Below are 57,671 nucleotides of genomic sequence, written 5' to 3'. Positions count from 1 at the left end.
TGGCGGCCAGCGAGGGGGCATTGATCCAGAGTCGCGCCAGACCCAATCCCGAGCTGGCCTATTCGCAGGAAGACACGCGCCGCGAAACCAGGTCCATGACTCTGCAATGGAACCAGTCCATAGAGATCGGCGGCAAGCGCGAGGCCCGCATGAAGGCGGCCGGGCATGGTCGCGAACTGGCCAGGGCCGAGCTGGAGGCCGCGCAGGCCGGTCTGCGTGCCGATGTGCGCACGGCTTTTGCCAATGTGCTGGCCGGCCAGCAACGCGTGCAGCTGCACCAGAGGACGCTGGAGATTGCCCGCAGTGCCCGCGATGCCGCGGCCAAGCGCGTGCTGGCAGGCAAGGTGGCTCCGCTGGAGGAAACCAAGGCCCGCGTGGCCGAGAGCAGTGCCGAGCTGGCCCTGGCGCAAGCGCGCTCCGGTCTGCGTGTGGCACGTCAGCAGCTGGCGGCGCTGTGGGGAGCGCAGCCTGCGGCATTTGGCAGTGCGGTGGGGGAGCTGGCGCAACTGCCTGTGCTGCCCGATGAAGGCCTGATGCTGGAAAAGCTGGAGCATTCACCGCAGATGCTGCGCGCGCAGCAGGCCGTTTTTCAAGCCAGGTCCGTCGCCGAGCTCGAGCGTGCCAAGCGCCTGCCTGACCCCAGCGTGAGTCTGGGCATGAAGCGTGCACAGGAAGTGGGACGCAATCAGCTGGTGGTGGGTATCTCGGTGCCGCTGCCGATTCTGGACAGCAACCGCGGCAATCAGCTGCAGGCGCTGCGTCTGGCCGACAAGGCCGAGGACGAGCTGCTGGCCACACGCCAGCAAATGTACGCACAGTTGCAGCAGCAACGCGAGCAACTGCAGTCCAGCCGGGCCCAGGCCGAGCAACTTGCACAGCAGGTCCTGCCGGCAGCCGAGTCCGCTTACGAAGTCGCAGCCAAGGGCTTTGCCCTAGGCAAGTTCAGCTATCTGGAAGTGCTGGATGCCCAGCGCACGCTGGCCGAGGCACGAAGCCTCTATCTGGAGCAGCTGGTGGCAACCCATCAGGCGGCTGCGGACATCACCCGCCAACTGGGCGATGTGCCCGGTCTTGAGTAAGAACAAGCACATATCATGAATTCCACATCCCCTAAGCCCCGCCGCACGGCGATTGCCATCGCCATTATTCTGGCGCTCGGCGCGGCCGCTGCAGCAGCCATTGTCTACGGTACGCAGCCGGCGGCTGTCAGCGCTGAAGGCCACGGTCACGGTGCTGCAGAGAAGAGTCATGCCCATGAAGAAAACAACGGGCATGAGCATGACGAAAAAGAGGGGCATGACCATGGCAGAGAGCCTGGGCATGAGCAGGCAGCAAGCACCGGAAAACCCGCAGCCAAGCCCGAATCCGCTCATGCCGATGATGAGGATGAAGGCCTGCTCAAACTCGATGCCGAGCGCGCCAGGGCTGCGGGCGTGGCGCTGGCCGAGGCCGGCCCGGCGTTGATAGCCAGCATGCTGCAGTTGCCGGGCGAGATTCGCTTCAACGAGGACAGGACGGCTCATGTGGTGCCGCGGGTGGCGGGCGTGGCGGAGAGCGTAGCGGCCAATCTGGGGCAGGTGGTGAAGAAGGGCCAGTTGCTGGCCACCCTGACCAGCCCTGCGGTATCCGAGCAGCGCAGCGAGCTGATGGCCGCGCAAAAGCGTCTCGCACTGGCGCGCACCACCTACCAGCGCGAAAAGCAGCTGTGGCAGGAAAAGATCTCGGCCGAGCAGGACTACCTGCAGGCCCAGCAGGCACTGCGCGAGGCCGAGATCGCGTCCGCCAATGCGCAGCAGAAGCTGGCTGCAATCGGTGCCGGCTCAGGCTCTGCCGGGGCGCTGAACCGCTTCGAGCTGCGCGCGCCCTTCGATGGGGTGGTGGTGGAAAAGCATCTTGCCGTGGGCGAAGCCGTGCAGGACAGCACGGCCGTGTTCACCATCTCCGATCTGCGTTCGGTCTGGGCTGAAATGAAGGTGGCCGCCAGCGACCTGCCCTTTGTGCGCGTGGGCGAAAAGGCCACTGTGCATGCGACGGCCTTTGAATCGAAAGCCACGGGGACGGTAGCCTATGTGGGCGCATTGATAGGGCAGGAAACCCGCACGGCACCGGCACGCATCACCCTGGACAACCCGGATGGCATCTGGCGTCCGGGCCTCTTCGTGAATGTGGATCTGACGGCATCCAGCCAGAAGGCGGCGGTGACGGTGGCCAGTGCGGCCATCCAGAAGATCGACGGCGACAAGCCCGTGGTGTTTGTGCCGGTGGACGGCGGCTTCAAGGCGCAGGCCCTGAAGCTGGGCAAGACCGACGGCCAGAACACCGAAGTGCTGCAGGGCCTGAGCACAGGCCAGCGCTATGTGAAGGACGGTAGCTTCGTCCTGAAGTCCGAGCTTGGCAAGGCAACAGCCGAGCATGTGCACTGATTAGCCACCCACTGAGGCGCGGCGCGCCTTCCCGTTGCACGGCGCCTCCAAGGGGGACGACACCCTCGCCTGGGTGGCCCCGCCGCGAGGCGGCTCTTGCTCGGTGTCTCTGGTTTGGATTGCGCCAGTGTGACAGGGCAGATGAAGATATTTGGAGTTTGAATGTTTGAGCGCATCATCCGCTTTGCGATTGCCCAGCGCTGGCTGGTCATGCTGGCCACGCTTGCCCTGGTGGGCCTGGGTATCTACAACTACCAGCGTCTGCCCATCGATGCCGTGCCCGACATCACCAATGTGCAGGTGCAGATCAATACCTCGGCTCCAGGCTATTCGCCGCTGGAGACCGAGCAGCGCGTCACCTTCCCCATAGAGACCGTGATGGCCGGCCTGCCGGGGCTGGAGCAGACCCGCTCGCTGTCGCGCTACGGCCTGTCCCAGGTGACGGTGGTATTCAAGGACGGCACGGACATCTACTTTGCACGCCAGTTGGTTAACGAGCGCATGCAGCAGGCGCGCGATGCCCTGCCGGCGGGTGTCGCGCCTGCGCTGGGACCTATCTCCACGGGGCTGGGAGAAATCTATCTGTGGACCGTGGAGGCCGATGAGGGCGCCACCAGACCCGACGGCTCGCCCTATACCCCCATGGATCTGCGCGAGATCCAGGACTGGGTCATCAAGCCCCAGCTGCGCAATGTGGCGGGAGTGACCGAGATCAATTCCATCGGCGGTTTCGCCAAGGAATATCTGGTGGCACCGCAGCCGCAAAAGCTCGCGGCCTATGGTTTCACGCTGGCCGATATCGTCGCGGCGCTGGAGCGCAACAACGCCAATGTGGGCGCCGGTTATATCGAGCGCCAGGGCGAGCAGTATCTGATCCGCGCACCGGGACAGGTGGGGGGCATTGCCGATATTCGCGAAGTCATCGTGGGCTCGGCGCAAGGCCAGCCGATTCGCGTGCGCGATCTGGCCGATGTGGGCCTGGGCCGCGAGTTGCGCACGGGAGCTGCCACGGACAACGGACGCGAAGTGGTGCTGGGGACGGTGTTCATGCTGATTGGCGAGAACAGCCGTGCCGTGGCGCAGGCGGTGCATGAGCGCATGCAGGTGATCAACAAAAGCCTGCCGCCCGGCGTGAAGGCCGTGACGGTGTACGACCGCACCAATCTGGTGGACAAGGCCATTGCCACGGTCAAGAAGAACCTGATCGAGGGAGCAGCGCTGGTGGTGGCGATCCTGTTCCTGTTTCTGGGCAATCTGCGGGCAGCGCTGATCACGGCGCTGATCATTCCGCTGTCCATGCTGTTCACCTTCACGGGCATGGTGCAGATGCGCGTCAGCGCCAATCTGATGAGCCTTGGGGCGCTGGACTTCGGCATCATCATTGATGGCGCGGTGGTGATCGTGGAGAACTGCGTGCGCCGTCTGGCCCATGCCCAGGCAGCAGCAGGCCGATCATTGACCCGCAGCGAACGTTTCGAGGAAGTGTTTGCGGCAGCCAGGGAGGCAAGGCGTCCGTTGTTGTTCGGTCAGCTCATCATCATGGTGGTCTATCTGCCCATTTTTGCGCTTACCGGTGTGGAAGGAAAGATGTTTCACCCCATGGCGCTGACGGTGGTGATCGCGCTGCTGGGTGCCATGCTGCTGTCCATCACCTTCATCCCTGCCGCGATTGCGCTGTTCATGGGCGACAAGGTGGCCGAGAAGGAAAACCGTTTGATGGAGTGGGCGCGCCGTGCCTATGCGCCGGTGCTGGACAAGGTCATGCATGCACCAGCAGTGGTGTTGACGGCGGCCAGCGTCATCGTTGCCCTGAGCCTGCTGCTGGCCACGCGCATGGGCAGCGAGTTTGCACCCAATCTCAATGAGGGCGACTTTGCGATTCAGGCGTTGCGCATACCGGGCACCAGCCTTACGCAGTCGGTGCAGATGCAGATGCAGATCGAGAGCGAGCTCAAAAAGCAGTTCCCTGAAATCGAGCGTGTGTTTGCGCGCACCGGCACTGCAGAGATCGCCTCCGACCCCATGCCGCCTAATATTTCGGATGGCTACATCATGCTCAGGCCGCGTGAGCAATGGCCCGATCCGGCGCGCTCGCGTGACGATCTGCTGGCTGCCGTACAAGAGACCGTGGAAAGGATTCCGGGCAGCAACTACGAGTTCTCGCAGCCGATTCAGCTGCGCTTCAACGAGCTGATCTCGGGCGTGCGCAGCGATGTGGCCGTCAAGATCTTCGGCGATGACATGGTCCAGCTGGAAAAGTCCGCGCAGGCCGTAGCCGCCATGCTGCAAAAGATTCCTGGTGCCTCCGAGGTCAAGGTCGAGCAGACCACGGGCCTGCCCATGCTCACGGTGCAGATCGACCGCGAAAAAGCCTCGCGTTACGGTCTGAACATGGGTGATGTGCAAGATGCCATCAGCACGGCTTTTGGCGGGCGTGAAGCCGGCACGGTGTTCGAGGGAGATCGACGTTTTGCCATCCAGGTTCGCCTGCCCGAGGCCATGCGCAGCGATGTGGACAGCATAGGCCGCCTGCCGATTGCGCTGCCGCGCGGCGGCGACGGGCGTCTGGGCTTTGTGCCGCTGTCATCGGTGGCGACGGTGGAGCTGGCACCGGGGCCCAATCAAGTGAGCCGCGAGGACGGCAAGCGCCGCATCGTTGTCAGCGCCAATGTGCGCGGGCGAGATATCGGCTCCTTTGTGGCACAGGCTCAGCAGGAACTCGAAGGTGTTGCGTTGCCTGCAGGTTACTGGACACGCTGGGGCGGAACTTTCGAGAACCTGGAGTCGGCCCGCCAGCGCCTGATGGTCGTGGTGCCCGTGTCGCTGGCGCTGGTGTTCACGCTGTTGTTTGCCATGTTCGGCAATGTACGCGACGGTCTCATTGTCTTCACCGGCATTCCGTTTGCCTTGACCGGCGGGATTGCGGCGCTGTGGCTGCGCGGCATTCCGCTGTCCATTTCGGCGGCCATCGGTTTTATCGCCCTATGCGGCGTGGCCGTGCTCAACGGCCTGGTCATGATCTCCTATATCCGCAGCTTGCGCGAACAGGGCATGGATCTGGAACAGGCCGTGACCGAAGGGGCGCTCACGCGTCTGCGTCCCGTGTTGATGACGGCCCTGGTGGCATCGCTGGGCTTTGTGCCCATGGCGATTGCCACGGGAACGGGGGCCGAGGTGCAAAGGCCGCTGGCCACGGTGGTGATTGGCGGCATTCTCTCGTCCACGGTGCTGACGCTGTTGGTGCTGCCGCTGCTGTACAGACTCGGTTACCAGAAGCGCCAGTAGCCGTGCAAGCGCCAGCGTTCTGACTGGCGTTTCGATGTTTTCTGCACAGGGCCGATGCGAATGCATCGGCCCTTTTTGCATGGCGCTTCGTGCCGGGCAAGGCTTGCGAATCTTGAGCGCTGGCCCGATGCGAAGAAACGTACTGAAACACGGACGTCATCGGGATGACACGAGCTTTTCCTAGATTCTTGCCGGTCGAAACCTGTCGACATCAAAGCGAAAGACTCCATGCAATACAAGCGTTTGATCAAGGCGCTGGCGCTCGCCTGTCTGACGGCCGCCACGCTGGCCGCCTGTGGTGGCAGCGATGACAGCCCGCCTGCTCCCACAAACCCGACCAATCCCACGACCCCCACGACCCCCACCGAGCCGGCCAAGCCGGAGATGCGCTGTGCTCCCTGAGCGCGGTGACAGACAAGGCTTCACCATGATTTCGCGACGCAACCTTCTGCAGGCCGGCAAGAACGCCGCCTTTTCCGCTGCCGCACTGGCGGCCTTTCCGCCCAGCATCCGCCGTGCGCTGGCCATTCCGGCCAACAATGTCACAGGCACGGTCATGGACGTGCAGCATGTGGTGATCCTGATGCAGGAAAACCGCTCTTTCGACCAGTACTTCGGCACACTCAAGGGGGTGCGCGGCTTTGGCGACCGGATGACGATTCCCGTGCCCAACGGCCGCAAGGTCTGGCAGCAGGAGCGTGCCAACGGTACGGTCATCACGCCCTACCATCTGGACGGAACGGCCAACAACGCGCAGCGCGTTTCCGGAACCCCTCATTCCTGGCTGGACAGTCAGCAGGCCTGGGACAACGGCCGCATGTCGCGCTGGCCCGTGGCCAAGACGGACACCTCCATGGGTTATTTCAAGGAGCAGGAGCTTCCCTACCAGTTTGCGCTGGCCAATGCCTTCACGATCTGCGATGCCTACCACTGCGCCATGCACACCGGCACCGACGCCAACCGGTCATTCCACATGACAGGTACCAACGGTGCCATACCGCAGAACGTGGCCTTCGTGAACAACGAGTGGGATGCCATCAACGGTGTGCCCAGCGACGCCAACACCGGCTACACATGGAAGACTTATGCCGAGCGGCTGCAGGAGGCCGGGGTGAGCTGGATCAGCTACCAGAACATGCCCGACGAGTGGGGCGACAACATGCTGGGGGCGTTCCAGAACTTCCGCAGAGCGAATCTGGCCTCCGGCTTTCCTGTCTCCAGCGGCGGCGCGCCCAATGCGCCGTATACCAACACCGGCCAGGCCTTGCCCTACCACGCCTATGATGCGGCCAGCGACAACGCTGCCAACCCGCTGTACAAAGGCGTGGCCAACACCTTGCCCGGCAACAAGCCCGAGGAATACCTGGACGCCTTCAAGCGCGATATTCGCGAAGGCAAGCTGCCCCAGGTGTCCTGGGTCAATGCACCGTCCATCTATTGCGAACACCCCGGCCCATCCAGCCCGGTGCAGGGCGCCTGGTTTCTGCAGGAGGTGCTGGACGCGCTGACGGCCAATCCCGAGGTCTGGAGCAAGACCGTGCTGCTGGTCAACTTCGACGAGAACGACGGCTACTTCGACCATATGCCTTCGCCCTCGGCGCCATCGCAGAACGCCGACAAGACCTATGCAGGCAAGACCACGCTGCCGGAGGCCGATCTGCAGGCCGAGTACTTCACGCATGGCGCGCCGGTCGGCAGCCGCAGCCAGCCCGCCCCCGATGGCCGTGTCTACGGTCCCGGGCCGCGCGTTCCGCTGTATGTGATCTCGCCATGGAGTCGTGGCGGCTGGGTCAACTCGCAGGTATTCGACCATACGTCGGTGCTGCGTTTTCTAGAGGCCCGCTTTGGCGTGAAGGAACCCAATATCAGCCCGTTCCGTCGTGCGGTATGTGGAGATCTTCTGAGCACCTTCAACTTCAAGACGCCGAACAACGAGACCCTGCCCCTGCTGGCCGGACGATCCACACGTGATGTCGCCGACCAGCTGCGTGCCGATCAGCAAAAGCTGCCCGCCGTGCCGGTGCCGCGCGATATGCAGCTGCCTTTACAGGCGGTCGGTACGCGTCCCTCGCGGGCCTTGCCCTACGAGCTGCACACCAGTGCGCGCTGTCAGGCCAACAGCCAGGTGGAGTTGGTGTTTGCCAACACCGGTACACAGGCGGCCGTCTTCCATGTCTATGACCGCTACAAGCTGGATCGCACGCCGCGTCGCTATATGGTGGAAGCGGGCAAGACGCTGTCCGATACCTGGGATGCCGTGCGCGACAATTTCGGCAAGTACGATCTCTGGGTGCTGGGCCCCAACGGTTTTCACCGTCACTTCAAGGGTGACCTGAATCGCCTGGGCAGTACACAGGCTGCCCCCGAGGTGCGTGTCTGCTACGACATCGCCAATTGCAATGTCTATGTGGATCTGATGAACAAGGGCGCTCAGGCTGCGGTGTTCACCATCACACCCATGGCCTACCTGAGCGACGGTCCATGGACGGTTAGCGTTGCCGCTGCCGCCAGCGCCGAGAGGCATTGGGAGCTGAAGGCCAGCGGCCAGTGGTATGACTTTGCCGTAACCTGCAACAGCGATCCGGCGTACTACCGGCGCTTTGCCGGCCGCGTGGAAACCGGTCAGCACACGATCAGCGACCCGGCCATGGGCGAGGTATAGCGACCATGCGGCGCCTTTGCTGACCTGTCTGGCACGCACCATTGGCCCTAATATGGCGGTCTTGTATGACGATGGATGCCTGCCATGACTTTCCCCGCACTGCGCGACCTTGTTGAAGACCTGCGTCATGCCCGGCCCGCGCTATGGGCCGGGCGCAGCGAGGGGGCTCGGTCCACGCACTCTATAGACGCAGCTCAGGTTCAGCAGGCTGTACAGCGTTTTGAACGTTTTGCACCCTTGCTGGCGCAGCTGTTTCCAGAGTTGCAGGCGTCTGGCGGACGTATTGAGTCGGCGCTGCTGCACGTGCCGCAGATGCAGCAGGCTTTGCAGCTGCCCGAGCAACTGGGTCGGCTCTGGCTCAAGGCCGATCACAGCCTGCCAGTAGCGGGCTCCATCAAGGCACGCGGTGGCGTGCATGAGGTGCTGGAGTATGCGGAGCAGATCGCTTTGCAGCATGGCCTGCTGGCCGATGGCGACTATCTGCAACTGGCCTCCGATGCTGCGCGTGCGGTGTTTGCCAGCTACCAGGTGGCGGTAGGCTCCACGGGCAATCTGGGCCTGTCGATTGGCGTCATGGCTTCGGGCCTTGGCTTCAAGGCAACGGTCCATATGTCTGCCGATGCCAAGGAGTGGAAAAAGCAGCGCCTGCGAGCCCGTGGCGTGAAGGTGGTGGAGCATGCCGGCGACTATGCCCAGGCCGTGGCCGCAGGCCGCGCGCTGGCCAACCAGGATACGCATTGTCACTTTGTGGATGACGAGCATTCGCTTTCGCTGCTGCTTGGCTATGCGGCGGCGGCTCCGCACCTGGTCGCGCAACTTGCAGAGAACGGGATTGCCGTGGATGAGACGCATCCTTTGTTTGTCTATATTCCCTGCGGCGTTGGGGGTGCACCCGGCGGCGTGGCGCTGGGTCTGCAGCAGGCATTCGGCCCGCATGTGCATTGTTTTTTTGCCGAGCCCGTGCAGTCGCCCTGCTTCATGGTGGAGATGCTCGCCGGTGCTGCAGCGCTGCCTGGTCTGGAAGCCCATCCTTCGGTCTATGAGCTGGGCCTGAACAACCAGACCGAGGCCGATGGCCTGGCAGTGCCGCGTGCATCGGAGCTGGCTGCCGACGTGGTGCGTGGTTTTCTCGGCGGAGTTTTCACGGTGCAGGACGAAACCCTGTTTCGCCATCTGTGCCTGTTGAAGGATAGAGAGGGGCTGCAGATCGAGCCATCGGCCGCAGCGGGCTTTAGCGGTCCGCGCGCCCTTTTGGAGAGTGTTGCGGGTCAGGATTATCTGCAGCGTCAGAAGCTGCTGCCGCACATGGCAAACGCGACGCATATTGTCTGGACCACGGGCGGCCTGTTTGTCCCCGACGAGGAGTACGCGAGGTTTCTGGCACGTGGACGCGATCTGCTGAGCTGAGCACCTTACCTGGTTACCTGGGTCTTGGCGCCGTGCCCGCTTCACTCATCAGCATCAGCAGGCTGCGGTTGAAGTCCTCCACCACCAGCAGGCGGCCCGCATGATCGAGGCCCATGCCCGTGGGGCGCCCGCCGGGGCGCAGACCGGGCCTGGCGTCCCAGTTGCTCAGCCATTGAATGGGTTTGCCAGAGGGCCGGCCCTTGTCGTCGCGCGCAAAGCCCACGAGGCGTTGACCGTCTGCGCGCTGGCCGTGCCAGGCCACCAGCAATTGCCCGCCAAACGCGCTGCCCACAGGCGTGGCCAGCATTTGCAGCGGAGCCACGTGGGCGGGCCAAAGCATATGCGGTGCCTCGGTCTTGCTGCAGTCAAAGCGCTTTTCATAACCCTGTGCGTTCTGGCGTGCGCCTATGCAGTAAGGCCAACCGTAGTCGGCACCCGCGCGCAGCAGGTTGAGCTCCTCCGGCGGTTGCCTGGGGTCGCGGTAGTCGATATTGTTTTCGCCTTGCCAGACGGTGCCTGCCGCAGGGCCGTCGGGCATCACGGCCAGCGCCATGGAGTTGCGCAGGCCGCTGGCAAAGGGTTTGAATTCCTTGACGGGCTGCTTGCCGGCCTGCAGCACCATGCGCCAGACGGCAGCGCGCGGCATGGCCGCGCTGCGCTCGGGGCAGGGCACGGCTTGCTTCTGGTCTTCACCCCGGCAGGCATCGGTGGCCGATCCCATATTGACGTAGAGGCTGCCGTCCGGCGCAAACGCCAGCTCCTTGAGCAGGTGCGCACCGTCGGCCGGCAGGCCGCTGGCCAGCAACTCGGGCTGAGGTGTCTGTCCGGGTGAAGGCACTGCAGCGCGCCATATCTTGTCGGCCTCGCCGATATAGATTTTTCCGTCCGGACCGCGCGCCATGCCCGAAGGGTAGTTGAGCTTGCTCAGCAACACTCTGGCTTCGACGGCCCTGGCCGTGGTGTTGGCATTGACGGGAGTCGCCGCGTCTGGCGGCAGGCGCAGCTCGATCAGCTGGCCCACCTGGGGCATCCAGTTGCCCATGTCCAGCACCCAGATACGGCCCGGCTCAATCTCCAATACGCGGCGCGGAAAGCGCAGACCATGGGCATCGTCGGCTATCAGCCCTACGCAGGTGCCCGAGGGACTGGTGATGGCCAGGCGTGGATAGATACCGCATTTGCCGGTGGAGGCATAGCCGCGTGCATGCGCACCTGGGCTGGCAACCATGAGCAGCAGCGCAGACAGTCTCAGAATCAACCTGTATTTGCGCTGCATGGTTCTCCAGGAGGTTAAAAGCGCGGCAGATCGGGGTGGGCAATCTGTCCGCCGCGCACCAGCATCTTGCCGTACTCGGCGCAGCGGTTGAGCGTGGGAATCACCTTGCCGGGGTTGAGCAGCGATTGCGGATCAAACGCCGCCTTGAGCGCGAACATCTGGGCGTTCTCGGTCGTTGTGAACTGGGTGCACATGCTGTTGAGCTTTTCCACGCCCACACCATGCTCGCCCGTCACCGTGCCGCCCATGGCCACGCTGGTTTCCAGAATGTCGGCTCCGAACAGCTCGCAGCGGTGCAGTTCGTCGGGGTTGTTGGCATCGAACAGTATCAAGGGGTGCAGATTGCCGTCTCCTGCATGGAACACGTTGGCGCAGCGCAACTGGTATTTCTTCTCCATCTCCTGAATCGCCAGCAGGATGTCGGCCAGACGCTTGCGCGGAATGGTGGAGTCCATGCACATGTAATCGGGGCTGATACGACCGCTTGCGGGGAAGGCGTTCTTGCGCCCGCTCCAGAAGCGCAGACGCTCTTCCTCGCTTTCGCTGACGGTGATGGCCGTGGCGCCGGCGTGGCGCAGAACTTCGCTCATGCGGGCGATCTCTTCCTCGACCTCCTCGGGCGTGCCGTCACTCTCGCACAGCAAGATGGCCTCCGCCGTGAGGTCGTAGCCGGCACGCACAAAGTCCTCCACGGCGGCCGTCATGGGCTTGTCCATCATTTCCAGTCCGGCGGGAATGATGCCGGCCGCGATCACCGCAGCCACTGCATCGCCCGCTTTGCGCACATCGTCGAAGCTGGCCATGATGCAGCGCGCCAGCTGGGGCTTGGGTACGAGTTTGACCGTGACCTCGGTCACCACGGCCAGCATGCCTTCGCTGCCTATCATGACGGCCAGCAGGTCCAGGCCGGGGGTGTCGAGCGCATCCGAGCCGAACTCGACGGGCTCGCCTTCGATGCTGAAGCCTTTGACCCTGAGCACGTTGTGCACCGTGAGCCCGTACTTGAGGCAGTGCACGCCGCCCGAGTTCTCGGCCACATTGCCGCCGATGGTGCAGGCGATCTGGCTGCTGGGGTCGGGCGCATAGTACAGACCGTAGGGGGCAGCGGCTTCGCTGATGGCGAGGTTGCGCACACCGCACTGCACCAGGGCTGTACGGCTGTAGGCATCGACCTTGAGGATTTTGTTGAATTTGGCCAGCGACAGCGTCACGCCCATGGGGTGAGGCATGGCGCCACCCGAAAGCCCGGTGCCCGCGCCACGTGCAATGACGGGCGCTCCTATGGCGTGGCAGGCCTGGAGCACAGCCTGCACCTGAGCATAAGTCTCGGGCAGGCAGACCAGCAGAGGGCGCTGGCGGTAGGCCGTCAGTCCGTCGCACTCATAGGGCGTGGTGTCTTCGCTCTGATAGAGCAGGGCATGCGCCGGCACATGGGGGCGCAGTGCCTCCACCACCTCGGCCTGGCGCCGAGCACGCTCGGACTGCTCGGGCGGGTGGTGCGCGGCATTGGCCGCTGCGCTGGAGGTGGCGACGAGATCGGTAAAAGTGCTGGCGAACGTCATGCCTGCAAATGTAGGGGATGCGCCCGCGCATTGGTGTGAGCTTTATTGCAAAGCTGCTTGAAATGCTTTGCGACGATGATGATATTTGCTCTTGAAACAATAGCTGTTGACGATTGTTGAATAAGACTTGGAGTTGATTTATTCCCTGAAATGACCGCTCGCATCAATCATGGTCAGCCCCACATAGCTGGAGCCGCTGCGCGGCGGTGTGAAGCGCAGATGCATGGCGCCGTAGCGAATCTCGCCCATGGCGTCGAGGGCGGCCAGCAAGCCCGCTCGATTGCTTGTGGGCGCAGCTTTACGCAGCGCATCCAGCAAGGTTCGGGTGTTGAGAAAGACTTCCAGGCCCAGATAGGAGGCCGGCGGCATGCCGCCGTGGTCGAGGAGCTGCTGGTAGTCCTTGATGGCCGGAACCGCGCCCTTCCAGGGGCTGGGTACCAGGGTGGTGAAGGCAATGCCGCGTGTATAAGGGCCCAGCCCTTGCACCACCGCACGGTTGGCCTGAGCGGCCAGGTTGTAGAAAGGCGCCGTGACATGAGCCTGTCTGGCCATGGTGATCAGACCTATGGTGGCAGGGGCGCCCGCCAGCACGATGACGCCTTGGAGATCGGGCAGGGCGGCCAGCTGTCTGGCCAGGTCCGGGGTGTTGCTGCCCGAAGCCTCCACGGCCAGAGTTGCCGCGGCCTTGAGATCATTGGCTGCAAAGGCATTCAGGGCGATCTGCAGGCTGTTTTTGCCGAAGCCGTCGTTCTGGTGAACGATGGCGATCCGCCGCAGACCTATGGTCTGCATCTGCTGCAGCATGGCCGCGACTTCTGCCTGGGTGCTGGCGCGCAGCGGATAGATGAAACGGCCCGGCTGCTGGCGCATGCTGCCGGCTCCGGCAATCACGCCCACCAGGGCCGTCTGGCCTTGCTGTACCTCGGGTTGCATGGCTGTGCAACTGGCCGTTCCCCAGCAGTTGAGCAGGGCCAGGGCTCCTTCCTGGATCAGTTGGCGTGCATTGCCGGCGGCGCGCTGCGGCTCGTAGCCATCGTCCAGCACCTTGAGTGTCAAAGCTTTGCCGCCCAGGCCTCCCTGCTTGTTGAATGCCTCCACCTGCGCCTGCATGATGCTCATCCCTTCCTTGCCGGCCTCGGCCTGCGAGCCTGACAGTGGCAAGCTGGCGCCTATGGTGAGCTTGTTCTCCTGCGCATGCAGGGTCAGGCTGGCGGTGATGCCGGCGGCCAGTAGCCAGGCGCAGCGCGATGGGGTTTGCATGGGTCTCCTCCTCGTTGTTGTGAGCCCATGGTGGGAGGACTGCAACAAGGGTGGGAGAGGGCAACTGTGGCCATGTCGGCTGGGGGCGACGTTATGGTGTTTTGACCCGCTTATGAGGTACGGACTTGATCTGCATCGCCCCATGGCCTTGCGTCGTCATCTGCTCTCCAGTATCCACAGGCGCTTGCTGGCGCGGGTCATGGCGACGTAGAGCATGTTGCGCTGTGGGTCGCTCGCATTGGGCGAGAAGTGCCTGGAATTGACAAAGGGCACGGCCACATACTCGTATTCATGGCCTTTGCTGCGTTCTACCGTGAGCAGTTGCAAGCTGGGTTTTTCATGGCGCTGATGCTGCGCGATGCTCGACTGGACCATGAGGCTGAGGCGGCCCAGGAATTCATCGACGGAAAGCCCGGCGCAGATGCGCGACAGCGCTTGCAGGCTGGCCAGGCACTGGCGCAGTTCGTCCTGGCTGATGGGGGCCTGGGCGAAGAACTGTCGCAACAGAGGGTGCAGAAGCAACTGTCCCGCATCGGCGCACTGGTCTGCGGGCAAGGCCAGCAACCGGGCACAGGGGGAGTCTGGTGCGATGTAGGCGGCGAGGAAGCGGCGCATGGCGGCTTGCTGTCCCATGAGTTCGGCGGCAATGCGCAGCGTGTCGGACTCCGGCGGGGCGTCGCCCAGTGCTGTCATGTCGAACAGGCCGTTGGCCAGCAGATCCCGGTCGGGCGGGCTGGCATGGCGCACATAGCGCATCAGACCTTCGGCAGCGCTGCTCAGAATGCCTTGCGAGAGCAGCGCACCGCCGCTGCAGCCCTGCATGGCCCACAGCACGGCCAGCACCAGGGCGATTTCGCGGCGTTGGTAGAAGCGCTGCATGCCTTTGCAGGCATAGTGCACGCCCTCGTGGGCGAACAGCCATTCAAGCAGTACCGAATCTTCGGGTGAATGCAGGATGACTCGCAGCACGGCCGGCGGGTCCTGCGGTTTGCGGGGCAGGCGGGCCACGGCGGCATGAATATCCAGCAATTGCCGGGCGCAGTCCTCGTCATCGCCATGGCGATGTTCGAACCAGGCCGAGGCGTTGCGGTAATGGGCGTCGAACTCCACGCCGAAGCGCTGGTTCAGTTCCTGGCAGATGAGGGGGCCGAAGCGATAGGTCGTGTTGAGCGTTGCCTGGCCGGTGCCCGCGGGCAGCTCCTGCAGGATGCGCTGGGCGCTGTCGCCAAAGATGGAGGAGGCGCCCGGCAATATGTGCTGGTTGAAGTCGCCGACACCGATGAAGCGTCCGTTGCCGCGCGCCAGATGGCGCAGCACCAGCAGCGCGGCTTCGTCAAGGTCCTGCAGTTCGTCGAACAGTACGGCTTCGAAGCGACCCTGCAGCAGCGGGAAGCCGGCGTCGAAGTCCAGTGCTGCCAGCTGGCAGGCGAGCGCGTAGGTGCAGTCGCCGGGTGCATAGAACAGCGGCTCCTGGGTGGGGCCTGCGCGTAGCCGCTCATAGCTGCGCAGCAGCCGGTACAGGCCGTAGTCCAGAGCGTTGTCGCGGCAATATGCCAGCGCGCTGAGGCCGCTGTCGTCGATGTCGAGTTCCAGCATGCACTGCTTGGCCAGGGCCTCGAAAGCGAGGAAGGCGCTGATGTCCAGAGGCCGTGCGAAGTAGTCCGCCAGCTCGGGTATGTCGAGTTCGGCATGCCGTTCGGCCTCTTGCGACAGCGCTTCATGCGCCTGCTGGATGAGCAGGTTCTTTTCCAGGCTGGAGGAGAGCATGGGGACAGGGTCGCCCTGCTCTTCGAGTAGGCGGGCGCAAAAATGCTCCAGAGTGAGCAGATGCAGGCCTTCGAGTCGCACGGCGGAGATCCGGTCCAGGCGCGCCTGAATGGCCTTGATGCCGGCCTCCGAGTAGGCCAGCATCAGCACGTTGCGCGCGCCCTGGGTGCGGATCAGGTCGGTGGCCTTGATGGCCAGCGTAGTCGTCTTCCCCGTGCCGGCCAGGGCGCGGATGAGCAGCGAGGACGCTTCGCTGTTGAGGGCCTGGTTCTGGTCAAGGCCGGGGTACAGCCTGGGCTGCAGGTTCATGCAGTGGGTGCTCCATCTTCGTTATCCATCGAGCTATCCGTGCAACGGCTGTTCGCCGGTCCAGGGACTGCGAGCAAGAACTGCGCCGCCGCGAAGCCGCCGGGTTGCAGCTCAGCCCATGGCCTTGCGCAGCCACTCGGCGAAGGCCGCACATTCCCAGCGGTCCATGATGCCGGTCTTCCAGCACAGATAGTGTGCGTGGGGACTGGGAGCATCGACATCGAACAGGCGCACCAGCGTACCGTTTTCCAGCCAGGGGGCGCCGAGCTTGTGGCGTACCAGGGCAATGCCCATGCTGGCCGATGCGGCGTCGCACATCAGACCGATGTCGTTGAACTGCGAGCCTTCGTTGGGTTCGGCCATGTCGAGGCCGGTCGCTGCGAACCAGGTGCGCCAGGGCTCCAGCGGGCTGCGCAGCAGCGGCATGCCTTCCAGGTCGTCCGGGCGCTCGAACGGGCCATGTTCGCGGATGAAGCTGGGCGAGGCCAGCGGCGTGACCGTGTCGCGAGCCAGCTCGATATGCTCCACATCGGCATAGTGGCCGGCGCCGAAGCGCACCATCAGGTCGGCATCCTCGCCGATCACATCCAGCAGCGGAATCGACACCTGCAGCGCAATGTCTATCTCGGGGTAGGCCTCGGTGAACTGGCGCAGGCGCGGGATCAGGATCACGCGCGCAAAGGTGGGGGTGACGGCCAGCTTCAGGCGTCTGCGCCCAGGCGAGGCTGACGCTCCTGGAAAGCGTTGCAAGGCGCCCAGGCCTTCACGCACATGGGCCAGATAGGAGCTGCCGTCCGTGGTCAGCGAGAAATCCGTTCGGCCGAACAGGCGAGCCCCCAGAATCTGCTCCAGCTGCTTGACTCTGTGGCTGACGGCACTGGGCGTTACGCACAGCTCCTCCGCCGTCAAGGTGACCGAGCGCAGCCGCGCCAGAGCCTCGAAGGTGAGCAGGCACTGTATCGGCGGAATCCGCCTGGCCGTAATGCTGTTCAAGGCGCCGGGGCTGCGGGTCATACAATCAATCCCAAGCCCAGGGATTTAGCGGAACACAACGGTCTTGTGACCGTTGAGAATGACGCGGCGCTCGCTATGCCACTTCACGGCACGGGCCAGAACCTGGCTCTCGGTGTCGCGGCCGCGGGCCGTCAGGTCCTCCACGGTGTCAGTATGGTCGGCGCGTGCCACGTCCTGCTCGATGATCGGGCCTTCGTCGAGGTCGGCCGTCACATAGTGGGCGGTTGCGCCGATCAGCTTCACGCCGCGGTCATGCGCCTGGTAGTAGGGCTTGGCGCCCTTGAAGCTGGGCAGGAAGCTGTGGTGGATATTGATGGCGCGGCCGGACAGCTTTTTGCACAGGTCGTTGGACAGCACCTGCATGTAGCGTGCCAACACCACCAGCTCGGCGCCTTCTTCCTCGATGATCTCGTACTGGCGCTCTTCGGCCTGGGCCTTGGTCGCGGCAGTCACGGGAATGTGATGGAAGGGGATGTTGTAGCTGGCCGCCAGCTGATAGAACTCGCGGTGGTTGCTGATGATGGCCTTGATCTCGATGGGCAGCAGGCCCGACTTCCAGCGGAACAGCAGGTCGTTGAGGCAGTGGCCTTCCTTGCTGACCATGATGACGGTCTTGATGCGCTCGGCCTTGGAGTGCAAACTCCACTGCATTTGATATTGATCAGCTAATTCGGCAACGGATGCCTTTAAAGAGGCGGCGTCTTTGCCATCGCAGGCAAACTGCACGCGCATGAAGAACAGACCGGTTACCGGGTCGTTGTACTGCGCTGCTTCTTCAATATTGCCGCCTTGTTCAAGCAAGAATCCGGAAACGGCATGCACCAGGCCCAGTCGGTCTGGGCAGGATAAAGTCAAAATATAGGCTTGGGTCATAGCTCGGCAATTGTCGCAGCAAGGCGAGGACCCTGCGGACAAAGGAAATTCATGAAAAGCGAGGAGGGGCATTCTGCGCTCACACCCTGGGTGATTGTCACCCTCTATTTGTGCGTGGGGATGCTTTGGTTGGGGGCGCAGGCGGGCGTGCTCGGCTATTTTGATGTATCGCTGAATCGACAGTCTCTGCGTTGGCAGATAGGCCTGTTCATTGTTTGGTTGCTGGCGACAGCGCTGATTGCACTTTGGTTCATGCAGCGCAAGGCGCGCGCCGACCAGCGTGGCCGGGAGACGGCGCAGGAGTTGGAGCTGGTGGTGCGCCACGCACCGGCCGGTATGGCTCGCGTGCATGTGGGCGGTGCAGAGATTGTCTGGGCCAATGCCAAGCTGGCGGGTTGGCTGGGCTGCAGCGTCGAGTCGCTGCGCGGTCAGGATTTTCGTGTTCTGGTGCCTGTGAATGACCAGGACGACGTTGCTCTGCAGCTGCAGCGCCTGCTGGACGGCAGCACCGATTACTTCCAGGTGTTGCGCCAATGCGTGAATGCCGACACCGGCAAGGTTACGCCCGTGCTGTGCACCACCAGCCGCGTGGCGGCTTCGGGTGTGGACGGGCCGGTGGCCCTGGTCTGCGTGCTGCAGGATCTCAGCGAGATGGTGAGTGCGCGCAATGCCATGATGCGCAGCGAGACCATGCTGCGCCTGGCGCTGGAGGGCAGCGGCAACGGCGTGTGGGAGTGGGACGCGCTCGAGCAGCGGCTGAACTTCTCCACGGGCATGAGTGCCTTGCTGCGCTATCAGGGCCAGGATCTGGCCCGCGAGTTCGATTTCCATCAGCGCCTGCACCCCGAAGATGCCGCAGGTGCGCGCGCCCAGGCCGAGCAAGCACTGGAGCAGGGCAGCATGCTGGTGTTGACGGCGCGTCTGCTGTGCTTTGACGGTCTGTATCGCTGGTTCCGCGCACGCGGCCAGGCTTACAAGGATGAGAGCGGACGCCTGATACGGATCTCGGGCCTGCTCTCCGACCAGACTGCGAGTCGCGAGGCCGATGAGCGCAGCCGCCTGGCTTCCACGGTGGTGGACAACACCATCGAGGGCGTGGTGGTGACCGATGCACACAGCCGAATTCTCTCGGTCAACCACGCGTTCACGAAGCTGCTGGGCTTCAGCGAAGCGGAAATGCTGGGCAAGACGCCGCGCATGTTCAAGTCCGGCCGGCATGACAAGGCCTTTTATGACGCCATGTGGGCCAGCATGCATGCCACAGGGCACTGGCAGGGCGAAATCTGGAATCGGCGCAAGAATGGAGAGGTCTTTCCCGAGCGCATGTCGCTGAGCGCGGTCAAGGATGCCAACGACAAGGTGACGCATTACGTCTGCATGTTCACCGATATCTCGGCCGAGAAGGCGCGCGAGCAGCAACTGGAGTTTCTGGCCCATCGCGACACCTTGACCGGTCTGCCCAACCGCTCTCAATTCACGCGCATGCTGGGCGAGGCGGTGGAGTTGAGTCAGAGCACCAACCGTCGCATGGCCGTGCTGCTGTTCAATATCGACCGCTTCAAGGACGTGAACGACAGCTATGGCCACTCCATCGGCGACGAGGTGCTCAGGCATGTGTCTGTGCAGATGCAGGGTGCTTTGCGGCACGGCGACATTATTGGCCGCCTGGCGGGCGATGAAATCTGCGTGGTGGCGCAATCCATTTGCGGTCGTGACAGCGCGGTGGACGTGGCCGAGCGCCTGATGGCCGCAGCCGGCCAGCCCTGGACCACGCCGGATGGCCTCTCGGTGGTGGTCAGCGTCAGCGCAGGCATCTGTCTGTATCCCGACCATGCATTGACAGCTGACGATCTGCTGCAGGGGGCTCATGCAGCGGTGTATGGAGCCAAGGCCAGAGGCTCCAATGCCTGGTGCTTCTTCCATGAGAACATGACCCAGGCCGCCCGCGAGCGTCTGGCGCTGGAGGCGCGCCTGCGCCGTGCGCTGGAGCTGGGCCATATGCGTCTGTATTACCAGCCACAGATCGAGCTGGCGACGGGGCGACTGGTGGGGGCTGAAGCCTTGTTGCGCTGGCTGGACCCAGAGGAAGGCCTGATCTCACCGGCCCGTTTCATTCCCGTGGCGGAAAACTCGGGTGTCATCGGCCCGCTGGGCCTGTGGGTGCTGGGTGAGGCCTGTCGTCAGGGTCAGCAATGGCGCGCCGCCGGACTGCCCGATCTGGCGATTGCGGTCAATGTCTCGCTGCACCAGTTTTTGCTGACCGATATTGCCGGGGCTACGGCCGAAGCGCTCAACAAATCGGGTTTTCCGGCCAGTCTGCTGGAGCTGGAAATCACCGAAAGCGCACTGGCCGAAAAGCCCGAAGAGGCGTTGGCCGTGCTCAACCGCCTGCGCGAGCTGGGCCTGCGCCTGGCCATCGATGACTTTGGCACCGGCTATTCCTCGCTGGCGCACCTCAAGCGTTTTCCGCTTGATCTGCTCAAGATCGACCAGGGCTTTATCCGCGACATTCCGCACAGCGCGGACGATATGACCATCAGCAGCTCGGTCATTGCCCTGGGTCATGCCATGGGTCTGAAAGTCCTGGCCGAAGGCGTGGAAACCCAGGAGCAGCTGAGCTTCCTGCAGCAAAAAGGCTGTGACTACTTTCAGGGCTATTTCTGCAGCCGGCCCTTGCCGGCCGAGGACTTCACGCGCCTGCTGGAAAAGACGCGTGAGGGGCAGCCGCTGGTGGCTGTCGCGACCGCGGGCTGAGGGTCACCAGCGCTGCAGCAGCCCGTCAAGGCTTGGTCGCAGGTCTGTTCTTCCACTGTTCGCGCAGTTGGCTGCACTGGTCTTCGGAGGCGTTGCCCTCCAGCGTCAGCAGCTTGTCTGCCTTCATGGCGATAGCAGTCTGAGCCTTGTCTGATCGGGCTATCGCCACCTTTTGCTTGAAATCGCCGGGCAGCCAGGTCGGCACGCCGATATCGCTGCGCACATGGCCGCGGCCCGCCACCAGCAGCACGCTTTTGCCGGGCTGGCCCAGCTCGCGCACCGCTGTTTCAGTCACCCTGGCCATGGATTCATCGCGGGCCAGCTGAATTCGGGCCATGGGCGCGAACTGCGATTCGGGCAGCAGGCCGCAGTGGCCGTCCTTGATGGCCTCGAGCTGCAGCTGCCAGCCAGCAGCCGGCAGGTGTCCGTCGTAGCGGGACTCGCCCATGGCCTGCTTCATCCGGGCACGTGGCAGATTGCCACCGAGCACGGGTACGCCGGCTTTCACGGCAGCCATCACCACCGGGCCATAGTCCTGCCAGGGCCAGCCGCCCGGGCCGCCGCCCTGAGCCCATTGCAGAGCAGCTTTCACCTCCTCATCGCTGGCCGATGCGGGCAGGCTCCGGGTGCTGCCGCCTGCAGGGGCCATCTCGACCACCAGGGCAGCGAGCCTGCCTTGCGCTGCCAGGTGGCGCACGGTAGCGGCTTCCCACTGATGATGGGCGATCTGGTCATGCTGCTCGCCGAGCAGAATGATCGATGTTCCGGCCCACTGCCCAAGTGTCTGCTGCCATTCGGTGTCGGAGGTCAACTGAGCGCTTTGATGGGCGCAGCCGCCCAGCAGCAGGGCGCTGGCTAGAGCTGTCAGGGCCAAAGGATTGAAACGCTGGCGCGGCTGCGCCGCAGAAATGAAAGTCCACATATGAGCTGATTGCGTTCGTCTGAGACGGGGCATGGCTTCGTAGCTGTAGATTTCGTACCGGCTTTGCCCACCGAGTTTTGCCGCGATACTGCGGGGCATTGCCCCTGTCGCGCGCCCATTGTCGTGCCTTGCCGGATTCCCGTGCACATGTCCGTATTGCTTCCTCCCGTGTTTCTGGCCCGTGTGGCCGCTACTTTGCTGCTGGCCTGGCTGGCAGCCCAGCTCTGTCTGGTGCTGCATACGCCGCTGCCCTGGATGCTGGGGCCGCTGATTTCCATCTCCCTGCTATCGATTGGTGGAGCGCCCACTCAAAGCTGGGCCAGGCTGCGCGATCTGGGGCAGTGGACGATAGGCGGCGCGCTGGGCCTGTACTTCACGCCTGCGGTGACCGAACTGGTGGCCGGCCTGTGGTGGGCGATTGCGTTGGCCATTGCCTGGGCCTTGCTGCTGGGCTGGGTCTTCGGGCGCTGGCTGTATCGCGTGCAGGCAGCCTCCATGCTGGCGCAACCGGGCATGGACGAAGAGCGCTTGCGCGCCACGACCTATTTCTCGGGCGCGATAGGCGCAGCCTCGGAAATGACTCTGCTGGCCGAGCGCGAGCATGCGCGCACCGATCTGGTGGCGGCGGCGCACAGCCTGCGGCTGGTGATAGTCACGGTGAGCATTCCTTTTGCCTTGCAATGGGCGGGGCTGCAGGGCGACCCCGGCCTGACGCTGCCCAGCGTGCGCACCGTGCAATGGCCGGGCTTTGCCTGGCTGGCGCTGGCCACCGGCGCCGGGGCATTGCTGATGCTCGGGCTCAGGCGTGCGAACCCCTGGTTTCTGGGCGCGCTGGCCGTATCCATGGGCCTGACCATGGCAGGCCTGGAGCTGTCCGCCGTGCCGCAATGGTTGATGAATGCCGCCCAACTGGTGATCGGCGTCAGCCTGGGGGTGCGCTTTCGACGTGAGTTCCTGCACACGGCTCCGCGCTGGCTGGGCATGGTGGCGCTGGGTACCGTGGGCCTGATGGCAGTCTGCGCCGGCTTTGCCTGGCTGCTGCACTGGGCCACCGGCCTGCCCTGGGTCACCTTGCTGCTGGGCACATCGCCGGGCGGCATTACCGAGATGGCCATCACCGCCAAGGTCCTGCAACTGGGCGTGCCCGTGGTCACGGCCTTCCAGGTCTGCCGGCTGATTGCCGTGCTGCTGCTGGTAGCGCCGCTGTACCGGTGGCTGAACAGAGCGCTGCCGGGGGCGAGGCCATGATCCGCAGCAGGCGAAATCCCTGGAAGTCGGTCCTGATCACCAGCGCCTGCGCCGGCTTTGCGATGGCCGGACTTCTGATGTGGATGGCCTGGGAGCACAACCCCCAGTGCGAGATTCACTGCGCAGAGCAAGGCATTGACTGGGGCTACTGGCTTGCGCTGGGTGCGGCTGGGGGGCTGCTGGGCTTTTTGGGCTGCATGCTGAGTGCCTGCGTGTTGATGCTGTTGTGCAGAAAGTCATAGCGGCTCGCGCTCTTCCGGCAAGCACTAGAGTGTGCTTTCAGTGACCCGTCCTAGATTAGGTTGACACCTAGAACGGTAATTCAAGCCGGCAGATACCGGCCAGGGACGCCCGATGCACTGCATCGGGCGTTTGCATTTTCAACGATTGATGGGGGCGCTCGATGTTGTAGATCCTCACCGACTCGCACACCATGTGCCGGGCCTGCTCCAAGTTGGCGGGCCGCTGCAGCAGCAACTCGCCTTTGAGGATGCCGTTGACCCGCTCGGCCAGCGCATTCTGGTAGCAGTCGTACCCATCGGTCATCGAGCAGTCCAGGCCGTGGCGCTGGTGGATGCTCTGGTAGTAGCTCGAGCAGTATTGGATGCCCCGGTCCGAGTGGTGCACCAGGCGCTGGTGGCTTTGGCGGGCACGCAAGGCCATCTTCAGGGCCAGAGCCATCGGCTCGGTTTGCAGGCTGTCATGCACATGCCAGCCCACTATCTTGTGCGAGTAGGCGTCGGTGACCAGGCTCAGGTAGACGAACTTGTCGGCCGTGGGCAGGTAGGTGATGTCGGCCACCCAGACCTGCTCGCTGGCCCTGGCGCACACCTGCTGATCGCCCGCCTTGAGCAAATTGGGATGACGATGAAACCGGTGATGGCTGTCTGTGGTCTTGTGATACGCCCGCCTTACGGGCACCAGCATCCGGGCGTTGCGCAGCACATCGAACAGCGCATCGCGCCCCAGACGCATACCCGCCTGCCCCAGGGGCTCGCGCAGCAGATGGTGCAACTTGCGCGTACCCAGCCTGGGCTGGCGAACCCGCCGATCGCGCACCATCTGCACCACCGCCTCGGCCCGGCTCTCACGCTGGGCGTGGCGCTGTTGACCCTGGTAGTACGCCTGTCGACTCAGCCCCATGCAACGGCAAGCCCTCGCCACGCTCAGCCCTTGGACGAGCCGCTGCGCGAGGACTTGCCCGAAGGCTTTTTTACGACGCGCACTCCATAGTCCTTCTTGAGAACATCCAGCATTGCTTCGAACAGCTGGGCCTTCTCGTTGGCCTCTTTGAGCTGCACTTGCAAGGCTTTGATCTGTTGCTCGGGCGTCAGTGCTGGGGGGGTCTTGTCAGGGGGCATGGCTGCACATGATGCACCACGTCCCCAACCTTGGCGACCGTGCTTGCGCAGCCACACCAGCACCGTCGATCGTCCCTGGATCCCGTAGCGCGCCTGTGCTTGCCTGTACGTCAATTCGCCTTTTTCCACCTGCTCGACCACTGCCAGCTTAAAAGCCAGCGTGTAATCCCTCTGGGTTCGCTTGGAGCCTGATTCCATGAGACCTGCCTTTTTCCTTCAAGAAAAGGTGTCAACCTCGGGCAGGACGGGTCACAGGCATCAAAAAAGCCACTCTTTCGAGTGGCTTTTTGCAAGGTGTTCAGTGAATGATGACTGGCTGCTGGGCCAGGCCCGTGTAGGTGTCGAGAATTTCCTCCACCTCCTCCTCGGTGGGGGCGTCCTGCTGCCAGGCAAGGATCTGCTTCTGGAACATTTCGGCCCAGGAGCCATCCAGATACACCTCCTTGCCCGAGCGCTTGTCCACGATTTCAAAGCCGTGGCGCGGCAGTTGGTGGGCTTGCTCGGTCTCGGCCTTGGCTTTGCCTGCCGGAACGTCTGCCTCCATATCGGGACGCAGATGGAGCACCGCAAAGGATTCAGAGTCGTAAAGCATTTGCATGGTGTTCCTCCTTTCACTTCCGTTATGAGCATGCCTGCCATGGATATGGCGACAGGGTGCCGCATTTCAAGGTGGAAATGCCTGCTCTTGGCACTTGGGCACAGTATTCCATGGATTTGACATGGTTGTGGGCAACCGGCTTTCCCGATCTGTAGTAGGCAAGTCCTTGAATGGCGCGACAGCGTTCAGCCCGAGCCGATGCAGGTTGCAGGCCTTGGCTGGGAGGTGAGTGAGCGCTTGGGGCGCGGTGCTCCCGGGGTTTACGCCAGGGGGGGCAGCATGGAGGCTATCGCGGCGCGGGCAGATATTTCTTGAGCTGCAGGTCGACAAAGTCGTCCTGTCCCTGAGTGAGCTTGATGCGCACGGGCAGGTATTGCATGGACGGAGCCAGCCAGACCGAGCCGCGCTGGTCGCTGCTGCTTTTGCCGGGCAGTTTGTCCAGGCGCAGCGCCATGACGCTGCCAAACGGCAGCTCCAGCGCCTCGCTGGCACCCACGCGGAACTGCCAGCGCACGGCCGAGCGTGCGCTGCTGGTGGTCAGCTCTATCAGCGTGCCTGGCGGATATTTCTCTGGGGCGGCGGCCATCAGGGCCGAGAGCTGCAGAAACACGCTGAGGCGGTCCTGCACTCCATCGCCGATGGCCGCATCGGTCTGGCCGCCGCTGTAGTGCGCCTTGCCACTGGCCACATCAAAGGCGGCGGACTGGGTTTTGCGCCCCTTGTCGCTGAAGTTGAGCGGTTGCAGGCCCTTGGGCGTGATCAACCCCTCGCTGGTCTGGGCGCGCTCGCCGAGCAAGAACATGCTAATCGACTGTCTGGCCTGGTAATACTGGCCGTCATGCTGCCATTGCAGCTGGGCGCCGGCCGAATATTGAAAACCCTTGACCTGACCCGAGGCATTGAACTCCAGTGTGGCGGAGTTGGGCAGGGTGACGGGCAGCACAGAGTCAGGTGGCAGCGGCGCGCCGCCTGCGGGCGTGACCTGGATGGGGCGGGCCGTGTCGGCACCATTGGCTTCGGGAGGCTCGGCCATGGGCTCGGGAGCCGGCTCTGCAGCAGCAGTGGGCTGCCCTGTATGGGTGGGTGCTTCTTTTTCAGGCGCTTCTTGCGTTTGTGGTTCCTGGGCTGGAGGCGGATTTGGCTCTGATTCCTGTTCGTCCGGTGCTGGGGCAGGCACGGGAGCAGGAGCCTGCGCCCGGGGTGAGGCCTGGGGTTTGGGCGCTGGAGCTGGAGCCGGTTTGGGCGCTGCGGGTGCAGGCGGCGGAGGAGGGGGCGCCTGCAGCATGCGCGTCTCCATCACGATCTGGTCGTCCGCCGCTTTGTCCGGCGGGCTCAGTTCGGGCAGGCCCCAGAGCAACAGCCCATGGGCTGCCAGCACCAAGCCGGTGATGGGCAGCAGTGTCTTGCGTGCCTGGCTTGCCTGAGGGGAGCGGCCCATGAGCGTGATTCTGAGATTGCGGGTTTCAGTGGTTGGGGTCGGCGCGCCAGCCCAGATCGCAGGAAAGCTGGCGGGCGGCCGCCTGCAGTGGCGCGTCTATGGCTCCACCATAGTCCGGGTCGAAAGTCGCCAGCGAGCCCAGGGTCATCAGCCCCAGCACGATATGGCCGGATGCATCGAAGACAGGCACGCAAAAGGCCACGATGCCCGGCAGTACGGTGTCGACCACGCGGGCCGTGCCGCGCGCACGGACTTCGGCCAGCATGTCCGCAACGGCCTCTTCGGTCTGGGGCAGGTCCTGGCGTCTGGCCTTGCGTGCACGTTCGATCTCGGGCTCCAGCAACGCGGCCGTCGCCTCGCGCGGCAGCCAGGCACCGAAGCAGCGCCCTGTGGCCGAGGCCAGCATGGGCATGACGTCGCCCAGGCGCAGATTGGCGGTGACGGACTGCGCCGATTCCTCCCAATGCACGATGGTTGGGCCGTGGTTGCCCCAGACGGCAATGGCCAGCGTGTGGTTGAGAGTCTCGAGCAGCGCCGGAATGCGCTCCCGCGCCAGACGCACCGGGTCGAGGCGGGCCAGCGAGGCCAGGCCGATCTTGAGCGCCGCAGGTCCCAGGTCGTAGCGCGAATTGCGCTCGTCCTGCGCCACCAGGCCGATGCGCTGAAAGCTCACCAGATAGCGGTGCGCCTTGGCGGCACTCATGCCGGCGGCGGCGGCGACATCCTTGAGCATCAGCGGGCCGCTGGCCTGCGCCAGCGCTTCGATGAGGGAGAAACCCACTTCGACCGACTGAATCCCTGCGCGTTCCTTTTCCATTGCAATAGAATCGTGTTTTGTTTAGTTAAATCAATTTAACCAATCGTAATTTTGGCTAGCGTTGTCAGGCATTGTGCCAGCACCGCTGCCGTGAGCAGAGGGACAGAGAATGAAACTGGCAACCTACAAGGATGGCTCGCGCGACGGGCAACTGGTCGTGGTCTCGCGTGACCTGAGCCAGGCCTGCTATGCCACCGGTATTGCCAGCCGCATGCAGCAGGTGCTGGACGACTGGAGCTATATGGCTCCCCAGTTGCAGGATCTGTCGCATGAACTCAATCACGGCAAGGCCCGCCACGCGTTTCCCTTCGATCCCCAGCGCTGCATGGCACCGCTGCCGCGAGCTTATCAGTGGGCCGATGGCTCGGCCTATATCAACCATGTGGAGTTGGTGCGCAAGGCGCGCAATGCCGAGGTGCCGGCCAACTTCTACACCGACCCGTTGATGTACCAGGGCGGCAGCGATGATTTCATCGGCCCCTGCGACGATGTGATCGTGCCCAGCACGGCCATGGGCATAGACTTCGAGGCAGAGATCGCCGTCGTCACCGGCGATGTACCCATGGGCACGGATGCCAAGGATGCGCTGGATGGCGTTCGTCTGGTCATGCTGGCCAATGACGTGAGCCTGCGCAATCTGATACCTGGCGAACTGGCCAAGGGTTTCGGCTTCTTTCAGAGCAAGCCCGCCACGGCTTTCAGCCCTGTGGCCGTGACACTGGACGAGCTGGGCGATGCCTGGAAGGGCGGCCGTCTGCATCTGACGCTGCAGAGCACCTGGAACGGCCGCAAGGTCGGCATGTGCGATGCGGGCGAGGAGATGACTTTTCACTTCGGCCAGCTGATCGCCCATATCGCCAAGACCCGCAATGTACGCGCCGGCTCCATCGTGGGCAGCGGCACGGTGAGCAACAAGGGCGTGGAGACCGGCAGCGGCAAGAACAAGCGCATGGAATGGCCCAAGGGCTATAGCTGCATCGCCGAAAAGCGCTGCATAGAGACCATTCAGGACGGCGCGCCCAAGACCGAGTTCATGCAGTTCGGCGACACCATCCGCATCGAGATGAAGGGCAAGGACGGCCAGAGCATCTTCGGCGCCATCGACCAGAACATTGCGCCGCCCGGCGGCAGCAAGGATGACTTGCCCGAAGTTCAGCCTCTGGATAGCTCTGAAGACTAAGCCTCCGTTGCAGTCGCCATGCCCATGCCAAGTCTGAATCTCTCGCGCTGGATTTTGCCTCTGAAGGCCGTGTCGGCCATGGCGCTCGCTTTGTTGACGGGCCTGTCCATGGCGGCAGAGCCAGCCGCCGAATCTGCTGCCAGTTGCCCGCCACCGTTCAGCCCGCCAATGCCGGCCGAAGTGCAGGCCATGGCCCCCCATATGCAGGACAGAGGCCTGCTGTGGCGCGTGCAGGACGGCGAGCGCACCAGCTGGCTTTACGGCACTTTGCATGTGGGCAAGCGGGAGTGGATCTTGCCCGGCCGCACCATCTTGCGTGCCATGGTTGCGACGGATTTGCTGGCGCTGGAGCTGGATGTGCTGAATCCGCAGGTCATGCAGCAGTTGATCGACGGCTTCCAGGCCCGTGTCGACGCCCCTGCGCTGCCCGCAGATCTGGACGCCCGGCTGGCGCAGCAGCGCAAGCGAACCTGTGCCGAACATCTGAGCACGCAACGTCCGGATGCCCAGTTGCTGGGCCTGGTCAGCCAGCTGGGCCGCAAGCAGGGGCTGGTGGCCGAGTTTGGCGCCGACCTGTTGCTGGCGGGCATGGCCCATGCATTGCACAAGCCCGTGCTGGGGCTGGAATCGGTGCAGACCCAGCTCGAGGAGCTGCTTTCCGACGACCCCTTGGAGGTGCAGGAAAGCGTGCGCGATGGGCTGGACCAGCTCGATGACCCCAAGGCTCCGGAAATCCTGCTGCAGCTGGCGAATATCTGGGCCAGCGGCAATGAAAAACAGCTGGAGAACTATGCCGACTGGTGCGACTGCATCAAGACCGAGCGTGACCGGCTCAAGTACGCGCGCCTCATGGATGGACGCAATCCGGGCATGGCAGATGGCATTGTTCGTCAGCTCCAGCAGGGCAAGACCGTGTTTGCTGCCGTGGGTGCGCTGCATATGGTCGGGCCCAAGGGCCTGCCTGAGCTGCTGCGTCAGAAAGGCTACCGGGTCGAGCGCGTGAGCTTCAAACTGCCACCCATACAGAAATCGGAGTCAAAGCCGATTCAAACCGAATAGAGACAAGCGCAGGCAGCTATCAATTAATAGGAAAAGGCAGCCTGGCGGGGTCCAAAAAACATTCCACAACCCCCTACATCACCCTCAAGGAGACAAACGATGGATCGTCGTCAATTCCTGGCTGCCGTGGCAGCCAGCTCGGCTGCTGCCGCATCCCCCTTCGCCATGGCGCAGGACTGGCCCGCCAACCCTGTGCGCTGGGTCGTTCCCTACCCACCCGGAGGCGGTACCGATGTGCTGGCCCGCACCGTGGCCGAGTCCATGCGCAAGACGCTGAACCAGACCATCGTGGTGGACAACCGTCCCGGCGCCTCGACCAATATCGGCGGCCAGCTCGTTGCCGCGGCCAAGCCCGATGGCTACACCATCATGTCGGCCGACAACGCCATCCTGGCGTTCAACGAGCACCTGTTCAGCAAGCTGCCCTTCAGCCCCGACAAGGATTTCACCTATGTGGGCGGCATCAGCCGCTTCCCCATGGCGCTGGTGGTCAACCCCGCGTTCGAAGCCAAGGATTTCAAGGAATTCCTGGCCTATGCCAAGGCCAACCCCGGCAAGCTCAACTACGCCTCGCCCGGCAATGGCTCGCCCCACCATCTGGCCATGGAGCTGTTCAAGAACCGCACCGGCACCAGTCTGACCCATATCCCCTACAAGGGTGCCGCGCCCGCCCTGGCCGATGTGATGGGTGGCCAGGTGCCCTGCATGTTCCTGGATCTGGCATCGGGCCTGCCCGTGATCCAGTCCGGCAAGGTGCGGGCCCTGGCCATAGGCACGGCCAAGCGCGTGCCCAATCTGCCCAATGTGCCCACGCTGGCCGAACTGGGTCTCAAGGATTCCGAGGTCTATGCCTTCCAGGGCATTCTGGGTCCCAAGGGCTTGCCGCCAGCCATCGTGCAGCGCCTCAATGCAGACCTGCAAAAAGCCCTCAAGGATCCCGACGTGGTCAAGCGCATGGCCGACTTCGGCATGGAAGCCCTGCCCGGCACGCCCGAGCAGTTCCACCAGCTGGCGCGCACCGAAGCCAAGCGCTGGGGTGAGGTCATCAAGGCGGCCGGCGTGAAGCTGGACTGATCGTTTCGTCCCTGAGCTTCGCGAGGTCCTGGGCATGGCTTGAGCCGTTGCCGCAAACCTCGTCGGCTCGCATCGTAGCGGCCCTGCCACCTTGAGTTGCAGGGCCGTTTTCAGTAGGGAAGTATGCCGGGCAGCAGTGGGCGGTTCAGGCGCTCGCGCCACCATTGCTGGGCCCGGCCACGGGCATCGCTGCGCCAGGCCAGCCAGAAGGTTTCGGGTGGGCGCGGTTCTTCCACCGCCAGTTCCACCAGTACCCCGGTCTCCAGCTCCACACGCACGCATGCGCGCGGCACAAAGCCGTGGCCCAGCCCGGCGGCCTGGCAGGCTATCTTGGCCTGCATATCGGGCACGGTGATGCGCCGCTGGCCGGTGAGCAGGCCCACGGTGCGGTCGGCCAGCGAACGGGCGCCGTCGCCCACCACCACGGCGGTGTGCTCCAGCAGGTCGGCGCGCGCCAGCGGACGGCCAAGACGCGTCAGCGGGTGGCTGGCAGTCACGCAGAACACGAAATCGAGCTGGCCCACGGCCACGGCCTTGTGGCCGCCGCCGGCTGGACCCTCGCCCGCTGCCACGATCAGGTCGGTGCGGCCTTCGCGCAAGGCTTCCCAGGTGCCAGTCAGGGTCTCGCTGCCGATGCGCAGCCGCGTGCCGCTATTCAGTGCCTCGAATGCCTGGATATCGGCGCCGAAGGCGCTCGTGGGGATCAGCGAGTCGTGCACCAGGCGGATCTCGGTCTCGAAGCCCGTGGCGATCTGGCGCAGCCGCGATTCGAGCTGGCGCGCGGCCGCGAGCAGCCAGCGCCCCTCCTTGAGCAGTTCCTCGCCCGCGGGCGTGAGGCTGACGCGCGGGCCGTTGCGCACAAACAGGTTCAGGCCCAGCTGTTCCTCGAGCTTGGACACGGCATAGGAGATGGTCGAAGGCACTTTGTGCAGGCGTTCGGCCGCACTGGCAAAGGAGCCGTGGCGCGCAATGGTGTCCACCAGTTCTATGGCTTCCAGAGAGAGTTTAAGCATGCTTTAAGTGCGTAAAAAACAATCATCGAAATTATCGATGATTAAGAGGATTTTCTTTCAGCATAGGCGCCGATCAGGCCGCCGATACTTCACCCATCGCAACACGAAACTCAGTGAAGCAAGGCAGAAAGACCTGCTGCAGCAAGTGTGAACGCCATCGATTGTTTAGGAGATAAAAATGCTTGAAGTTCGCCCATCCAACCACCGCGGCCGTGCCAATCATGGCTGGCTGCAATCGCGCCACACCTTCTCCTTCGGGCATTACCGCGATGCCAACCAGCAAGGCTTTTCGGATCTGCTGGTCATCAACGACGACCATGTGTCCCCCGGTCAGGGCTTTGGCACCCACGGCCACCGCGACATGGAAATCTTCTCCTACGTGCTCGACGGCGCGCTGGAACACAAGGACTCCATGGGCACGGGCTCGGTGATCCGTCCCGGCGACGTGCAGATGATGAGTGCCGGCACCGGCGTGGAGCACAGCGAGTTCAACCACTCGGCCCAGGATCCGGTGCACTTTCTGCAGATCTGGATCGTGCCCGACGAGCGCGGCGCCGCTCCACGCTATCAGCAGGTCCATGTGGAGGATGCCGACAAGCGCGGCCGCCTGCGCCTGATCATCGCCCCCGAAGGCCGGGACGGCACGCTGGCCGTGCGCCAGGACGCCCGGGTCTATGCCGGCCTGTTCGATGGCGCTGAATCCGCCGAACTCGATGTGGGCACCGATCGCCATGTCTATGTGCATGTGGCCCGCGGCAGCCTCAGCGTGAACGGTGAGCGCCTGTCCGAAGGCGACGGAGCCCGCATCCGTAACGCCGGGGCTCTGCGCTTCGATCAGGGCGAGCAGGCCGAGGTGCTGGTCTTTGACCTGCGTCCCCGTGAATTGCCCAGCTTGTAAGCACCGGTTTTCACACCCCGGCTTTCATCTTGCTTTCTCGTTTCCCTGCAGCCTCTCACTCAGCTTTTACCCAGGAGTTTCACCATGACCAACGCCAATGCCTCCATCGCCCGTCCCGTCGCCGTCGCCAAGCCCGGTGCCAAGCTGCTCAATCCCCATGACCACACGCTGATCATGATCGACTTCCAGTCGCAGATGGCTTTTGCCACGCACTCCATCGATCCCGTGCAGCTGCGTTCCAACGCCGCCCTGGTCGCTTCGGCCGCCGCCGGCTTCGGTGCCTCGACCATCCTGACCACCGTGGCAGAAAAAAGCTTCTCCGGCCCCATGTTCGAGGAAGTGACCGCGCCTTTCCCCGGCCAGACCCTGCTGGACCGCACCTCGATGAATACCTGGGAAGACGAGGCTGTGATCCGGAAGGTCAACGAGATCGGCAAGCCCCGCATCGTGCTGGCCGGCCTGTGGACCAGCGTGTGCATCGTCGGACCGGCTCTGTCGGCACTGGACCAGGGTTTTGAAGTCTTCGTGATCGCCGATGCCTGCGGCGACATCTCCACTGAAGCCCATAGCCGTGCCATGGAGCGCATGGTGCAGGCTGGAGCCCAGCCCATCACGTCCTTGCAATACCTGCTGGAAATGCAGCGTGACTGGGCCCGTACCGAGACCTATGACATGACCACGGGCATCGCCAAGAAGCTGGGTGGCGGCTACGGCATAGGCATCACTTACGCCAAGACCATGTTCGGCGCCCACGAAGGCTAAAAAGAGCACATCATCTTTCTGCAGCGCAGACCGATCTCGCGCCCGCGGTTCTCGCCGTACGCATGTACGGATGCGGTCCTCAATGCGACCTCGGTCTGCTCGCCAAGAAATCTGGCGCACTCTTCGCGCCGCTGAACCACCGGAGACTTCCATGACCCTGCCCTCCGCCCCCGATCTGATCCTGTTCAACGGCCGTTTCACCACGCTGGACCGCAGCAAGCCCGCGGCCACGGCCGTGGCTGTGAGCCGGGGGCGCTTCAGCGCCGTCGGCAGCGACCGTGAGGCCCTGCCTCTGGCCGGCCCGCAGACCAAACGCATCGATCTGGGCGGACGTAGCGCTCTGCCGGGTTTGATGGACAACCACCTGCATCTGATCCGCGGCGGCCTGAACTTCAACATGGAGCTGCGCTGGGACGGCGTGAAGAGCCTGGCCGATGCCATGGCCATGCTCAAGGCTCAGGTGGACGTGACCCCTGCGCCCCAGTGGGTGCGCGCTGTGGGCGGCTTCAGCGAGCAGCAGTTCGTGGAAAAGCGTCTGCCCACGCTGGCCGAGCTGAATACCGTGGCACCCGACACCCCGGTCTTCATCCTGCACCTGTATGACCGTGCCCTGCTCAACGCCGCTGCCCTGCGCGCCGTGGGCTACACCAAGGACACGCCCGAGCCGTCCGGTGGCCAGATCCTGCGCGACAGCGCCGGCAACCCCACGGGCCTGTTGCTGGCCAAGCCCAACGCCTCCATCCTCTACGCCACGCTGGCCAAGGGCCCCAAGCTGCCGCGTGACTACCAGCTCAACTCCACACGCCACTTCATGCGCGAACTCAACCGCCTGGCCATGCCCGACTGGTCGCCCGTGCGCACCTTCAAGGGCTATGGCGCCTGGGGTGTGCAGGAGGCTGCGCCGCTGCAGTCCGTGATGCGCAATGCCGCCGCCAGTTGCGCCTGTGCCAGCAACTGCAATCTGCACGGCCACGCCCATGCCACGGCCTGGAGCAGCAAGCTGCCCGTGGCAGATCTCAAGGGCTTCTGGGGCGCGCTGGGCTGTGCCTGCTGGGCGGTCTGAGCATGGACGCGCTGCGTTCCGCTGCCACCGCGCCCTGGCTGCAGTCGCTGGCCCTGCTGTGCCTGTGTGCGGCCTATCTGCAGGGGGGATGGCACCGGGCCCGGGATTTCCGTGGGGTTGTGGCCGAGGTGAAGGCCTTGGGCCTGACCCCGGCTGCTCCCATTGCGGCCACCGCTCTGGTGCTGCAGCTAGCGGTCTCGGCCTTGCTGGCCGACCGCTTCCGGGCAGCGCCGCAGGCCGAGCGCCAGCGTGCTGTCAACGCATTTTTTGAACACTGGGGCCTGGTCGGCGGCATGCTGCTCGTCGCCTGGCACGATTTAGGAGACTCCCATGCCGGATAACACCAAAGCCGCCTCGGGCAGCTTCGCGCCCCTGGCCATTCCCGTCTTTGCAGTGCTGTGGGCCGCCACGGTGCTGGGCAATATCGGCAGCTTCATGCGCGATGTGGCCAGCGCCTGGATGGTGACCGAGCTCTCGTCCAGCCCCACGGCCGTGGCCCTGATCCAGACGGCGGCCACGCTGCCAGTTTTTCTGCTGGCCATCCCGGCCGGCGTGCTGTCCGACATCCTGGACCGCCGCCGTTTCCTCATCGGCGTGCAGGTGTTGCTGGGCGCCGTGAGCGGCACGCTGCTGGTGCTTGCCCAGACCAACACCCTCACGGTGGAATACCTGGTGGCCCTGACCTTTGTGGGCGGCATTGGCGCCGCCCTCATGGGTCCGACCTGGCAGTCCATCGTGCCCGAGCTGGTGCCGCGCAGCGAACTCAAGAGCGCCGTGGCCCTGAACTCCCTGGGCATCAACATCGCCCGTGCCATCGGCCCGGCCGCCGGCGGCCTGCTGCTGGCCAGCTTCGGCGCCGCGGCGGCCTACGGCCTTGATGTGCTGAGCTATGTGTTCGTGATCGCCGCCCTCATCTGGTGGAAGCGTCCCAAGGCCGAGGCCTCGGCGCTCAACGAGCAGTTCTTCGGCGCCTTCCGGGCCGGTGTGCGCTATGCCCGTGCCAGCCGCGAGCTGCATGTGGTGTTGCTGCGCGCCGCTGTGTTCTTCCTGTTCGCCAGCTCGGTCTGGGCCCTGCTGCCCCTGGTGGCGCGGCGCATGCTGGGCGGCACGGCCGGCTTTTATGGCGTGATGCTGGGCGCTGTGGGCGCCGGAGCCATCCTGGGCGCCGTGCTGTTGCCCAAGCTGCGCAAGCGTCTCGATACCGACGGTCTGGTGTTGCTGGCTTCTGTGGTTACGGCCTTGGTCATGGGCATGCTGACCCTGGTGCCGCCTCAGTGGGCTGCCGTGGCACTGATGCTGGTGCTGGGCCTGGGCTGGATTGTTGCGCTGACCACGCTCAACGGCGTGGCCCAGGCGGTGCTGCCCAACTGGGTGCGCGGCCGGGGTCTTGCCATCTACCTGATGGTATTCAACGGTGCCATGGCCCTGGGCAGCCTGGGCTGGGGCCTGATTGCCGGCCAGTTGGGCCTGCCGGTCACGCTGCTGATCGGGGCCCTGGGTCTGGTGCTGGTGTCCCTGGTCTTTCACCGCGTCAAGCTGCCAGCAGGCGAGGCGGATCTGCAACCGTCCAACCACTGGCCCGAGCCCCTGCTGGCAGAACCCGTGGCTCACGATCGTGGCCCGGTCATGATTCAGATCGAATACCGCATTGCCCACGAAGATCTGACCGCCTTTTTCCAGGCCATGCAGCAAGTGGCCCAGGAGCGCCGTCGCGATGGGGCTTATGCCTGGGGCGTGGCCGAGCACACCGGCGAGCCAGGTCGGGTGATCGAGTGGTTTCTGGTCGAGTCCTGGGCCGAGCACTTGCGCCAGCATGGTCGCGTGTCCAAGGCCGACGCCGATCTGCAGGCCGCCGCTTTGCGTTACCACCAGGGGCCGGACAAGCCCGTGGTTCACCATTTTCTGGCCCTGGATGCGCGCAGCGCCCAGCAGGGATCTGGCTCCACCGCTCACTAAGCAGCGCATGAATCGGCATTCATCGCTGACGGTACAGGCGATGAATGCCACCCGATTTATTTTTCCAGGGGCTGGAGCGTCACTTACTTGACGGGCTTGGCGGCACGCACTGCCACGACCTCGATTTCCACATACCAGGCCGGGTTGGCCAGGGCTGCAATCTGGAAGGCCGAGCGTGCGGGCAGGTTGGGCTGGGCAGCCGTGCCAAAGAACTGGGTGTAGCCACGCATGAAGCCGGCAAAGTCCATCTTGTTGCCCTTGGCGGGATCGGCCACCAGGAAGACCTGCATCTTCACCACATCGCTCATGCCGAGATTCATGCTCTTGAGCTGCTCTTCCAGGCTCTTGAGGATGGCCACGGTCTGGCCCTCGGTATCTCCGCCGTAGGCCGCAGGATCAGTGGCGGGCTTGGATTTGTCCACCACGGGCGGCACCTTGCCCGAGAGGTAGACGGTGCGGGCATCGGTGGGGATTTCCACGGCTGCGGCGATGGGGAAGGTCGAGCCCGGTGTCTTGTAACGCAGGACATCGCCACCGCCGGAGGAGGTGGTGGCGGCGCAGCCGGTGAGCAGGACTGCAGCGCCCAGCAGGGCGGCTGTGGTAGCGGTCTTGAAGATGGATGGAACGTTCATGTGATCTCCTGAATGGGTTTATGGGGTGACGCGAAAGGGTTTGACGTCGGCGGCAGACAGCTTGTCCGGGTACTGATTGCCGAAGCTGCTGCGCACATAGTTCACGACGTCGGCAATCTGCTCGTCGGACAGCTTGCTGGCAAAGGACGGCATGCCGTGCAGGCCGTTCATGACGACCGAGGCCGGGTAGGCAGCGGCTGCCAGCTTGGGGTTGGAGGCCAGCGCTGGGTAGAAGCCGGCGCCCTTGGCGCCTTCGCCCTTGACCATGTGGCATCCCTGGCAGATGGCCTGGTACAGGGTCTCTCCGCCGCTCTGGCTGAAGCGTGGGCGGACTGCCGAGAAATTCTGCATCAGCGCCTGGGTGTCGGCGGGCGAGATGGAAAGAACGGCGGCAGACTGCAGTGTTTGCAGGTTTTTCACATCCTGGGTTTTCATGCCCTGTGATTGGGCCAGGACGGCGCCGGAGAGACCCAGGGCCAGGGCGAAAGCGGAGCAAAGACGGTGCAATGTGTGCATGGTGAAGTTCCTTGTTGCAGACATGGGCGATCAGAGGCTGGAGGCCTTGGCGTGCAGGCGCTGGATGGCGTCCAGCGAAGACAGCACGGCACCTTCCTGCCAGGCGGGGATGTACGAGACATGCTCGCCCGCGAGCACCAGGCGGCCGTCGATCTGGGCCAGATCCTTGTAGTGCTGCTCGCGCAGCGCATCTGTCCAGTTGCCGAAGCAGCCATTGATCCAGGGCATGCGATGCCAGGCTACTGACACACCGTTGAGGAACTCCTGCTTGTACTGCGGATGGATCTGCGCGCCGTACTCCAGCGCCAGACGAATGCGCTCGGCCGGCTTGAGCGAGGAGAAGCGGTAGCTGTTGGAGTTCTCGAAGGCATAGGCGCCCAGCAGCACGGCGGGGCCGTTGCCCATATAGCCGGTGGAGGGGTAGGAGATCTGCTGAATCGGCAGATCGGTGTAGCTGATACCGCCGTAGATGCGCTCGTCCTCTTCCCAGAAGCGGCGCTTGAACTCCAGACCGACCTTCATGGAGCTGCCGTAGGGTACGGCAGCAATCGCGTTCTGCATGGCGCTGCCGGCCTGCACTTCGATCTGGCTCAGGATGGACAGCGGAATCGTGCACACGCACCAGTCGGCGCGGGCCTGCTGCGTGGCGCCGGGCTTGAGGGCGTCCACATAGTCCACGGTCACGCCCTTGGCGTTCTGGGCGATCCTGGTGACCTTGGCGTTGTAGCGTATGGCCGAGCCCAGATCGCGCGCCATGGCCTGGGCCAGCATGTCCATGCCGCCTTCGGGCTGGAAGATGGCGCTGTGGAATTCGTAGATATTGCCCACGCCCATCTGGCGCCACAAATTGGATTCGAGCAGCTCGTGCAGGCCCATGGGCGTCGAAGGTTTGGCCTGCGCCATCAGGCCGCCGCCGGGGTCGATGTCGTAGCCACGGAAATCGCTGACCGCATTGCTGGCGCGGTAGCGGTACTCCTTGTCCAGCACGCCCCAGGCCTTGAGGCTCTCCAGCAGGCGTTCCTTGTCTTCCCGGCTGACGCTCTGGTCCAGCGCGCCCTGATTGGTAGCCTTGGACAGCAGCTCGGCCACATGGCCGTAGACATCGGTCTGCACATGGCGAAAGCGCTGGGGCTTGCCGGCCAGGGCCTTGCTGTTGTGCAGATAGGCGTTGTAGTTGACCTGGTTGAAGGCTTCGAGCTTGATGCCGAAGCGCTTGTAGTAGTCCAGCATCGCATGGTGGTGGTAGGGCACGCGCCAGGGGCCGGGGTTGAAGTAGTTGCCCTTGGCAAAGCCCACTTTCTGACGTGTACCGTCGAGTTCGCTGAACTCATCGCCGCCGCGCAGCGTCCAGCAGCGACCGCCGGCGCGACTCTGGTATTCAAGCAACTGCACCTTGTAGCCGGCTGCGCGCAGCTCGTGGGCTGCCACCATGCCTGCCAGGCCCGCGCCCAGCACCAGAACCGACGCGCCAGGTCTGGCGTTGCCGAGCTTGACCGGACCACTGTAATGCGACTCGGCGGCGTAGCCCAGTGAACTCATGGCTTGGTACATGGCACTGCCGCCCGCGACCTTTCCGATCATCGAGAGCAGTTGTCTGCGACTGACATGCTTGCTTGGCTCTGGCATCTGAAATTCCTTTGCTGTTGTGTATTCCGCTGTCCATCCGGGGTTGCGGGGCAAGGGTTTTCAGCAAGAGCTGTGCCAGGTCAGAGGGCTCAAGGCATTAGTTCAATGAAATCAGTCACTTGTTATGAAATTCAGATCAATTTGCGCTCAATCCCTTTAACGCTTATGGTGCATGCTCACTAATTTGAAGCGTCAATGGCCAAATTGGTGCAACGGAGTCACACAATAAGCTGCAAAAAAAGCGTATCGGCTGTGACAGCGGATACGCCTTGAGTGTGGGAGCGGAACTACGGTGCTGCCGGGCTCAGAGCTCGCTGGGAGGCTCGCAGGCCTCACTGACCATGACACGATTGCGTCCACCTCGCTTGGCTGCGTAGAGCATGGCATCGGCCTGCTGGAAGACGGCCTTGATATCGGGATCGCTGTCGGGCCAGTGGGCCACGCCCAGCGAGATGGTGATATGGCCCACTGGCGGTATCTCCATTTTCTCGACCAGCTGACGCAGGCGCTCGGCGGCATGGGCGGCGGCCTCCAGCCCCGTGCCGGGCAGCAGCAGCAGAAACTCCTCGCCACCCACGCGGCAGGGCAGGTCATCGACACGCGAGACCTCGCGCATGGTGCGTGCGAGCTGTCTGAGCACCTCGTCACCTGTATCGTGGCCAAAACCGTCGTTGATATGCTTGAAGTGATCGATGTCGATGGCAATCACCGAGAACGGCAGCGCTTGCGTCTGAAAGGCGCTGATGGCTGCTTCCAGATGACGGCGATTGCCCAGCCCGGTCAACGGATCGGTGTTCACGTCCTCGCGCAGCTTGGTGATATTGCGTTGCAGCAGGCCCAGGCCCTTGAGCATGGCTTTCTTGAGTTCGTAGGACTCGAAGTACCAGGACTTGACGGCCTGGATGTTCTGCGCCGTCTCGGGCTTGTCCATATCGTGAGCGCCATTGGCGAGCTGGCGCAGCGGGCTGGCAATGCGGCGCGCGCTCCACCAGATGACCACCAGCATCAGCAGGGCGATGGGCAGGGTCTTGTAGAGCACGGAGCGCATCAGCTTGTTGAGCGGGGCCAGCGTGGCTGCCTTGGGGCGCTGGGCCACAATGCCCCAGCCCGAGGCATGGATGACGGCATAGCCGGCCAGCATTTCCACGCCCTTGCTGTTGACGACCGGCGCCGTACCCGACTCGCCTCGGATCACGGCGTTGATGACATCGTTGTTGATCACCTGATCGCCGATACGGTGGCTGTCGGGGTGATAGATGATGTGCTTGTTCTTGTCCACCACATAGACATAGGTGCCATCCTGGTAGAAGTGCGAGCCCAGCAGGGTGTCGAGGATGCTGTCTTCCTTGAGGTAGATGCTGCCGCCTACCGCTCCCAGGAATTCGCCCTGAGGGTCGAAAATGGGCTGCGAGACAAAGACGATGTAGTTGCCGGCCGTGGACATATAGGGCTGGCTGATGACGGGCCCGCGAGTGCTCAAGGTCTGTGTCACTCCGGCGCTTTGCAGTGTCTTGCCCTTGATCTGCAGGGTTTCGGGCGATGTCGCCAGCACATAGCCCGTAGGATCGATGATGGTGACGGAGTTGAAGCTCTTGGTTTGCAGGCGCAGACGTGTGGCCTCCTTGGCCAGATAGTCCACGTCATCCATGTGCGCGCCCATCAGATTGGCGCTGTATTCCAGCTGCTGCAGGGCGGATTGCAGAAAATCATCCGTGCTCTGCGCCAGCTTGGTTGCATAGGCATGGTGACCTTCGAGCGTGTTGTCTATCAGCTGCTGGCGCTGCACCAGATAGCCAGCATAGAAGGTGTTGAGAAACGGGATCAGCGCGCTGCAGATGGTCAGGACCAGGATCAGTCGACGCAAATCAAGCCGGTTAGGCGCAAGCCGGCGGTGCCAGGGGAGAGATTTCTTCACAGATGATGTCGCGAGAGCAGGGCGGCTCTGCGCTGTACCTGTGTGCTCTGACAGGCTCAGACCCCGGCCGCATATTCATTGAGTGCCTGCATTATGGTTGCTCGCGCCGTGGCCCTGCTCATGGTCAACCACAATGCAGCCGCGTCAGGCTGACAACTCCTTGAACTTTTCCACCTGTACCGCGCAGTCGTAGAAGCAGGGCGCCCGGCCAATATCGGTGAGCTGCTGATGCGTCAGCTCGTTCACATTCGTGCCGTTGGCTCCCTGCTTGCGCCACCAGATGCCCAGGCCCACCACCACGCCGGTGCGAGCGCGGCCGTTGACGGCGGCGTGGCAGACATGCTCGCCGCGCTGGTTGAAGACGCGTAACCGGTCACCGTCGGCAATGCCGCGCGCAGCTGCGTCATCGGGGTGCATCTCCAGCAGTGGACGCTCTTCCATGCGGGCCAGACTGGCCACATTGGCAAAGCTGCTGTTGAGGAAGTTGCGTGCGGGTGGCGAGATCATGGCCAGCGGGTAGGCGGCCGTGGGCGGCTCGTAATTGGGCAGGTAGTCGGGCAGGGTGTTGATGCCCAGCCGCGCCAGGGCGGGGTTGTCGAATTCGCATTTGCCCGAAGGCGTGGCAAAGCCACCTTCGGCAAACGGCGCATCGGGCAGCGGGATATGGGCAAAGCCCTGTTGCAGAAGATCGTCGAAATCAATGGCTGTCTGTGCTAGCGCTGCGCGGCACAGCGCTTCGTCGGAATCAGAGAAGCAGGCTGCGGCAAAAGCGGGGTCCAGCCTGGCCATATGCATGGCCAGATCACGAAAGATCTGCGCGTTGCTGCGCGCCTGGCCTTGGGGCTCGATCGCGGGGCGATTCAGCAGCACATCGGTATGGCCGTAGCTGCCGTGGATGTCCCAATGCTCTAGCTGCGTGGTGGCGGGCAGCACATAGTCGGCATGGTCTGCGGTGTCGGTGAGGAAATGTTCAAGCACCACGGTGAACAGATCTTCGCGCGCAAAGCCCGCAGCCACCTTGGCCGACTCTGGCGCCACCGCCACGGGATTGCTGTTATAGACCACGACGGCTTCCACCTTGGGGCCGAAGCCGGCATCGCCCTCATGCAGCAGCACATCGCCAATCTGGCTCATGTTCAGCGTGCGTGGGCGACGCTCGCCCAGCAACTGCGGCATTTGCAGATCTGCTCGCTTGAACGGCGAGACCCCCGAGGCGGACAGCAGCAGCCCGCCAGCGCGGTGGCGCCAGGCGCCGACAAGAGCCGGCAGGCAGGCCACGGCGCGCACGGCATTGCCGCCGCCGCGCGCGCGCTGCATACCGTAATTGAGGCGGATGGCCGCAGGCCTGGTCGTGCCGTAATCGCGGGCCAGGGACTGAATCTGTTCCACGCTCAGGCCACAGACACTGGCGGCGCGCTCGGGCGGCCATTGCAATGCTCTGGCCCTGAGTGCCTCCCAGCCCTGAGTGTGTTGGGCGATGTAGTCATGGTCCAGCCAGTCGTGCACGATCAGCTCGTGCATCAGCGCCAATGCCAGTGCCGCATCGGTGCCAGGCAGCAGTTGCAGATGCTCGTGGCATTTGTCGGCGGTCTCGCTCTTGCGCGGGTCTATGCAGATCAGCTTGGCGCCCTGGCGCTTGGCTTCCTGCGCATAGCGCCAGAAATGAAGATTGCTGGCGATGCTGTTGCTGCCCCAGATCAGGATCAGCTTGCTTTCGGCAAAGAACTCCACACGCATGCCCAGCTTGCCGCCATAGGTAGCGGTCAGCGCCTCGCTACCGGCACTGGCGCAGATGGTGCGATCCAGCAGGCTGGAGCCCAGCTGGTGGAAAAAGCGCCGGTCCATGCTTTCGGCCTGTACCAGGCCCATGGTGCCGGCATAGCTGTAGGGCAGTATGGCTTCGGGCGCGCGCCGGGCAATACCGTGCAGGCGCTGGGCAATATCGCTCAGGGCCTCGTCCCAGCTCACGGGGGAGAAATGGCCGCTGCCTTTGGGGCCGCTGCGTTTGAGAGGCTGCAGAACTCGCCCGGCGTGGTAGGTGCGTTCGGTGTACTTGCTGACCTTGGCGCAGAGCACGCCGCCCGTGTGAGCGTGTTCAGCATTGCCTTGCACCTTGGTGGCCGTGCCATCGACCACCGTGGTGAGCAGGGCGCAGGTGTCCGGGCAGTCATGCGGGCAGGCACCGCGTACTTGAACGATATGAGGCATGTCGTGGGCTCGAAAATCTGGATCGGTTTGCGTCTGAAGACCGTTTTGTGGGCCTATTATGCGGCGCGCATCCATGTCAAAAAACCTGAGATGCAAGACCCCAGAAACGGGCCGATCCAGCCCGTAGCAATGAGTAGCCCGTACAGAGAGATCAAGAGCAATGCAGTACAAGCGAGTGGAGTGGAACCGTCGTCAATTCATGACTGCTGGCGCAGCTGTGGCAGCCGGGAGCTGGATCGGCGCAAGTCATTCCCAGGATTCGAGCGGGCCGATTGTGCTTGGGCAGTCCTGCGCGCTGAGCGGCCCCTCGGCACAGCTGGGTATGCAGTTTGTGCAGGGCGCCAAGCTGTATTTCGATCAGCTCAATGCCCAGGGCGGCATCGGCCGCCGCCAGGTGGAGCTGCGCACGCTGGACGATGGCTATGAGCCAGAGCGCTGCGTGGCCAATACCCAGAAATTCATTGCCGATGATGTGATGGCCTTGTTTGGCTATCTGGGCACGCCCACCAGCATGGCCGCACTGCCTTTGCTGCAGAAAGCCAGGCTGCCGCTGATTGCTCCACTGACGGGGGGCGCCGGCCTGCGCGACCCCAAGCTGGCGCAGGCGGTCTTCAATCTGCGTGCCTCCTATGCCGATGAGACCGCGCTCATGGTCAGACAGCTGGTTTCTTTGGGCCTCAAGAAGATCGCGGTGTTTCATCAGAACGACGCCTATGGTCAGTCAGGTCTCGAGGGGGTGATGCAGGCGCTGCAAGGCCATGGCCTCAAACCCGTGGGTGCAGCCACAGTGGAGCGCAACTCCCAGGATGTGGCCAAGGCCGTCAAGACTCTGGTGCCGCTGGGTGCCGATGTCATCGTGCAGGTCGGCACCTATGCGGCCAGCGCTGCCTTTGTGCGAGCGGCACGCCAGGCGGGCTATGGCGGTCAGTTCTACAACGTGTCGTTCGTGGGAACTTCTGCACTGGCGCAGGCTCTTGGCAAGGAGGCCGAGGGCGTGGTGGTCACCCAGGTCGTGCCCTCGCCCTTCAAGACATCGCATCCCCTGGCGCGTGAGTTTCAGGCCGCACTGCACAAAGGAGGCGCGTCGCTGCAGCCCGATTACTCCAGCATGGAAGGCTATCTGGCTGCCCGTGTCGTGAGCGAGGCGCTGAAATCCGCCGCTGCCGCAGGCCGGCTGCAGCGCGATGGCCTGGTGGCGGCACTGGAGGCAATGAATGGTCAGCAGGTTGCGGGTTTTCCGATCGCCTTCCGCCCACAGGCCGGCAAGCCGCGTTTTGTCGAGCTGTCCATGCTCACGGGCGACGGAAAGGTCCGGGTGTGAGGCTTTGAGGCGCGCAGGGCGCAAGCTCTCTCGCTTTGGGCCATCATGGCATCTTTGCCATTGATGACCCCAAGGAGAGAGCGCATGGCCCTGCTGCCCGAACTTCAAGCAAGCGCCCCTGACATTGCCGCGCTGCGTCGCGATATCCACGCCCACCCCGAGCTGTGTTTCGAGGAAATACGGACCTCGGATCTGGTCGCGGCGAAGCTGGAGCAATGGGGCATAGCGATCCATCGCGGTCTGGGCAAGACCGGTGTGGTGGGCGTCATCCATGGCCGCGACGGCGGCAGCAGCGGCCGAGCCATCGGCCTGCGCGCCGATATGGATGCCCTGCCCATGCAGGAGTTCAACACCTTTGACCATGCCAGCCGCCATGCGGGCAAGATGCATGCCTGCGGTCACGACGGCCACACGGCCATGTTGCTGGCGGCGGCGCAATATCTGGCCGCACATCGCGACAGCTTCGAGGGCACGGTCTACACCATCTTCCAGCCTGCCGAGGAAGGCGGTGGCGGTGCCCGCGAGATGGTCAACGACGGACTGTTCGAGCAGTTCCCCATGCAGGCTGTGTTTGGCATGCACAACTGGCCGGGCATGAAGGCCGGCACCATGGCCGTGGGTGCGGGGCCCGCCATGGCATCCAGCAACGAATTCAGGATCGTGGTACGCGGCAAGGGCGGCCACGCGGCCATGCCGCATATGGTGGTGGACCCGGTACCCGTGGCGGCCCAGCTCATCATGGCTTTCCAGACCATCGTCAGCCGTAACGTCAAGCCCATTGAGGCGGGCGTGGTGTCGGTCACCATGGTCCATGCCGGCGAGGCTACCAACGTCGTGCCGGACAGCGTGGAGCTGCAGGGCACGGTGCGCACCTTTACGCTGGAGGTGCTGGACCTCATCGAGCAGCGCATGCAGCAGATCAGCGAGGCCGTCTGTGCGGCGCATGGCACGCAATGCTCGTTCGAGTTCGTGCGCAACTACCCGCCAACCATCAACACGGCCCCCGAGGCCGAATTTGCCCAGGCCGTGATGCGCGAGATTCTGGGCGATGCCGGTGTGGTGCCGCAAGAGCCATCCATGGGGGCCGAGGACTTTGCCTTCATGCTGTTGGAAAAGCCCGGAGCCTACTGCTTTATCGCCAACGGCGATGGTGATCATCGCGCCCTCGGGCATGGCGGTGGCCCCTGTACCTTGCACAACCCCAGCTACGACTTCAACGATGCGCTGATTCCGCTGGGTGCGACCTTCTGGGTCAAGCTGGCCCAGCGCTGGCTGGACCAGCCTACGCGCGGCTGAAGGCTTGGCCCCGCCGCTGCGGGCTGGGTGGAAGATTTCTTTCACGCCAGACCTCGGGCGGGCAGCCAAAGAGCGTGCTGAACCAGCGTGTGAAGGCACTGTGGCTGTTGTAGCCCAGCATGGAGGCGATCTGGCCCACAGGGTAGTCAGGGTTGCGCACATAGCGCTGGGCAAGATCCGAGCGAACCTCCTGCAGCAGGTCGGTAAAGCTCAGGCCTTCACCATCAAGCTCGCGCTGCAGGGTCCGTACGCTGCGCCCCAGACCCTGGGCCACGCAGATGCAGGTGGCATTGCCCGAGGGCAACATGAGATAGATGGCCTTGCGCACCTGCTGGCCGATGGAGGCCTGACGGCCCTGCTGCGTGGTGTCCACCATGGTCTTGGCATAGCGCACCAGAACCGGGTCGGCCAAGGGGTTGGGAGCATCCAGGTCCTCGGTGCGAAACACAATGCCGTTGAAGTCCGCCTCAAACTCCACGCGGCAACGAAACATCTGCTTGTGCAGGCCGGTGTCGCCGGGCGCGGGGTGGCTGAAGCAGACCCGCAGCGGGCGCCATTGCTCATGCAGCAGCAGGTTGCAGGTACGAAACAGCACGCCGATTGCCAGTTCCATGGATTGCGGCAATGCATCCGGCAGGGTGAACTCTTCGCGCAGCACCACGACGCCATTGGCGTCGTCCATATGAATCACCAGCGACTCATTGAGCATGTGTACATGCTCGATCAGCGTGCTCAGCACCTTGCGCAAGGTGGGTTGGTGCAGCAACAAAAGGCTGACGACACCGAAGTTTGAAATCTGCCGTGATTGCGCCATGCGCAGCCCGAAGTTTTCGCAGCCCGTGATGCTTGCAGCTTCTTCCAGCAGACGTCCGGCCGTCAATGCATCGATCAGCTGATCTTGCTCGCGCACCACGGCTGGGCGCAGGCCGGCACGACGCAATGCCGCATCAGGGTCTCCTCCCAGTTCGCTGAAGAGTTCCGAGAAATTCGTCAGAGATGCCGCGCGCACAAAAGTGACCATGACTGCTCCACGCAAAAAGTCGGAGAAATTCTGGCATGAGATGCATAGCGTGCGGCATGAAATGCACAACCTATGTGACACAGGTTTTCTACAGTGGACTTACCGGGCGGCAGAGACTAGCAACAAGCCTGGGTTCAAAAAAGTGTAGGAGACAGTGATGCAGATAAACCCTCTGACCTGTGCCATAGGCGCGGAGTTGGTCGATGTGCAACTGGCGGATGCGCTGCGCGATGATGGGCTTTTCGCAGAGATCAAGACGGCCTTGCTCAAGCACAAGGTGCTGTTCTTGCGCCGCCAGAGTATCAGTCGCGCCGAGCATGTCGGTTTTGCCCGGCGTTTTGGCGAGCTGGAGGACCATCCGGTGGTCGGCAGCGACCCCGAGCATCCCGGCCTGGTGCAGATCTACAAGACGCCGGACAAGCCGCTGGACCGGTATGAAAACTCCTGGCATTGCGATGCCACCTGGCGCGAGGTGCCGCCCATGGGCTGCGTGCTGCGCTGCGTCGAATGTCCACCGGTCGGCGGCGACACCATGTGGGCCAATATGGCGCTGGCTTACGAGATGCTGCCATCGCATATCAAGGACGTGATAGCCCCGCTGCGGGCACGCCACAGCATTGAGTGCACCTTTGGCGCCGCCATGCCTGCGCAGAAGCGTCTGGCCCTCAAGGCGCAGTTTCCGGATGCGGAGCACCCGGTGGTTCGTACACATCCGGAAACCGGTGAAAAAGTGCTGTTTGTCAGCGGCTTCACCACTCATTTCACGAACTTCCACACGCCCGCCAATGTGCGTGTGGGCCAGGACTTCACCCAGGGCTCATCCAGTCTGCTGCAGTTCTTGATCAGCCAGGCCGCGATCCCCGAGTACCAGGTCCGCTGGCGCTGGGAGCCCGGCAGCATCGCTATCTGGGACAACCGCGCGACACAGCATTACGCGGTGATGGACTACCCGCCCAGCCATCGAAAGATGGAGCGCGCCGGAATCATCGGCACACCGACTTTCTGAGCATCGAAAGACGTTCGTGGCAAGGCGCAGAACCTGGCCGGGCGGTGCGAAGCACAGTTGTACGCAAGGCTCTGAGTGCGGGCATGGCATTCATATAACAACGGAGACATCATCATGAATTTCCTCGACGGTCACCTGGTTGCCGAAAATCAGCAGCCTCTCATCATCACTGCAGCTCCTTATGCACCTTCGTGGCTGCCGGAGGACTTCCCCGGCGAAATTCCCGTCACGATGGAGGAGCAGATTCAAAAAGCCGTGGACTGCTACAACGCCGGCGCCCAGGTGCTGCACTTGCATGTACGCGAGCTCGACGGCCGCGGCAGCAAGCGGCTTTCCAAGTTCAATGAGCTGATTGCCGGCGTGCGTGCTCGTGTCCCGGACATGATCATCCAGGTAGGTGGGTCGATCAGCTTTGCACCCGAAACCGATGGCGCGGCCGCCAAATGGCTGTCTGACGATACCCGCCACATGCTGGCCGAGCTGGACCCCAAGCCCGATCAGGTGACGGTGACCATCAATACCTCGCAGATGAACATTCTGGAGCAGTTCGATGCACGGGATATCGAGGGCACTTCGATGGAGGACCCTGCGGTGTTCAATGCCTACAAGGAAATGACCGTGCCAGCACAGCCGGGCTGGGCCGAAGAGCATATACGCCGCCTCAGTGCGGCCGGCATTCAGAGTGCCTTCCAGTGCTACAACATCAACAGCTTTGAGTCGGTGGAGCGGCTGATGCGTCGCGGCATCTACAAAGGACCGCTGGTGCTGAACTGGGTGGCCATCGGCGGCGGAATGGACCAGCCCAGCGTTTACAGCTTGGCCAATTTTGTGCGCGCCGTGCCCGACGGTGCGGTGCTCACGGTAGAGGCCTCGGTGCTGAACGTGCTGCCCATCAATCTCATGGGCATTGCCATGGGCCTGCATGTGCGCTGCGGCACCGAAGACAATCTGTGGAATCAGACCCGAACCCGAAAAATGGGCACGGTGGAGCAGATCGAGCAGTTGGTGCGCATTGCCAAGGAATGCAGCCGCCCCATCGCCACTCCTGCCCAGGCGCGCGAAATCTGCCAGATCGGCGTGTTCTACGACACGGTGGAGGAGAGCCTGGCAAGGAACGGCTTTGCTCCGAATCGCAACGGTGCTCAGCAGGGTTTTCTGCGCAAAGTCGCCTGAGGTCAAAGGAGCGCACGATGCAACGCATTCCAGTCCTGCTGTCCATTGCTCTGGCTGCAGCTTTGCCAACTGGCAGCGCCTTCGCTTTCACCGACAAGCCCGTCAAGCTCATTGTTCCTGCCCCGCCCGGCGGCACGATCGATGTGTTTGCTCGCATCATCAGCGATCAGCTGGCGCATGAGCTCAAACAGCCTGTGATTGTGGAAAACCGCCCCGGTGCCGGCGGTGCCATGGCGGTGAAATACATGCTGTCCCAGCCCTCAGACGGCAATACCCTGCTGGTGACGGTGACCAATATCCTGACCGAGGTTCCGCATGTGCTCAAGGGGGGCTTTGATGCCATGAAGGATGTCAGACCCGTCTCGCAGATGGCACGCTCCGTCATGGTCTTCATTGCTTCGCCTCAGTTCCCGGCCAAGGATGCCAAGGAGGCCATTGCCTATATCAAGGCCCATCCGGGTCAGCTGTCCTTTGCCTCCTACAGCCAGGGGACGGCATCGCAGTACGCAGGGGCAATCCTGAATCAGAAGGCGGGGCTGGACATGCAACATGTCCCGTTCCCTGGCTCGGCACCGGCGCTGGCACAGATCATGGGCAATCAGATCCCGCTGATGTTCGACGGCTCCGTGACCACCAAACCGCTGGTTCCCAGCGGCAAGGTCAGGCTGCTGGCCGTGGCTTACAAAAGCCGGCTGGCCGACTACCCCCAGGTGCCGACGATGGCAGAGCTCGGTTATCCGGAGCTTGATTTCAGCAACTGGGCGGGTGTGTTTGCTTCGGCAAAGACGCCGCAGCCGTTGCTGGAGAAGATCAATGCCACGCTGCAGAAGGTCAATGCCAGCCAGGCGGTGCAGGCACGTTATGCGGCCACAGGCTTTGAGCCGATTCGCCAGGAGCGCACTCTGGAGCAGCTGTCTACCGATCTGCAGGCCGAATACCAGCGCAATGGCGAGATCGTCAGGAATTTCGGCATCAAGCTGAACTGAGTCGGCTCGTCAATCGGTCCGGGCATGTCTGCGACTGAGGATGCCCGGACTTGCACCTCAATAGATACAGGAGCATTTCATGACTCAGGCCATTCGCTTTTACGAGACTGGCGGTCCAGAAGTCCTGCGACTGGAAAACGTTGCCGTGGGAGACCCCGGCCCAGGCCAGGCGCGCGTGCGGCATAGCTATATCGCGCTCAACTTCATCGATGTGTACTTCCGCACCGGGCGCTATCCGCTGGCCTTGCCCAACGGGCTGGGCTCGGATGCCGTCGGTGTGGTCGAGGCCGTCGGAACGGGTGTGACGGATATCCGGGTGGGTGACCGCGTCGGCTATCTGACCGGCCCGCAAGGCGCTTATGCACAGGCGCGTGTGATGCCTGCAGAAGTGCTGATTCCATTGCCCGACGGAATTTCAGACCGTACTGCAGCCACACTCATGATGAAAGGCATGACGGCCCAGTATCTGTTCCGTCAGGTCTATCCGCTGCAAGGCGGTGAAACCATTCTCTATCACGCAGCTGCCGGAGGCGTAGGCCTGATTGCCTGTCAGTGGGCCCGCGCCATGGGGGTCAACATGATTGGTACGGTCAGCACGGATGAGAAGGCCGAGCTGGCCAGGGCGAACGGATGCGCGCACACCATCGTGACTTCGCGTGAAAACATCGTCGAGCGAGTGAAGGAAATCACGGCAGGCAAGGGCGTTCCCGTGGTTTACGACTCGGTAGGCAAGGACACACTGATGGACTCGCTCGATTGCCTGCAGCCGCGTGGCTCGCTGGTCAGCAACGGAACCTCTTCCGGCTCCGTGGTGGTGGACTCATCGCTGCTGGCCGCCAAAGGCTCGATCTGGATGACCAGGCCGGCCATGATGCATTACATCCAGCCCCGTTCACATATGCTGGAGATGGCTGCAGAGCTGTTCGAGCACGTGCTGGCGGGGCGCATCGTGAGCGAGCCTCAGCAGGAGTTTGCCTTGGCCGAGGCGGCACAAGCCCATCGCGCATTGGAAGCGCGCAAGACTGTGGGGGCCACGGTACTCGTGCCATGAGTTGCTGGGCGCAAATATTGGGCGGGTAAAACCATTGCGAAAATCCGTGCCGGTGCCTTTCCCAAGGCTCCGGCTTTTTTTTGTCTGACATTGGCCATGCGGCAGGGCGACATTCCTAGGGATTTCACCTTGGGAACATGGCACCAAATAAGCAATGAATGGCATCAACTGCACAAGAGCTGCAGCCTTCCTTTTCTAGAGTGATTTCGCGGATCAATACCGCGAATTCATAACGAAAAGGAGAGATGAAATGCCACGTATTTCACGCTATATCTGGAGTCTTTTTGCCTTGTCCGCCAGCAGCCTGGCCAGCGCTCAGTCATCCGTGACGCTGTTCGGTGTCATGGATGCGGGCGTCAGCCGCTACATGGTGCGCAGCAATTCCTGGGATGGCTCCGGCCGTACGGCCAGCCAAGGTATCTGGGCACTGTCACCCTCGGGTAATCTGGCCAGCCGTCTGGGTGTTCGTGCCGTTGAAGATCTGGGGGCTGGAATGTCTGCCAGCATGTGGCTGGAAGCACCAGTGACCAACGACACGGGCGGCGGCGCGCTGAACTTTGGGCGACGCTCCACCGTCAGCCTGGCGGGCAATTGGGGCGAGCTGCGCCTTGGGCGTGATCACACGCCGTCGTTTCTGAATGACTGGGCCTTTGATCCCTATTCCGTCAACGGCGTGGGCGTCAATTTGCTGGCGGTGGTCAGCAGCAACCTGGCTATCAACCGTGCGCTGAGTACGCAGACCAGCGGCACGCTGCCCGAACGCCTGCTGGGAAACGGTTTGTCGGCAGGCACGGACAATTATCTGCGCGCCAACAACTCCATCGGCTACCACCTGCCGACAGGGCTGGGCGGAATTTATGGTCAGCTGATGTATGCCTTCCCGGAAAATGATGCCAGGCGCGGCCGCTATGCCGGTGGGCGCATTGGCTGGGCCAGCGGTCCCACCGATATTGCGCTGGGCTATGGCGAAAGCATGCTGGGCACTTTCAACGGCCGCAAGGAAGCCATCAAGTCCTTGAACCTGGGCGGTTCGTACAACTTCGGTCCGGTCCGCGTGTTGGGCGAGTGGTCGCAGGTGCGCAATGCGCGCAGCGATGTGCGGGCCACAGACCGCTATGACGGGCTTCTGGCTGGTGTGCAAATCCCTGTCGGACTGCATCAGCTCAGGGCGTCGGTGGCCAGGGTGCAATTCAAAAATGGGCAGGGAGCCGGCGACGCATCGGTGAACAAGCTGGCCTTGGGCTATGTGCATAACCTCTCCAAAAGCACGGCGCTCTACACCACGGTGTCACGTATCAGCGTGAGCAATGGACACAACAATCCTGCGGTGATGGGTGTGACGCCGCTGGCCGTCAGCAGCCCGGTCATCATGCCGCAACCGGCCTACAGCAACAGCCCCGGAATGCAGCCACGCAGCGCATTGGGCTTTGATGCGGGTTTGCGCATGATGTTCTGAAGGCAGTCCGTTGCTGCTGCCGCGAGGCGAATCACGAAGAGGCGGATTTGAGGGAGTGCGTGCCGCAAAGGGCTGCTTGTCGGCGTTGCAGTACTTTGTGAAATAAAAAGAACGGTCGTTCTAATTTCCCGGATTTTTGGCTACACTGGCCTCGACTATTAAAGCCCAGGAGACCTTTCATGTCCGATCTGAACGCCCGGTTTGAAGAGACCGTCAAGAATTCCACCTCGCTTGGCGAGCGTCCCGACAACGCCACCTTGCTCAAGATTTATGCCTTGTACAAGCAGGCAACCGAGGGTGACAACGAAGCCAAGAAGCCCAGCTTCACCGACATGGTGGCCCGCGCCAAGTGGGATGCCTGGGCCAAGCTGGAAGGCACAACGCCGGATGAGGCCAAGCAGCAGTACATCGATCTCATCGAGTCGCTGCGCTGATCCGCGCCACCCCTGATCGCCGACAAGGCCCCGGGCTCCGGGGCTTTGTCGTTTCAATTCGGGCCACATCACACTGCACCAGAGACGGGGGGCTGGAAACTGGCGCCCCCCCAGCCAGGGACACCGAGGAAGGGCCGCCCCGAAGGTGTCGTCCCCTTGGAGGAAGCGGCAGGGCTGCTCAGGAGGGGTCAGTACCTGTTCGAGAAATTGGCGCTGATGCGCTGACGCAAATATTCCGCTCCTGTGATGGGCGGATATTTTTTGGCCGGCCCTTCTATCACCGCATCCTCATTGGCCTGGCAGAAGAAGGCCAGGCTATAGCGGGCCCCCTGGTACTCATGGGGCTGAGGGTTGCGCACGCGGTGGAAGTTGCTGGGCAACTGGTCGTCGCTCCAGCGCATCAGCATGTCGCCGATATTGCAGGTGATGACGCCATCCACGGGCTTCACGGGCGTCCATTGCTGGGTCTCGGCCTCCTTGCCGGGCAGCACCTGTAGCCCACCCTGGCCGGCGCGCTGGAACAACAGCGTCAGGCAGTCGAAGTCCGTATGTGCGCCTGCACGCCACAGGCCGATTTCGTCCTTGAGCGCCGGGTCCACTGCAAAGTAATGCAGCATGCGCAGCGTGCTCTGGTAGCTGGGCACGGCGGGGTCATGTGCGCGGGTGAAGAATTCATCGTCAAAGCCCAGCTTGTAGGCAAAGCAGGACAGCAGCTGCATGCCAATCTGCCAGCATTGATGCTCAAAAGCCAGCGTGGCCTGCTTGAAGCCGGGCAACTCCTGCTCGCTGGGCCACAAGCCTTGCATGCGCGGGCGTGTGACCTGATAGGACTCTTTCTGGTCGGGAGTGCGCGTGGAAGGGCGAATCTGCGCCTTGTGCTCCCAGCCTGCATTGCGCGATAGCGGCCATTGCGACTTGGTTTCGGGCGGCAAGGCGAATAGCTGCTCGGCTCTACCGAACGCGGCGTCGATATCGGCCTGGGCAATGTCGTGGCCGGAAACCTGGAAGAAGCCGATTTCTATCGAAGCGCTCCAGATCTGCTCGGCAATCTCCTGCTTGCGCTGCTCGAAGTCGCTGATGTCTATGACGCGAACTTCGCGCGCCGAGGTTTCTGCGCCTTGCCCGCCCATGCGGGCTTCCTTGTCCAGCTCGCCAAGGCTGTAAGAGTGGCTGGTCATGGTCTGCATAAGAATTTCTCTTGCGATGACTTCAGACACCGGCTTTGCCAGTGAGGCTTGGTGCGGGCATCTGAAGTGTGGATACCAGGCGCGGCTGTGTGCCGCACCCACTTCAAGAGCAATGACCCGCGAAGCTGCTGACCGGGGGAAGGTCAGAGCACCGTGCTGAACGCTTCTACTCTTGATTTGAGTGCAGCAAACAGCGTGCCAGCCATTTTCCAGGGCGCGGGCACTCTTGGTTTTGGTGCATGGCTTCAATCTGGTGCATTGCCGTGCATGAATCCATGCATCCATCTCTTTTGCATGCACTTTGTTGATACCTGGCAAGGCGCAACCCAAAGTAGGCACGCCAATTGCTAGAAGGTTGAACGAGTAGAAGCGTTCAGCCTGCATCCGCGTGCAGTGCCCGGAAATTGCTCAAGTCCTGTCAGCAGCGGCAGCTGCTGGCGTTCCTGTCGCCAGAGACCTGAGAGTTCCACCATGCTACGTCGCCAATTTCTTGCCGCCCTGCCTCTTTGCGGCGCACCCTGGGTTCATGCCCAGGGCAAGTCGCTGACTCCGCTGAAATTCACGCTGGATTTCCGCGTCAACGGCCAGACGGCGCCGTTCTTTCTGGCCCAGCAAAACGGCTACTACCGCGATGAGGGGCTGGATGTGAGTCTGGACGTAGGGTCGGGCTCGGTGGCTTCGATTACACGTATCGCCAGTGGTGCCTACCAGCTCGGACTGGGCGATATCAGTTCGCTGATCGAGTTCAATGCACAGAACGCCGGCACACCTCGCGTGCAGGCCGTCTACCAGTACTACAACCGCGCGCCCTTTGTGATCATCGGGCGCAAGGACAGAGGCATCACTTCGGACTTCGCAAGTCTCAAGGGCAAGAAGGTGGCTGCAGCGGCAGTGGAGTCCACGCGCCGAGCCTGGCCCATGGTGGCGCGGCGCAAGAATCTGCCCGCCGATCTGTTTGCCTGGTCGACGACGGAGTTCTCGGCACGCGACAACGTCATGGTGCGTGGCGATGTGGATGCCGCCACCTATTTCCATGACTCGGCGGTGTCGCTCTTTGCGCGCCTCAAGCCCGAGGAGCTTTCCATACTGCGCTACAGCGATGCCGGCGTTCATCTGTATGGCAATGCGATTCTCGCGTCCAGCCAGTTGATCGCCGAGAAGCCGCAGGTCGTGGCCGCCTTCCTGCGCGCCACCAACCGGGCGATTGTGGAGTGCTTTGCCAACCCCGCAGCAGGCATTGCCGCCGTGCGCCAGCGCGAGCCGATGCTCGATGAGAAGCTGGAGCTGGAGCGCTGGTCCATCACCGCACAGTATGTGGCCGCGGCAGATACGAAAAGCCATGGACTGGGCGACTTCAGCAAGCGTTTGATGGAGCAGCAGCTGGACGGCGTGGTGCAGACCTTTGCGCTCAAGACCACGCCATCTGCCGACGCACTGTTCAACAGCAGCATGCTGCCAGCCAGGTCGGCGCGCATGCTCAAGGCCTGAGGAGGAAGCCTCCATGTCCCTGCCTCAAGCCCAGACCTTGAATGACAGCGATGGCCGCTATCTGCGTGAAGCTATTGCGCTTGCCGATACGGCGCGCGAGCGCGGCAACCGGCCGTTTGGCGCGCTGATCGTGGCGGCCGACGGACGCGTGCTGGCCCGGGCCAGCAATGCCAACGGCGAGAGCGGCGATTGCACGGCCCATGCCGAGCTGTCCGCCATCCGCCTGGCCAGCCCCCTGCATTCACGAGATGAACTGGCCGTCGCCACGCTGTACTCGTCTGCCGAGCCCTGCGTGATGTGTGCCGGCGCGATCTTCTGGTCCGCCATCGGCCGCGTGGTCTATGGCATCGATGCCGAGCGGCTGCGCGTGTTCCGTGGCGAGCGGATCGATCAGAAGGATGCCGAGCTGTCCTGCCGCGATGTGTTTCAGGCCGCTTCGCACGACATCGAATGCATCGGGCCGGCCTTGATCGAAGAGGCCAGCAGTTCGCACCAGGGCGCCTGGAAGGTCTGAGCCCCGGCACTCGTTCAACCGCAATTCATTGACATAGAGAGAGGGAAGCCACCATGCAAACCAAGCGCCTGTTCCTGCAATCCGTTCTGGCCCTGGGCAGCTTTGCCAGCGCCACGGCAGCCTTTGCCGCAACGCCCATCAAATTCCAGCTCGACTGGCGTTTCGAAGGGCCTGCGGCGCTGTTTCTGCAGCCAGTCGCCAAGGGCTATTTCCAGGCCGCAGGGCTCAATGTGACGGTGGATGCCGGCAGCGGCTCGGGCGGCGCCATCCAGCGCGTGGCATCGGGCTCCTACGACATGGGCTTTGCCGATCTGGCCGCGCTCATGGAGTTTCATGCCAACAACCCCGAAGTCAAGGACAAGCCCGTGGCCGTGATGATGGTCTACAACAACACGCCGGCCTCGGTCATGGCGCTCAAGAAGAGCGCCATCGCCAAGCCGGCGGACCTGACGGGCAAGAAGCTGGGAGCGCCGGTCTTTGATGCAGGCCGACGCGGCTTTCCGTTGTTTGCCAAGGCCAACAAAGTCGGCGATGTGCAATGGACCACCATGGATCCGCCGCTGCGCGAGACCATGCTGGTGCGCGGCGATATCGATGCCATCACGGGCTTTACCTTTACTTCGCTGCTGAACCTGGAGGCGCGGGGCGTGAAGGCGGCCGATGTGGCAGTCATGCCGTTTGCCGACAACGGCGTCAAGCTCTATGGCAACGCCATCATCGCCAGCGCCAAGCTGGTGCGCGAGAACCCCGAAGCCGTGCGTGCCTTCCTCAAGGCCTTCAGCAAGGGCGCCAAGGAAGTCATGGCCAATCCCGGCGCAGCCATTGCCTATGTGAAGGAGCGCGACGGCATCGTCAACACGGCGCTCGAAACCCGCCGTCTGCAACTGGCGATCGACACCGTGATCAACACCGCTGACGCGCGTGGCGAGGGCTTTGGGCAGGTCAGCCCCACACGCATGGCGCTGATGGCTTCCCAGATCTCGGACGTCTATGCGACCAAGACACGCGTGAACCCCGAGACGCTCTGGAACGGCCGCTTTCTGCCGCCAGTCGCGGATCTCGACGTCTTTCCCAAAAAGTAATTGCTCATTGATTGATAGCTGTATGCGCTTGTGTGACGGGTGCTACAGCCTGTTTTTATGAAATCATCAGATACAGAAGCTGTCCGGCCCTTCGTCGAATTCAAAGACGTCTGGCTGGCCTATAACGAAGAGCTGCTGCAGGCCAATCACTTTGCGGTGGAGGCCATCGACCTCACGGTGCAGCGCGGCGAGTTCATCGCCATCGTCGGTCCTTCGGGCTGCGGAAAGTCCACGTTCATGAAGCTCACCACGGGCCTGAAGATGCCGTCCATGGGGCGCATCACGGTCGATGGCCAGCGCGTGACAGGGCCGCTCAAGATCTCGGGCATGGCGTTTCAGTCCTCCTCGCTGCTGCCCTGGCGCACCACACTGGACAATGTGCTGCTGCCGCTGGAGATCGTGGAGCCGCACCGTTCGCAGTTCAAGCAAAAGCGCAAGGAATACGAGGCGCGTGCCATAGAGCTGCTGGGCAAGGTGGGTCTGGCAGGCTATGAGCGCAAGTTTCCCTGGCAGCTTTCCGGCGGCATGCAGCAGCGCGCCAGCATCTGCCGCGCCCTGATTCACGAGCCGCAGATGCTGCTGCTCGACGAGCCCTTTGGCGCGCTCGATGCCTTCACCCGCGAAGAGCTGTGGTGCATCTTGCGCGACCTTCAGGCCGAGCAGAAGTTCAATGTGATCCTGGTCACCCATGATCTGCGCGAGAGCGTGTTCCTGGCCGATACCGTCTATGTGATGAGCAAGAGCCCGGGCCGCTTCGTGGTGCGCCGCGACATCGACC

Annotated in this window: 48 protein-coding genes (2 of these 48 cut by a window edge); 29 read left to right on the top strand and 19 right to left on the bottom strand. The window is 63.1% G+C overall.

What is annotated here, in order from left to right:
• From JAO85_RS06995 to JAO85_RS06970, 6 genes are all read left to right on the top strand, one after another.
• Positions 1-1,079, top strand: part of the annotated coding region (locus tag JAO85_RS06995) for a TolC family protein (RefSeq protein ID WP_237734743.1) (this coding region is incomplete at its 5' end). The annotated region extends 166 nt beyond the left edge of the window; 1,079 of its 1,245 annotated nt are in view.
• A 15-nt stretch (positions 1,080-1,094) separates the two neighbouring features.
• Positions 1,095-2,423, top strand: a complete 1,329-nt coding sequence (locus tag JAO85_RS06990) for an efflux RND transporter periplasmic adaptor subunit (RefSeq protein ID WP_202787774.1) — start codon at positions 1,095-1,097, stop codon at positions 2,421-2,423.
• A 162-nt stretch (positions 2,424-2,585) separates the two neighbouring features.
• A complete protein-coding gene (locus JAO85_RS06985) occupies positions 2,586-5,708 on the top strand; it encodes an efflux RND transporter permease subunit (RefSeq protein ID WP_202787773.1) in 3,123 nt (1,040 codons plus the stop codon).
• A 228-nt stretch (positions 5,709-5,936) separates the two neighbouring features.
• A complete protein-coding gene (locus JAO85_RS06980) occupies positions 5,937-6,110 on the top strand; it encodes a hypothetical protein (protein WP_177340937.1) in 174 nt (57 codons plus the stop codon).
• A 25-nt stretch (positions 6,111-6,135) separates the two neighbouring features.
• Positions 6,136-8,370 (top strand): phosphocholine-specific phospholipase C, encoded by a 2,235-nt coding sequence (locus JAO85_RS06975; protein ID WP_202787772.1) that lies wholly within the window; start codon positions 6,136-6,138, stop codon positions 8,368-8,370.
• Positions 8,371-8,445: 75 nt separating this feature from the next.
• A complete protein-coding gene (locus JAO85_RS06970; RefSeq protein WP_087865382.1) occupies positions 8,446-9,777 on the top strand; it encodes a D-serine ammonia-lyase in 1,332 nt (443 codons plus the stop codon).
• 13 nt (positions 9,778-9,790) lie between these two features.
• Here JAO85_RS06970 and JAO85_RS06965 read toward each other — a convergent pair whose 3' ends face one another.
• From JAO85_RS06965 to purU, 6 genes are all read right to left on the bottom strand, one after another.
• Complete coding sequence (locus JAO85_RS06965) at positions 9,791-11,053, bottom strand: sorbosone dehydrogenase family protein (protein ID WP_054073762.1); 1,263 nt, start codon at positions 11,051-11,053, stop codon at positions 9,791-9,793.
• A gap of 14 nt (positions 11,054-11,067) precedes the next feature.
• A complete protein-coding gene (locus JAO85_RS06960) occupies positions 11,068-12,615 on the bottom strand; it encodes an FAD-linked oxidase C-terminal domain-containing protein (protein ID WP_054073763.1) in 1,548 nt (515 codons plus the stop codon).
• Positions 12,616-12,753: 138 nt separating this feature from the next.
• Positions 12,754-13,875, bottom strand: coding sequence for an ABC transporter substrate-binding protein (locus JAO85_RS06955; protein WP_087866064.1), 1,122 nt, complete (start codon positions 13,873-13,875; stop codon positions 12,754-12,756).
• A gap of 156 nt (positions 13,876-14,031) precedes the next feature.
• On the bottom strand, positions 14,032-15,951 hold the full coding sequence (locus JAO85_RS06950) for a UvrD-helicase domain-containing protein (protein WP_202787771.1): 1,920 nt from the start codon (positions 15,949-15,951) through the stop codon (positions 14,032-14,034).
• Positions 15,952-16,062: 111 nt separating this feature from the next.
• Complete coding sequence (locus JAO85_RS06945; RefSeq protein WP_012840040.1) at positions 16,063-16,965, bottom strand: LysR substrate-binding domain-containing protein; 903 nt, start codon at positions 16,963-16,965, stop codon at positions 16,063-16,065.
• Between the two features lie 24 nt (positions 16,966-16,989).
• Positions 16,990-17,838 (bottom strand): formyltetrahydrofolate deformylase, encoded by an 849-nt coding sequence (purU, locus tag JAO85_RS06940; RefSeq protein WP_003068559.1) that lies wholly within the window; start codon positions 17,836-17,838, stop codon positions 16,990-16,992.
• Positions 17,839-17,889: 51 nt separating this feature from the next.
• Between purU and JAO85_RS06935 the strand changes: the two genes are divergently transcribed.
• Entirely contained in the window at positions 17,890-20,592 is a 2,703-nt protein-coding gene (locus tag JAO85_RS06935; protein ID WP_202787770.1) for a GGDEF and EAL domain-containing protein, read from the top strand.
• Between the two features lie 25 nt (positions 20,593-20,617).
• Here JAO85_RS06935 and JAO85_RS06930 read toward each other — a convergent pair whose 3' ends face one another.
• Positions 20,618-21,514: a ChaN family lipoprotein gene (locus JAO85_RS06930; protein WP_202787769.1), complete on the bottom strand. Its 897-nt coding sequence runs from the start codon at positions 21,512-21,514 to the stop codon at positions 20,618-20,620.
• A 147-nt stretch (positions 21,515-21,661) separates the two neighbouring features.
• Between JAO85_RS06930 and JAO85_RS06925 the strand changes: the two genes are divergently transcribed.
• Both JAO85_RS06925 and JAO85_RS06920 read left to right on the top strand, forming a co-directional pair.
• Complete coding sequence (locus JAO85_RS06925; RefSeq protein ID WP_202787768.1) at positions 21,662-22,762, top strand: AbrB family transcriptional regulator; 1,101 nt, start codon at positions 21,662-21,664, stop codon at positions 22,760-22,762.
• A complete protein-coding gene (locus JAO85_RS06920; protein ID WP_202787767.1) occupies positions 22,759-23,004 on the top strand; it encodes a hypothetical protein in 246 nt (81 codons plus the stop codon). The genes JAO85_RS06925 and JAO85_RS06920 overlap by 4 nt, the downstream gene beginning before the upstream one ends.
• A 67-nt stretch (positions 23,005-23,071) precedes the next feature.
• On the opposite strand, the gene JAO85_RS06915 is transcribed toward JAO85_RS06920, so the two are convergent.
• From JAO85_RS06915 to JAO85_RS06900, 4 genes are all read right to left on the bottom strand, one after another.
• Positions 23,072-24,321, bottom strand: a protein-coding gene (locus tag JAO85_RS06915; protein WP_370552198.1) for an IS3 family transposase whose coding sequence is annotated in 2 segments (ribosomal slippage) — positions 23,072-23,964 and positions 23,964-24,321 — 1,251 coding nt in all. Because the reading frame shifts where the segments join, the coding sequence is not laid out codon by codon here.
• 100 nt (positions 24,322-24,421) lie between these two features.
• Complete coding sequence (locus tag JAO85_RS06910) at positions 24,422-24,721, bottom strand: DUF3567 domain-containing protein (protein WP_003068569.1); 300 nt, start codon at positions 24,719-24,721, stop codon at positions 24,422-24,424.
• Positions 24,722-25,007: 286 nt separating this feature from the next.
• Complete coding sequence (locus JAO85_RS06905; protein ID WP_202787765.1) at positions 25,008-26,159, bottom strand: DUF3108 domain-containing protein; 1,152 nt, start codon at positions 26,157-26,159, stop codon at positions 25,008-25,010.
• A gap of 25 nt (positions 26,160-26,184) precedes the next feature.
• A complete protein-coding gene (locus JAO85_RS06900; RefSeq protein ID WP_039050131.1) occupies positions 26,185-26,976 on the bottom strand; it encodes an IclR family transcriptional regulator in 792 nt (263 codons plus the stop codon).
• Between the two features lie 109 nt (positions 26,977-27,085).
• On the opposite strand from JAO85_RS06900, the gene JAO85_RS06895 reads away from it, so the two are divergent.
• The 3 genes from JAO85_RS06895 to JAO85_RS06885 all read left to right on the top strand — a co-directional run bounded on the left by JAO85_RS06895 (position 27,086) and on the right by JAO85_RS06885 (position 30,289).
• Positions 27,086-28,156: a fumarylacetoacetate hydrolase family protein gene (locus tag JAO85_RS06895; protein WP_202787764.1), complete on the top strand. Its 1,071-nt coding sequence runs from the start codon at positions 27,086-27,088 to the stop codon at positions 28,154-28,156.
• 18 nt (positions 28,157-28,174) lie between these two features.
• Entirely contained in the window at positions 28,175-29,215 is a 1,041-nt protein-coding gene (locus tag JAO85_RS06890) for a TraB/GumN family protein (RefSeq protein WP_202787763.1), read from the top strand.
• Positions 29,216-29,314: 99 nt separating this feature from the next.
• Complete coding sequence (locus JAO85_RS06885; RefSeq protein WP_003068579.1) at positions 29,315-30,289, top strand: tripartite tricarboxylate transporter substrate binding protein; 975 nt, start codon at positions 29,315-29,317, stop codon at positions 30,287-30,289.
• 110 nt (positions 30,290-30,399) lie between these two features.
• On the opposite strand, the gene JAO85_RS06880 is transcribed toward JAO85_RS06885, so the two are convergent.
• Complete coding sequence (locus JAO85_RS06880) at positions 30,400-31,302, bottom strand: LysR family transcriptional regulator (RefSeq protein WP_039050129.1); 903 nt, start codon at positions 31,300-31,302, stop codon at positions 30,400-30,402.
• Between the two features lie 178 nt (positions 31,303-31,480).
• Between JAO85_RS06880 and JAO85_RS06875 the strand changes: the two genes are divergently transcribed.
• The 5 genes from JAO85_RS06875 (at position 31,481) to JAO85_RS06855 (ending at position 35,981) form a co-directional block, all read left to right on the top strand.
• Positions 31,481-32,200: a pirin family protein gene (locus JAO85_RS06875; RefSeq protein ID WP_202787762.1), complete on the top strand. Its 720-nt coding sequence runs from the start codon at positions 31,481-31,483 to the stop codon at positions 32,198-32,200.
• Positions 32,201-32,284: 84 nt separating this feature from the next.
• Complete coding sequence (locus tag JAO85_RS06870; protein ID WP_202787761.1) at positions 32,285-32,962, top strand: isochorismatase family protein; 678 nt, start codon at positions 32,285-32,287, stop codon at positions 32,960-32,962.
• Positions 32,963-33,113: 151 nt separating this feature from the next.
• Positions 33,114-34,025 (top strand): amidohydrolase family protein, encoded by a 912-nt coding sequence (locus tag JAO85_RS06865; protein WP_202787760.1) that lies wholly within the window; start codon positions 33,114-33,116, stop codon positions 34,023-34,025.
• 2 nt (positions 34,026-34,027) lie between these two features.
• Positions 34,028-34,366 carry a DoxX family protein gene (locus JAO85_RS06860; RefSeq protein WP_202787759.1) on the top strand — a complete coding sequence of 113 codons (339 nt, stop codon included), beginning with the start codon at positions 34,028-34,030 and terminating at the stop codon, positions 34,364-34,366.
• Positions 34,356-35,981, top strand: coding sequence for an MFS transporter (locus tag JAO85_RS06855; RefSeq protein WP_087863642.1), 1,626 nt, complete (start codon positions 34,356-34,358; stop codon positions 35,979-35,981). Before JAO85_RS06860 ends, JAO85_RS06855 begins: the two co-directional genes overlap by 11 nt.
• Before the next feature lie 83 nt (positions 35,982-36,064).
• Here the strand turns inward: JAO85_RS06855 and JAO85_RS06850 are convergent, their stop codons facing one another.
• From JAO85_RS06850 to JAO85_RS06830, 5 genes are all read right to left on the bottom strand, one after another.
• The gene (locus tag JAO85_RS06850; RefSeq protein WP_202787758.1) at positions 36,065-36,613 is read right to left on the bottom strand and encodes a RidA family protein; all 549 of its coding nucleotides are present in this window, start codon (positions 36,611-36,613) and stop codon (positions 36,065-36,067) included.
• Between the two features lie 18 nt (positions 36,614-36,631).
• Entirely contained in the window at positions 36,632-37,129 is a 498-nt protein-coding gene (locus tag JAO85_RS06845) for a cytochrome c (protein ID WP_202787757.1), read from the bottom strand.
• A 30-nt stretch (positions 37,130-37,159) separates the two neighbouring features.
• Positions 37,160-38,755, bottom strand: a complete 1,596-nt coding sequence (locus tag JAO85_RS06840) for a flavin monoamine oxidase family protein (RefSeq protein WP_202787756.1) — start codon at positions 38,753-38,755, stop codon at positions 37,160-37,162.
• 304 nt (positions 38,756-39,059) lie between these two features.
• Positions 39,060-40,619: a sensor domain-containing diguanylate cyclase gene (locus tag JAO85_RS06835; protein WP_237734742.1), complete on the bottom strand. Its 1,560-nt coding sequence runs from the start codon at positions 40,617-40,619 to the stop codon at positions 39,060-39,062.
• Positions 40,620-40,814: 195 nt separating this feature from the next.
• Entirely contained in the window at positions 40,815-42,878 is a 2,064-nt protein-coding gene (locus tag JAO85_RS06830; RefSeq protein ID WP_202787754.1) for a molybdopterin-dependent oxidoreductase, read from the bottom strand.
• Positions 42,879-43,038: 160 nt separating this feature from the next.
• On the opposite strand from JAO85_RS06830, the gene JAO85_RS06825 reads away from it, so the two are divergent.
• Together JAO85_RS06825 and JAO85_RS06820 are read left to right on the top strand one after the other, a co-directional pair.
• Complete coding sequence (locus tag JAO85_RS06825; protein ID WP_039050122.1) at positions 43,039-44,199, top strand: ABC transporter substrate-binding protein; 1,161 nt, start codon at positions 43,039-43,041, stop codon at positions 44,197-44,199.
• A gap of 84 nt (positions 44,200-44,283) precedes the next feature.
• Positions 44,284-45,495 (top strand): M20 aminoacylase family protein, encoded by a 1,212-nt coding sequence (locus JAO85_RS06820; RefSeq protein WP_003068607.1) that lies wholly within the window; start codon positions 44,284-44,286, stop codon positions 45,493-45,495.
• Here the strand turns inward: JAO85_RS06820 and JAO85_RS06815 are convergent.
• Positions 45,482-46,516, bottom strand: a complete 1,035-nt coding sequence (locus tag JAO85_RS06815; protein ID WP_202787753.1) for an AraC family transcriptional regulator — start codon at positions 46,514-46,516, stop codon at positions 45,482-45,484. The genes JAO85_RS06820 and JAO85_RS06815 overlap by 14 nt on opposite strands.
• 157 nt (positions 46,517-46,673) lie before the next feature.
• On the opposite strand from JAO85_RS06815, the gene JAO85_RS06810 reads away from it, so the two are divergent.
• The 6 genes from JAO85_RS06810 (at position 46,674) to JAO85_RS06785 (ending at position 52,622) form a co-directional block, all read left to right on the top strand.
• Positions 46,674-47,522, top strand: coding sequence for a TauD/TfdA family dioxygenase (locus JAO85_RS06810; protein ID WP_012840018.1), 849 nt, complete (start codon positions 46,674-46,676; stop codon positions 47,520-47,522).
• A 114-nt stretch (positions 47,523-47,636) separates the two neighbouring features.
• Entirely contained in the window at positions 47,637-48,695 is a 1,059-nt protein-coding gene (locus tag JAO85_RS06805; RefSeq protein WP_012840017.1) for a 3-keto-5-aminohexanoate cleavage protein, read from the top strand.
• 17 nt (positions 48,696-48,712) lie between these two features.
• Positions 48,713-49,681: a tripartite tricarboxylate transporter substrate binding protein gene (locus tag JAO85_RS06800; protein WP_059441554.1), complete on the top strand. Its 969-nt coding sequence runs from the start codon at positions 48,713-48,715 to the stop codon at positions 49,679-49,681.
• A gap of 79 nt (positions 49,682-49,760) precedes the next feature.
• Positions 49,761-50,732: a quinone oxidoreductase gene (locus JAO85_RS06795; RefSeq protein ID WP_012840015.1), complete on the top strand. Its 972-nt coding sequence runs from the start codon at positions 49,761-49,763 to the stop codon at positions 50,730-50,732.
• Between the two features lie 250 nt (positions 50,733-50,982).
• Positions 50,983-52,188, top strand: coding sequence for a porin (locus JAO85_RS06790; RefSeq protein ID WP_202787752.1), 1,206 nt, complete (start codon positions 50,983-50,985; stop codon positions 52,186-52,188).
• A gap of 179 nt (positions 52,189-52,367) precedes the next feature.
• Entirely contained in the window at positions 52,368-52,622 is a 255-nt protein-coding gene (locus JAO85_RS06785; RefSeq protein WP_003050754.1) for an acyl-CoA-binding protein, read from the top strand.
• A 188-nt stretch (positions 52,623-52,810) separates the two neighbouring features.
• Here the strand turns inward: JAO85_RS06785 and JAO85_RS06780 are convergent, their stop codons facing one another.
• Positions 52,811-53,809 (bottom strand): isopenicillin N synthase family oxygenase, encoded by a 999-nt coding sequence (locus JAO85_RS06780; RefSeq protein ID WP_202787751.1) that lies wholly within the window; start codon positions 53,807-53,809, stop codon positions 52,811-52,813.
• 471 nt (positions 53,810-54,280) lie between these two features.
• Here JAO85_RS06780 and JAO85_RS06775 point away from each other — a divergent pair, with 471 nt between their 5' ends.
• The 4 genes in view from JAO85_RS06775 to JAO85_RS06760 are tightly spaced (at most 57 nt apart) and all read left to right on the top strand, a layout consistent with a single transcriptional unit that may run on beyond the window.
• The gene (locus tag JAO85_RS06775; protein WP_202787750.1) at positions 54,281-55,297 is read left to right on the top strand and encodes an ABC transporter substrate-binding protein; all 1,017 of its coding nucleotides are present in this window, start codon (positions 54,281-54,283) and stop codon (positions 55,295-55,297) included.
• A 13-nt stretch (positions 55,298-55,310) separates the two neighbouring features.
• Positions 55,311-55,811, top strand: a complete 501-nt coding sequence (locus JAO85_RS06770; RefSeq protein ID WP_202787749.1) for a nucleoside deaminase — start codon at positions 55,311-55,313, stop codon at positions 55,809-55,811.
• A 53-nt stretch (positions 55,812-55,864) separates the two neighbouring features.
• Positions 55,865-56,893 carry an ABC transporter substrate-binding protein gene (locus JAO85_RS06765; protein WP_202787748.1) on the top strand — a complete coding sequence of 343 codons (1,029 nt, stop codon included), beginning with the start codon at positions 55,865-55,867 and terminating at the stop codon, positions 56,891-56,893.
• A 57-nt stretch (positions 56,894-56,950) separates the two neighbouring features.
• Positions 56,951-57,671, top strand: the 5' portion of a protein-coding gene (locus tag JAO85_RS06760) for an ABC transporter ATP-binding protein (protein ID WP_054073784.1). Its footprint extends 128 nt past the window's final position; only the first 721 of its 849 coding nucleotides appear in the window; its start codon is at positions 56,951-56,953; its stop codon lies off the right edge, out of view.

This window comes from Comamonas sp. NyZ500, from assembly GCF_016772095.1.
In the GTDB taxonomy this organism is placed as follows: Bacteria; Pseudomonadota; Gammaproteobacteria; order Burkholderiales; family Burkholderiaceae_C; genus Comamonas; species Comamonas thiooxydans.
The sequence above is the reverse complement of the archived record's forward strand: the minus strand, read 5'-3'. Positions and strand labels throughout refer to the sequence as shown.

Coding starts and splice junctions, on each gene's coding strand:
- JAO85_RS06925 (WP_202787768.1), top strand. CDS start 21,662: ATGTCCGTATTGCTTCCTCCCGTGTTTCTGGCCCGTGTGGCCGCTACT.
- JAO85_RS06920 (WP_202787767.1), top strand. CDS start 22,759: ATGATCCGCAGCAGGCGAAATCCCTGGAAGTCGGTCCTGATCACCAGC.
- JAO85_RS06805 (WP_012840017.1), top strand. CDS start 47,637: ATGAATTTCCTCGACGGTCACCTGGTTGCCGAAAATCAGCAGCCTCTC.
- JAO85_RS06885 (WP_003068579.1), top strand. CDS start 29,315: ATGGATCGTCGTCAATTCCTGGCTGCCGTGGCAGCCAGCTCGGCTGCT.
- JAO85_RS06810 (WP_012840018.1), top strand. CDS start 46,674: ATGCAGATAAACCCTCTGACCTGTGCCATAGGCGCGGAGTTGGTCGAT.
- JAO85_RS06775 (WP_202787750.1), top strand. CDS start 54,281: ATGCTACGTCGCCAATTTCTTGCCGCCCTGCCTCTTTGCGGCGCACCC.
- JAO85_RS06945 (WP_012840040.1), bottom strand. CDS start 16,965: ATGACCCGCAGCCCCGGCGCCTTGAACAGCATTACGGCCAGGCGGATT.
- JAO85_RS06780 (WP_202787751.1), bottom strand. CDS start 53,809: ATGCAGACCATGACCAGCCACTCTTACAGCCTTGGCGAGCTGGACAAG.
- JAO85_RS06950 (WP_202787771.1), bottom strand. CDS start 15,951: ATGAACCTGCAGCCCAGGCTGTACCCCGGCCTTGACCAGAACCAGGCC.
- JAO85_RS06875 (WP_202787762.1), top strand. CDS start 31,481: ATGCTTGAAGTTCGCCCATCCAACCACCGCGGCCGTGCCAATCATGGC.
- JAO85_RS06855 (WP_087863642.1), top strand. CDS start 34,356: ATGCCGGATAACACCAAAGCCGCCTCGGGCAGCTTCGCGCCCCTGGCC.
- JAO85_RS06985 (WP_202787773.1), top strand. CDS start 2,586: ATGTTTGAGCGCATCATCCGCTTTGCGATTGCCCAGCGCTGGCTGGTC.
- JAO85_RS06785 (WP_003050754.1), top strand. CDS start 52,368: ATGTCCGATCTGAACGCCCGGTTTGAAGAGACCGTCAAGAATTCCACC.
- JAO85_RS06870 (WP_202787761.1), top strand. CDS start 32,285: ATGACCAACGCCAATGCCTCCATCGCCCGTCCCGTCGCCGTCGCCAAG.
- JAO85_RS06980 (WP_177340937.1), top strand. CDS start 5,937: ATGCAATACAAGCGTTTGATCAAGGCGCTGGCGCTCGCCTGTCTGACG.
- JAO85_RS06900 (WP_039050131.1), bottom strand. CDS start 26,976: ATGGAAAAGGAACGCGCAGGGATTCAGTCGGTCGAAGTGGGTTTCTCC.
- JAO85_RS06955 (WP_087866064.1), bottom strand. CDS start 13,875: ATGCAAACCCCATCGCGCTGCGCCTGGCTACTGGCCGCCGGCATCACC.
- JAO85_RS06880 (WP_039050129.1), bottom strand. CDS start 31,302: ATGCTTAAACTCTCTCTGGAAGCCATAGAACTGGTGGACACCATTGCG.
- JAO85_RS06970 (WP_087865382.1), top strand. CDS start 8,446: ATGCCTGCCATGACTTTCCCCGCACTGCGCGACCTTGTTGAAGACCTG.
- JAO85_RS06820 (WP_003068607.1), top strand. CDS start 44,284: ATGGCCCTGCTGCCCGAACTTCAAGCAAGCGCCCCTGACATTGCCGCG.
- JAO85_RS06965 (WP_054073762.1), bottom strand. CDS start 11,053: ATGCAGCGCAAATACAGGTTGATTCTGAGACTGTCTGCGCTGCTGCTC.
- JAO85_RS06860 (WP_202787759.1), top strand. CDS start 34,028: ATGGACGCGCTGCGTTCCGCTGCCACCGCGCCCTGGCTGCAGTCGCTG.
- JAO85_RS06990 (WP_202787774.1), top strand. CDS start 1,095: ATGAATTCCACATCCCCTAAGCCCCGCCGCACGGCGATTGCCATCGCC.
- JAO85_RS06905 (WP_202787765.1), bottom strand. CDS start 26,159: ATGGGCCGCTCCCCTCAGGCAAGCCAGGCACGCAAGACACTGCTGCCC.
- JAO85_RS06790 (WP_202787752.1), top strand. CDS start 50,983: ATGCCACGTATTTCACGCTATATCTGGAGTCTTTTTGCCTTGTCCGCC.
- JAO85_RS06935 (WP_202787770.1), top strand. CDS start 17,890: ATGAAAAGCGAGGAGGGGCATTCTGCGCTCACACCCTGGGTGATTGTC.
- JAO85_RS06930 (WP_202787769.1), bottom strand. CDS start 21,514: ATGTGGACTTTCATTTCTGCGGCGCAGCCGCGCCAGCGTTTCAATCCT.
- JAO85_RS06795 (WP_012840015.1), top strand. CDS start 49,761: ATGACTCAGGCCATTCGCTTTTACGAGACTGGCGGTCCAGAAGTCCTG.
- JAO85_RS06800 (WP_059441554.1), top strand. CDS start 48,713: ATGCAACGCATTCCAGTCCTGCTGTCCATTGCTCTGGCTGCAGCTTTG.
- JAO85_RS06890 (WP_202787763.1), top strand. CDS start 28,175: ATGCCCATGCCAAGTCTGAATCTCTCGCGCTGGATTTTGCCTCTGAAG.
- JAO85_RS06975 (WP_202787772.1), top strand. CDS start 6,136: ATGATTTCGCGACGCAACCTTCTGCAGGCCGGCAAGAACGCCGCCTTT.
- JAO85_RS06825 (WP_039050122.1), top strand. CDS start 43,039: ATGCAGTACAAGCGAGTGGAGTGGAACCGTCGTCAATTCATGACTGCT.
- JAO85_RS06960 (WP_054073763.1), bottom strand. CDS start 12,615: ATGACGTTCGCCAGCACTTTTACCGATCTCGTCGCCACCTCCAGCGCA.
- JAO85_RS06815 (WP_202787753.1), bottom strand. CDS start 46,516: ATGGTCACTTTTGTGCGCGCGGCATCTCTGACGAATTTCTCGGAACTC.
- JAO85_RS06895 (WP_202787764.1), top strand. CDS start 27,086: ATGAAACTGGCAACCTACAAGGATGGCTCGCGCGACGGGCAACTGGTC.
- JAO85_RS06770 (WP_202787749.1), top strand. CDS start 55,311: ATGTCCCTGCCTCAAGCCCAGACCTTGAATGACAGCGATGGCCGCTAT.
- JAO85_RS06865 (WP_202787760.1), top strand. CDS start 33,114: ATGACCCTGCCCTCCGCCCCCGATCTGATCCTGTTCAACGGCCGTTTC.
- JAO85_RS06850 (WP_202787758.1), bottom strand. CDS start 36,613: ATGAACGTTCCATCCATCTTCAAGACCGCTACCACAGCCGCCCTGCTG.
- JAO85_RS06845 (WP_202787757.1), bottom strand. CDS start 37,129: ATGCACACATTGCACCGTCTTTGCTCCGCTTTCGCCCTGGCCCTGGGT.
- JAO85_RS06830 (WP_202787754.1), bottom strand. CDS start 42,878: ATGCCTCATATCGTTCAAGTACGCGGTGCCTGCCCGCATGACTGCCCG.
- JAO85_RS06910 (WP_003068569.1), bottom strand. CDS start 24,721: ATGCAAATGCTTTACGACTCTGAATCCTTTGCGGTGCTCCATCTGCGT.
- JAO85_RS06840 (WP_202787756.1), bottom strand. CDS start 38,755: ATGCCAGAGCCAAGCAAGCATGTCAGTCGCAGACAACTGCTCTCGATG.
- JAO85_RS06765 (WP_202787748.1), top strand. CDS start 55,865: ATGCAAACCAAGCGCCTGTTCCTGCAATCCGTTCTGGCCCTGGGCAGC.
- purU (WP_003068559.1), bottom strand. CDS start 17,838: ATGACCCAAGCCTATATTTTGACTTTATCCTGCCCAGACCGACTGGGC.